The 55,323-nt window shown below is 70.4% G+C and carries 56 protein-coding genes, 2 tRNA genes, 3 pseudogenes and 1 riboswitch (1 of these 62 only partly in view); of the genes and pseudogenes, 17 read left to right on the top strand and 44 right to left on the bottom strand.

All coding sequences use genetic code 11. From position 1 onward, the window contains the following. The 9 genes and pseudogenes from ACYVF3_RS00305 to rsmI form a co-directional block, all read right to left on the bottom strand. Window positions 1–247: the 5' end (the start) of a MetQ/NlpA family ABC transporter substrate-binding protein gene (locus ACYVF3_RS00305; RefSeq protein WP_461152262.1), read on the bottom strand. It extends 560 nt beyond the left edge of the window; 247 of the gene's 807 nt are visible here — the first part of the coding sequence; the start codon lies at window positions 245–247; the stop codon falls past the left edge of the window. Between the two features lie 100 nt (window positions 248–347). Next, complete coding sequence (locus tag ACYVF3_RS00300; RefSeq protein WP_461152261.1) at window positions 348–1,031, bottom strand: methionine ABC transporter permease; 684 nt, start codon at window positions 1,029–1,031, stop codon at window positions 348–350. Next, a complete protein-coding gene (locus ACYVF3_RS00295) occupies window positions 1,028–2,050 on the bottom strand; it encodes a methionine ABC transporter ATP-binding protein (protein ID WP_461152260.1) in 1,023 nt (340 codons plus the stop codon). The genes ACYVF3_RS00300 and ACYVF3_RS00295 overlap by 4 nt, the downstream gene beginning before the upstream one ends. Window positions 2,051–2,290: 240 nt before the next feature. Continuing rightward, window positions 2,291–2,380: riboswitch (SAM riboswitch) on the bottom strand. A gap of 174 nt (window positions 2,381–2,554) precedes the next feature. Further along, window positions 2,555–3,424, bottom strand: a complete 870-nt coding sequence (rsmA, locus tag ACYVF3_RS00290) for a 16S rRNA (adenine(1518)-N(6)/adenine(1519)-N(6))-dimethyltransferase RsmA (RefSeq protein WP_461152259.1) — start codon at window positions 3,422–3,424, stop codon at window positions 2,555–2,557. A 102-nt stretch (window positions 3,425–3,526) separates the two neighbouring features. Next, a complete protein-coding gene (locus ACYVF3_RS00285; RefSeq protein WP_461152258.1) occupies window positions 3,527–5,017 on the bottom strand; it encodes a transglycosylase family protein in 1,491 nt (496 codons plus the stop codon). A gap of 620 nt (window positions 5,018–5,637) precedes the next feature. Beyond that, window positions 5,638–5,889: pseudogene (locus ACYVF3_RS00280) on the bottom strand (transglycosylase family protein); the annotation flags it as partial. Between the two features lie 295 nt (window positions 5,890–6,184). After that, window positions 6,185–7,018 carry a TatD family hydrolase gene (locus ACYVF3_RS00275; RefSeq protein ID WP_461152609.1) on the bottom strand — a complete coding sequence of 278 codons (834 nt, stop codon included), beginning with the start codon at window positions 7,016–7,018 and terminating at the stop codon, window positions 6,185–6,187. Continuing rightward, window positions 7,018–8,814, bottom strand: a complete 1,797-nt coding sequence (metG, locus tag ACYVF3_RS00270) for a methionine--tRNA ligase (RefSeq protein WP_461152257.1) — start codon at window positions 8,812–8,814, stop codon at window positions 7,018–7,020. Before metG ends, ACYVF3_RS00275 begins: the two co-directional genes overlap by 1 nt. A 148-nt stretch (window positions 8,815–8,962) precedes the next feature. Continuing rightward, window positions 8,963–9,799, bottom strand: a complete 837-nt coding sequence (gene rsmI, locus ACYVF3_RS00265) for a 16S rRNA (cytidine(1402)-2'-O)-methyltransferase (RefSeq protein WP_461152256.1) — start codon at window positions 9,797–9,799, stop codon at window positions 8,963–8,965. A gap of 198 nt (window positions 9,800–9,997) precedes the next feature. On the opposite strand from rsmI, the gene ACYVF3_RS00260 reads away from it, so the two are divergent. After that, window positions 9,998–11,452 (top strand): dolichyl-phosphate-mannose--protein mannosyltransferase, encoded by a 1,455-nt coding sequence (locus ACYVF3_RS00260; protein WP_461152608.1) that lies wholly within the window; start codon window positions 9,998–10,000, stop codon window positions 11,450–11,452. On the opposite strand, the gene ACYVF3_RS00255 is transcribed toward ACYVF3_RS00260, so the two are convergent. Together ACYVF3_RS00255 and ACYVF3_RS00250 are read right to left on the bottom strand one after the other, a co-directional pair. Then, entirely contained in the window at window positions 11,453–12,151 is a 699-nt protein-coding gene (locus ACYVF3_RS00255; protein WP_461152607.1) for an ABC transporter permease, read from the bottom strand. Then, a complete protein-coding gene (locus ACYVF3_RS00250) occupies window positions 12,151–13,038 on the bottom strand; it encodes an ABC transporter ATP-binding protein (RefSeq protein ID WP_461152255.1) in 888 nt (295 codons plus the stop codon). Before ACYVF3_RS00250 ends, ACYVF3_RS00255 begins: the two co-directional genes overlap by 1 nt. Window positions 13,039–13,184: 146 nt before the next feature. Here ACYVF3_RS00250 and ACYVF3_RS00245 point away from each other — a divergent pair, with 146 nt between their 5' ends. Next, window positions 13,185–14,360, top strand: coding sequence for a sensor histidine kinase (locus ACYVF3_RS00245; protein ID WP_461152254.1), 1,176 nt, complete (start codon window positions 13,185–13,187; stop codon window positions 14,358–14,360). After that, window positions 14,360–14,974, top strand: coding sequence for a response regulator transcription factor (locus ACYVF3_RS00240; protein WP_461152253.1), 615 nt, complete (start codon window positions 14,360–14,362; stop codon window positions 14,972–14,974). The genes ACYVF3_RS00245 and ACYVF3_RS00240 overlap by 1 nt, the downstream gene beginning before the upstream one ends. A gap of 80 nt (window positions 14,975–15,054) precedes the next feature. Here ACYVF3_RS00240 and lat read toward each other — a convergent pair whose 3' ends face one another. Further along, on the bottom strand, window positions 15,055–16,407 hold the full coding sequence (gene lat, locus ACYVF3_RS00235; protein ID WP_461152252.1) for an L-lysine 6-transaminase: 1,353 nt from the start codon (window positions 16,405–16,407) through the stop codon (window positions 15,055–15,057). Window positions 16,408–16,570: 163 nt separating this feature from the next. Next, on the bottom strand, window positions 16,571–17,347 hold the full coding sequence (locus tag ACYVF3_RS00230) for an SAM-dependent methyltransferase (protein ID WP_461152251.1): 777 nt from the start codon (window positions 17,345–17,347) through the stop codon (window positions 16,571–16,573). Between the two features lie 84 nt (window positions 17,348–17,431). On the opposite strand from ACYVF3_RS00230, the gene ACYVF3_RS00225 reads away from it, so the two are divergent. Then, on the top strand, window positions 17,432–17,974 hold the full coding sequence (locus ACYVF3_RS00225; RefSeq protein ID WP_461152250.1) for a TetR/AcrR family transcriptional regulator: 543 nt from the start codon (window positions 17,432–17,434) through the stop codon (window positions 17,972–17,974). Here the strand turns inward: ACYVF3_RS00225 and ACYVF3_RS00220 are convergent, their stop codons facing one another. The 14 genes and pseudogenes from ACYVF3_RS00220 to ACYVF3_RS00155 all read right to left on the bottom strand — a co-directional run bounded on the left by ACYVF3_RS00220 (window position 17,975) and on the right by ACYVF3_RS00155 (window position 33,273). Further along, window positions 17,975–18,982 (bottom strand): SDR family NAD(P)-dependent oxidoreductase, encoded by a 1,008-nt coding sequence (locus ACYVF3_RS00220; RefSeq protein WP_461152249.1) that lies wholly within the window; start codon window positions 18,980–18,982, stop codon window positions 17,975–17,977. It abuts the gene before it with no gap. Window positions 18,983–19,254: 272 nt separating this feature from the next. After that, window positions 19,255–20,037, bottom strand: coding sequence for an NBR1-Ig-like domain-containing protein (locus ACYVF3_RS00215; RefSeq protein WP_461152248.1), 783 nt, complete (start codon window positions 20,035–20,037; stop codon window positions 19,255–19,257). Between the two features lie 142 nt (window positions 20,038–20,179). Then, window positions 20,180–21,373 (bottom strand): glycoside hydrolase family 64 protein, encoded by a 1,194-nt coding sequence (locus tag ACYVF3_RS00210; RefSeq protein ID WP_461152247.1) that lies wholly within the window; start codon window positions 21,371–21,373, stop codon window positions 20,180–20,182. A gap of 350 nt (window positions 21,374–21,723) precedes the next feature. Next, a complete protein-coding gene (locus tag ACYVF3_RS00205; RefSeq protein ID WP_461152246.1) occupies window positions 21,724–23,250 on the bottom strand; it encodes a hydrogenase large subunit in 1,527 nt (508 codons plus the stop codon). Continuing rightward, the gene (locus ACYVF3_RS00200) at window positions 23,247–24,728 is read right to left on the bottom strand and encodes a proton-conducting transporter transmembrane domain-containing protein (protein ID WP_461152245.1); all 1,482 of its coding nucleotides are present in this window, start codon (window positions 24,726–24,728) and stop codon (window positions 23,247–23,249) included. Before ACYVF3_RS00200 ends, ACYVF3_RS00205 begins: the two co-directional genes overlap by 4 nt. Next, on the bottom strand, window positions 24,728–25,390 hold the full coding sequence (locus ACYVF3_RS00195; RefSeq protein ID WP_461152244.1) for a hypothetical protein: 663 nt from the start codon (window positions 25,388–25,390) through the stop codon (window positions 24,728–24,730). The genes ACYVF3_RS00200 and ACYVF3_RS00195 overlap by 1 nt, the downstream gene beginning before the upstream one ends. Before the next feature lie 37 nt (window positions 25,391–25,427). Then, window positions 25,428–26,384 (bottom strand): respiratory chain complex I subunit 1 family protein, encoded by a 957-nt coding sequence (locus ACYVF3_RS00190; RefSeq protein ID WP_461152243.1) that lies wholly within the window; start codon window positions 26,382–26,384, stop codon window positions 25,428–25,430. Further along, window positions 26,381–28,399 (bottom strand): proton-conducting transporter transmembrane domain-containing protein, encoded by a 2,019-nt coding sequence (locus ACYVF3_RS00185; protein ID WP_461152242.1) that lies wholly within the window; start codon window positions 28,397–28,399, stop codon window positions 26,381–26,383. Before ACYVF3_RS00185 ends, ACYVF3_RS00190 begins: the two co-directional genes overlap by 4 nt. Continuing rightward, the gene (locus tag ACYVF3_RS00180) at window positions 28,396–28,875 is read right to left on the bottom strand and encodes an NADH-quinone oxidoreductase subunit B family protein (protein WP_461152241.1); all 480 of its coding nucleotides are present in this window, start codon (window positions 28,873–28,875) and stop codon (window positions 28,396–28,398) included. Before ACYVF3_RS00180 ends, ACYVF3_RS00185 begins: the two co-directional genes overlap by 4 nt. An 81-nt stretch (window positions 28,876–28,956) precedes the next feature. Beyond that, window positions 28,957–29,301, bottom strand: a complete 345-nt coding sequence (locus tag ACYVF3_RS00175) for an ArsR/SmtB family transcription factor (protein ID WP_461152240.1) — start codon at window positions 29,299–29,301, stop codon at window positions 28,957–28,959. A gap of 142 nt (window positions 29,302–29,443) precedes the next feature. After that, a complete protein-coding gene (locus ACYVF3_RS00170; RefSeq protein ID WP_461152239.1) occupies window positions 29,444–31,000 on the bottom strand; it encodes an adenylate/guanylate cyclase domain-containing protein in 1,557 nt (518 codons plus the stop codon). 101 nt (window positions 31,001–31,101) lie between these two features. After that, entirely contained in the window at window positions 31,102–31,785 is a 684-nt protein-coding gene (locus ACYVF3_RS00165; protein WP_461152606.1) for a 4-hydroxyphenylacetate 3-hydroxylase C-terminal domain-containing protein, read from the bottom strand. 57 nt (window positions 31,786–31,842) lie between these two features. Continuing rightward, window positions 31,843–32,578, bottom strand: a pseudogene (locus ACYVF3_RS00160) (4-hydroxyphenylacetate 3-hydroxylase N-terminal domain-containing protein); the annotation flags it as partial. A gap of 143 nt (window positions 32,579–32,721) precedes the next feature. Beyond that, window positions 32,722–33,273: a flavin reductase family protein gene (locus ACYVF3_RS00155; RefSeq protein ID WP_461152238.1), complete on the bottom strand. Its 552-nt coding sequence runs from the start codon at window positions 33,271–33,273 to the stop codon at window positions 32,722–32,724. Window positions 33,274–33,454: 181 nt separating this feature from the next. Between ACYVF3_RS00155 and ACYVF3_RS00150 the strand changes: the two genes are divergently transcribed. Then, window positions 33,455–34,417 carry an AraC family transcriptional regulator gene (locus tag ACYVF3_RS00150; protein WP_461152237.1) on the top strand — a complete coding sequence of 321 codons (963 nt, stop codon included), beginning with the start codon at window positions 33,455–33,457 and terminating at the stop codon, window positions 34,415–34,417. Window positions 34,418–34,590: 173 nt separating this feature from the next. On the opposite strand, the gene ACYVF3_RS00145 is transcribed toward ACYVF3_RS00150, so the two are convergent. The 5 genes from ACYVF3_RS00145 to ACYVF3_RS00125 form a co-directional block, all read right to left on the bottom strand. Beyond that, window positions 34,591–34,663 (bottom strand) — tRNA-Ala (locus ACYVF3_RS00145). Window positions 34,664–34,754: 91 nt separating this feature from the next. Further along, complete coding sequence (locus ACYVF3_RS00140; RefSeq protein ID WP_461152236.1) at window positions 34,755–35,651, bottom strand: gephyrin-like molybdotransferase receptor GlpR; 897 nt, start codon at window positions 35,649–35,651, stop codon at window positions 34,755–34,757. A 258-nt stretch (window positions 35,652–35,909) separates the two neighbouring features. After that, window positions 35,910–36,581, bottom strand: coding sequence for a GNAT family N-acetyltransferase (locus ACYVF3_RS00135; RefSeq protein WP_461152235.1), 672 nt, complete (start codon window positions 36,579–36,581; stop codon window positions 35,910–35,912). A gap of 6 nt (window positions 36,582–36,587) precedes the next feature. Further along, complete coding sequence (glp, locus tag ACYVF3_RS00130; protein WP_461152234.1) at window positions 36,588–37,811, bottom strand: molybdotransferase-like divisome protein Glp; 1,224 nt, start codon at window positions 37,809–37,811, stop codon at window positions 36,588–36,590. A 59-nt stretch (window positions 37,812–37,870) separates the two neighbouring features. Continuing rightward, on the bottom strand, window positions 37,871–38,773 hold the full coding sequence (locus tag ACYVF3_RS00125; protein WP_461152233.1) for a UTP--glucose-1-phosphate uridylyltransferase: 903 nt from the start codon (window positions 38,771–38,773) through the stop codon (window positions 37,871–37,873). 37 nt (window positions 38,774–38,810) lie between these two features. Here ACYVF3_RS00125 and ACYVF3_RS00120 point away from each other — a divergent pair, with 37 nt between their 5' ends. Together ACYVF3_RS00120 and ACYVF3_RS00115 are read left to right on the top strand one after the other, a co-directional pair. Next, window positions 38,811–39,404, top strand: coding sequence for a 5-formyltetrahydrofolate cyclo-ligase (locus tag ACYVF3_RS00120; RefSeq protein ID WP_461152232.1), 594 nt, complete (start codon window positions 38,811–38,813; stop codon window positions 39,402–39,404). 97 nt (window positions 39,405–39,501) lie between these two features. Next, a pseudogene (locus ACYVF3_RS00115) lies at window positions 39,502–39,642 on the top strand (FmdB family zinc ribbon protein); the annotation flags it as partial. Window positions 39,643–39,656: 14 nt separating this feature from the next. On the opposite strand, the gene ACYVF3_RS00110 reads toward ACYVF3_RS00115, so the two are convergent. Beyond that, entirely contained in the window at window positions 39,657–39,863 is a 207-nt protein-coding gene (locus ACYVF3_RS00110; RefSeq protein ID WP_461152622.1) for a hypothetical protein, read from the bottom strand. A gap of 569 nt (window positions 39,864–40,432) precedes the next feature. Here ACYVF3_RS00110 and mscL point away from each other — a divergent pair. Beyond that, complete coding sequence (gene mscL / locus ACYVF3_RS00105; RefSeq protein ID WP_461152231.1) at window positions 40,433–40,903, top strand: large-conductance mechanosensitive channel protein MscL; 471 nt, start codon at window positions 40,433–40,435, stop codon at window positions 40,901–40,903. Window positions 40,904–40,910: 7 nt separating this feature from the next. Here mscL and ACYVF3_RS00100 read toward each other — a convergent pair whose 3' ends face one another. Beyond that, the gene (locus tag ACYVF3_RS00100; RefSeq protein ID WP_461152230.1) at window positions 40,911–41,084 is read right to left on the bottom strand and encodes a hypothetical protein; all 174 of its coding nucleotides are present in this window, start codon (window positions 41,082–41,084) and stop codon (window positions 40,911–40,913) included. Between the two features lie 119 nt (window positions 41,085–41,203). Here ACYVF3_RS00100 and ACYVF3_RS00095 point away from each other — a divergent pair, with 119 nt between their 5' ends. After that, window positions 41,204–41,515: an antitoxin gene (locus ACYVF3_RS00095; protein WP_461152229.1), complete on the top strand. Its 312-nt coding sequence runs from the start codon at window positions 41,204–41,206 to the stop codon at window positions 41,513–41,515. A gap of 68 nt (window positions 41,516–41,583) precedes the next feature. Here ACYVF3_RS00095 and ACYVF3_RS00090 read toward each other — a convergent pair whose 3' ends face one another. From ACYVF3_RS00090 to ACYVF3_RS00080, 3 genes are all read right to left on the bottom strand, one after another. After that, window positions 41,584–42,084 (bottom strand): MogA/MoaB family molybdenum cofactor biosynthesis protein, encoded by a 501-nt coding sequence (locus ACYVF3_RS00090; RefSeq protein WP_132619691.1) that lies wholly within the window; start codon window positions 42,082–42,084, stop codon window positions 41,584–41,586. A 271-nt stretch (window positions 42,085–42,355) separates the two neighbouring features. Next, window positions 42,356–43,708, bottom strand: a complete 1,353-nt coding sequence (locus ACYVF3_RS00085; protein ID WP_461152228.1) for a S1C family serine protease — start codon at window positions 43,706–43,708, stop codon at window positions 42,356–42,358. 112 nt (window positions 43,709–43,820) lie between these two features. Next, window positions 43,821–44,417 carry a TetR/AcrR family transcriptional regulator gene (locus ACYVF3_RS00080; RefSeq protein ID WP_461152227.1) on the bottom strand — a complete coding sequence of 199 codons (597 nt, stop codon included), beginning with the start codon at window positions 44,415–44,417 and terminating at the stop codon, window positions 43,821–43,823. Between the two features lie 121 nt (window positions 44,418–44,538). On the opposite strand from ACYVF3_RS00080, the gene ACYVF3_RS00075 reads away from it, so the two are divergent. After that, complete coding sequence (locus ACYVF3_RS00075; RefSeq protein ID WP_461152226.1) at window positions 44,539–45,273, top strand: SDR family NAD(P)-dependent oxidoreductase; 735 nt, start codon at window positions 44,539–44,541, stop codon at window positions 45,271–45,273. A 168-nt stretch (window positions 45,274–45,441) separates the two neighbouring features. On the opposite strand, the gene galT is transcribed toward ACYVF3_RS00075, so the two are convergent. The 7 genes from galT to mrf all read right to left on the bottom strand — a co-directional run bounded on the left by galT (window position 45,442) and on the right by mrf (window position 51,344). After that, entirely contained in the window at window positions 45,442–46,515 is a 1,074-nt protein-coding gene (gene galT, locus ACYVF3_RS00070; RefSeq protein ID WP_461152225.1) for a galactose-1-phosphate uridylyltransferase, read from the bottom strand. Continuing rightward, on the bottom strand, window positions 46,512–47,306 hold the full coding sequence (locus tag ACYVF3_RS00065) for a DeoR/GlpR family DNA-binding transcription regulator (protein WP_461152224.1): 795 nt from the start codon (window positions 47,304–47,306) through the stop codon (window positions 46,512–46,514). Before ACYVF3_RS00065 ends, galT begins: the two co-directional genes overlap by 4 nt. Before the next feature lie 117 nt (window positions 47,307–47,423). Continuing rightward, on the bottom strand, window positions 47,424–48,848 hold the full coding sequence (locus ACYVF3_RS00060; RefSeq protein WP_461152605.1) for a sensor histidine kinase: 1,425 nt from the start codon (window positions 48,846–48,848) through the stop codon (window positions 47,424–47,426). An 11-nt stretch (window positions 48,849–48,859) separates the two neighbouring features. Then, on the bottom strand, window positions 48,860–49,555 hold the full coding sequence (locus tag ACYVF3_RS00055) for a response regulator transcription factor (protein ID WP_461152223.1): 696 nt from the start codon (window positions 49,553–49,555) through the stop codon (window positions 48,860–48,862). 127 nt (window positions 49,556–49,682) lie between these two features. Then, complete coding sequence (rpmF, locus tag ACYVF3_RS00050; RefSeq protein WP_461152222.1) at window positions 49,683–49,835, bottom strand: 50S ribosomal protein L32; 153 nt, start codon at window positions 49,833–49,835, stop codon at window positions 49,683–49,685. A gap of 34 nt (window positions 49,836–49,869) precedes the next feature. After that, window positions 49,870–50,121, bottom strand: a complete 252-nt coding sequence (locus ACYVF3_RS00045; RefSeq protein ID WP_461152221.1) for a type B 50S ribosomal protein L31 — start codon at window positions 50,119–50,121, stop codon at window positions 49,870–49,872. Then, window positions 50,118–51,344 (bottom strand): ribosome hibernation factor-recruiting GTPase MRF, encoded by a 1,227-nt coding sequence (gene mrf, locus ACYVF3_RS00040; RefSeq protein ID WP_461152604.1) that lies wholly within the window; start codon window positions 51,342–51,344, stop codon window positions 50,118–50,120. Before mrf ends, ACYVF3_RS00045 begins: the two co-directional genes overlap by 4 nt. Window positions 51,345–51,441: 97 nt before the next feature. On the opposite strand from mrf, the gene rpmB reads away from it, so the two are divergent. The 7 genes from rpmB to ACYVF3_RS00005 all read left to right on the top strand — a co-directional run bounded on the left by rpmB (window position 51,442) and on the right by ACYVF3_RS00005 (window position 54,871). After that, window positions 51,442–51,678, top strand: a complete 237-nt coding sequence (rpmB, locus tag ACYVF3_RS00035) for a 50S ribosomal protein L28 (protein WP_145745208.1) — start codon at window positions 51,442–51,444, stop codon at window positions 51,676–51,678. Next, a complete protein-coding gene (rpmG, locus tag ACYVF3_RS00030) occupies window positions 51,678–51,845 on the top strand; it encodes a 50S ribosomal protein L33 (RefSeq protein ID WP_461152220.1) in 168 nt (55 codons plus the stop codon). Before rpmB ends, rpmG begins: the two co-directional genes overlap by 1 nt. Before the next feature lie 67 nt (window positions 51,846–51,912). Further along, a complete protein-coding gene (rpsN, locus tag ACYVF3_RS00025) occupies window positions 51,913–52,218 on the top strand; it encodes a 30S ribosomal protein S14 (RefSeq protein WP_461152219.1) in 306 nt (101 codons plus the stop codon). A gap of 4 nt (window positions 52,219–52,222) precedes the next feature. Further along, a complete protein-coding gene (rpsR, locus tag ACYVF3_RS00020; protein WP_461152218.1) occupies window positions 52,223–52,447 on the top strand; it encodes a 30S ribosomal protein S18 in 225 nt (74 codons plus the stop codon). A 79-nt stretch (window positions 52,448–52,526) separates the two neighbouring features. Beyond that, window positions 52,527–53,207, top strand: coding sequence for a 5,6-dimethylbenzimidazole synthase (gene bluB, locus ACYVF3_RS00015; RefSeq protein ID WP_461152217.1), 681 nt, complete (start codon window positions 52,527–52,529; stop codon window positions 53,205–53,207). A 62-nt stretch (window positions 53,208–53,269) separates the two neighbouring features. After that, on the top strand, window positions 53,270–54,751 hold the full coding sequence (locus tag ACYVF3_RS00010; protein WP_461152216.1) for a GGDEF domain-containing protein: 1,482 nt from the start codon (window positions 53,270–53,272) through the stop codon (window positions 54,749–54,751). Between the two features lie 47 nt (window positions 54,752–54,798). Further along, a tRNA-Arg gene (locus ACYVF3_RS00005) sits at window positions 54,799–54,871 on the top strand. Window positions 54,872–55,323 lie beyond the last annotated feature (452 nt).

Below are 55,323 nucleotides of genomic sequence, written 5' to 3'. Positions count from 1 at the left end.
TGGCGTCCAGCTCGCCGTTGGCGACGGCCTCGTTGGGCCGGTTGTAGTCGTCGAACTTCTCGATCTCGATGTCGATCCCGGCCTGCTCGGCCAGGTTGTCGTCGACGTACTGCAGGATCTCGCCGTGCGGGGTCGGGCTGACCCCGATCTTCAGCGGCGCGTTGGGGTCCTCCGCGGCGGATCCACCACCGCAGGCGGCCAGCAGCACCCCGGCCGAAGCGAGCAGTGCGGCGAAGCGCAAACGCATGTCGTGCGTCCTTTCAACGAGCCTGTTCTCAGGCAGGCAGGGGTAGCGCACCGTCCTCGTGGGACGAGGCGCGTGAGGGAATTCGTTCGTGCTCGGGGCCTCAGCCGACGGCGGTGCGCCGGCGGTCGACGAGCTTGGCGGTGCGATCGGTGATCAGCTGCATCGCGAAGGCCAGCGCACCCAGGACGACGACGGACCCGTAGAGGATCCGGTCGTCGTAGCCCTGGTAGCCGTCCTGGATCGCGGTCGTGCCGAGCCCGCCGCCGCCGATGGCACCTGCCATCGCGGCGTAGCCGATCAGCGCCACCGCGGTGACGCCGACGGCTCCGACCAGCGCCGCCCGGGACTCCCCGAGCAGCACCGTCCACACGATCCGCAGCCTGCTGGAGCCGGTCGTGATCGCGGCCTCGACCACGGTGAACCCGACCTCGCGCAACGCGTTCTGCGTCAGCCGCGCGAAGAACGGGATCGCTCCGATGGTCAGCGGCACGATCACCGCGCTGCTGCCGATCGAGGTGCCGATCAGCAGCCTGGTGAAGGACGCGAGCACCACCAGCAGCACCACGAAGGGCACCGAGCGCACCACGTCCACGACCACGCCGAGAACCTTGTTCAGCACTGGCTTGGGGTTGAGCCCGACCGGTGAGGTCAGGTGCAGCAGCACGCCCAGCGGCAACCCGCCGACCACGGCCAGCACGGTCGCCACCAGCACCATGTAAAGCGTTTCGAGCGTTGCCTCGCCCAGCAGTTCGCCGACCTCCGACCAGGGGGTCACATCAGTCACGCAGCAGCAACTCCGTCAACGCTCACCGGGGCGCGACGGACGTGCGCGTCCCGCTCGACCATCCACTTCAGCGCCGCCTCGGAGCGCTCACCGGTCAAGCCGATCTTGAACTTGGCGACCGGGGTGTCGCCGAGGCGGGTCAGGCCACCGCCCAGGATCGCCAAGTCGACGGCGAACCGGTTGGAGGCCTCGGGGAGCAGCGCTCCCACGGCGGCGAAACCGACGAGCACGACCTCGGCGACCACGTCGTGGCGGCCCGAGGTCGGGCGCAGCGACTCGGCCTGGTCGGTCTCGGGCAGCAAGGTGCCGCTGATCTTGCTGCCGGGCTCGGCGACGAGGTCCAGGACCTTGCCGTGCTCGACGACCTGGCCGTCCTCCAGCACCGCGACGTCGTCGGCGATCTTGCGGACCACGGCCATGTCGTGGGTGACCACCAGGACGGTGACGCCGAGCTCGGCCCGCGCGCGGTCGAGCACGGTCAGCACCGAATCGGTGGTGGACGGGTCCAGCGCGGAAGTCGGCTCGTCGGCCAGCAGCACCGAGGGCTTGGCGGCCAGCGCGCGGGCGACCGCGATCCGCTGGCGCTGACCACCGGAGAGCTGGTCCGGGTAGGCGGCGGCCTTGTCGGTGAGGCCGACCAGGTCGAGCAGCTCGCCGACGCGGTTGCGCCGCTGCGGACCGCCGATGCCTGCCGCCTCCAGCGGCAGCGCGACGTTGCCCGCCGCGGTGCGCTGCCGCAGCAGCGAATCACCCTGCGGGACAACGCCGATCTGCCTGCGGGCGGCGCGCAGCGCCTTGCCGTCCAGCGACACGAGGTCGGTGCCGTCGACCCGGATGGCACCGGCGTCGGGCTTCTCCAGCAGCGCGATGCACCGGGCCAGAGTCGACTTCCCCGCCCCGCTCGGTCCGACCACGCCGCACACCGAGCCCGCGTTGACCTCCATCGACACACCGTCGAGGGCGCGGACGGAACTGCCGTTCTGCTGGAACGACTTGGTCAGGTTCTCAACTGAGATCACGATCTGCTCCACATCAGCTCGCAACGGCCGCGCCCGCGCAGGGCAGCAGCCATGGGGAACTTCTCAGGGAAAGGAAGGGAAGAAGGGCCAGGTCACATCTCGCGACGACATGCGCAGGTCGTGCGCAAGCCGTTGTCGATGACCCGCCTCTGCGTGAGCAGTTCCCTGATGTGGCGTACCTCGGACCGGGCATCGCCGGTGGCAGGCAGGTTCGCTAACCGCACGTTGGAATCCACAGTCACTCCATCGGTCCTGGCGTTAGCACCTGCCCGCGATGGGTGGTTGCTGCGGCGTCAACAAGCCAGGTCTCTCAGCCGCTCGGGATGGATTTCCCGAATAGTAGAACCCATCGACAGGTCGCGACGCAAGCTGATAGCCGTCACTGACCGAAATCGTTTGCCACATCACATACCGAGTGGAGCGGGAATTATTCCGCTCGCAGTGGTGTTTTCGTGACCCTCAGTGACGTCGCGGTGGGTGTGCGCAAGCCACCGGACGAGTGGTTCAGCTGGTCGTCCCGGATGACGCGACCTCCGCGATCCGGGCGAAATCGGCGATCCGCAGCTGCTCCCCGCGCGTCGCGGGATCGACGCCCGCCGCGCGCAGCAGCTCCTCCGCCCGGGCCGCCGAACCGGCCCAGCCCGACAGCGCGCCGCGCAAGGTCTTGCGCCGCTGCGCGAACGCGGCGTCCACCACGCGGAACACGTCCTGCCGCGCAGCGCTGGACGGCGGGTCGACGCGCTCGAAGGCGACCAGGCCCGAGTCCACGTTGGGCACCGGCCAGAACACCTTGCGCGGCACCGGCCCCGCGCGCCGGACGTCGGCGAACCAGGCGGCCTTCGCGCTCGGCACCCCGTAGACGCGGCTCCCGGGCTCCGCGGCCATCCGGTCGGCGACCTCGGACTGGACCATGACCAGTCCCTTGCGCAAGCTCGGCAGCTCGGCCAGCAGGTGCAGCACGACGGGGACCGCGACGTTGTAGGGCAGGTTGGCGACCAGCGCGGTCGGGGGCTTCGCGAAGTCGGCGGCCCGGACTCGCAGGGCGTCGGCGGGCAGCACGGTGAGCCGGTCGGCCAGCTGGGGCGCGAACTCCTGGGCCGTGCGCGGCAGCCGCTCGGCGAGCACCGGGTCGATCTCCACCGCGGTGACGGCGCCGGCCTCCGGCAGCAGCGCGAGCGTGAGCGAGCCCAGGCCCGGGCCGACCTCCAGCACGACGTCATCCGCACCGACCTCGGCCGCGGAAACGATGCGGCGCACGGTGTTCGGGTCGTGCACGAAGTTCTGGCCGAGCTTCTTGGTCGGTTTGATCCCCAGCTCGTCGGCCAGTCGGCGCACGTCGGCCGGGCCCAACAACGCCGCCCCCTGCTCATCCACGCAGAAGAACCTACCCGTGCCGGTTTCACGAGGTCAGCGCGGGTGATGCAAAAAGGAGGCACCCGTCGCGACGACGGGTGCCTCCTCGGTGGAGCGTGACGCTCAGTCGAGGCCGAGCTTGCCGGAGCAGGAGGGCCATGCGCCGTAGCTGCCGCCACGGGCTGCGCGCACCTTCTCGGCGACCGAGATCTGCTGCTCGCGGCTGGCCTGGTGCGGGTACGGGGCGTACTGATCGCCGCCGTAGGCGTCCCAGGTGGACTTGTCGAACTGCAGCCCGCCGTAGTAGCCGTTGCCGCTGTTCATGGCCCAGTTGCCGGTGGCTTCGCACTGGACGAGCTTGTCCCAGACGCCGCTGTTCGGCGCGGGCTTGCCGCCGACGCGGACGACCTTCTCGACCGGGGCCTTGGTGACCTTCTCGTCGATCACATCGCGCTCGGACTCCTCGCCGTTGCGCGTGGTGACCCGGGTGAACTGGATCTTCTCCCCGGCCTCGCCGGGGGACTCGACCCGCTCCTCGCCCTTGAACATCGAGTTGTCGACGATCTCGCGGACCGGCGGCGGAACCGGCACGGTCACGCTGATCACCGAGCTCTGCAGCCGGTCGATGCGCACCTCGGCGCCGGTGACCAGCTTGGCGTCGGCGCCGGGGGTGACCTTGTCGTCCGGGCCGAGCTGGAGCTTCTGCTCCTTGACGAGCTCGTCGATGTTGGCGGCGGTGGTGGTCAGCTGCTTCGGCGCACCGCTGCCGTCGAAGAGGGTGATGTCCTTCTGGGTGCGGACCGACAGCTCCATGCCCTGCTCGGGCACGGGCATGTTGCGGTCTGCGTTGAGGACGGCGCCTTCGGCGTTGACGCCGAGCTGGCGCAGGGCCTGCTCGACGGTGACCGAGCGGACCCATTCCTCGCGGACCTCGCCGTCGACGTTGAGCTTGATCAGCCGCCCGCGGTCGAGGGTGATGGTCTCGCCGTGGCCGACCTCGGCCTGCGGCGAGGGGCTCAGCGCGTCGTGCGGGCCGACGCGGATGCCCTGGTCCTCCAGGACCTCGCCGACGGTGTTGTCGTAGGTGTTGACGGAGCGCTCTTGGCCGTCGACCTCGACGGTGACCGACTTGTCCATCGCGGCGGCGGCACCACCGCTGCCGGTCAGGGTCAGCAGCACGCCGGCGACCGCACCCTTGAGGAAGCGGCGCTTCCACGCGGTGATCGCCTCGGTCTGCTGCTGCGGAAGAACGCCCGCCTGGCCCTCGGGCATCGCCTCGAGGAAGTCCATCGGGGGCAGGACGGTCGTCTCGGCGTTGATCAGCCGGATGACCTCGTCGACGTCGATCTCGGCTGTCGCGAGCATGTCCTCGGCGTCGGGGCCGAGAACGTCGTAGACGTCCTGCGGGGTGATCTCGAAGCCGGTGGCCGGGAAGCTCGGGTGCTCGTCGGACCACTGGGGGTCCGGACGATCGAGCAGGCCTACCGCGGTGTGCTGCTCCGTCGGCTGGACCGGGGTGAACCAGTCCGTTGCCGCGTCGAAGGAATCGGCCCAGTAGCCACCGCTCCGCGAATTCGCGAAACGCGCATGGCCGGGCTCGCCACGTCCGTTCACAGGGTCGTTACCTCCCGAAGGCGCAAAGTCGCGACCGCGATTTGACGAACGTGAGATGCGTTGGGCGAGTTCATGTTTCTCGCGCAACCCCTCTCGTTCCTCGCGTGCGCACAACCTTCGTGCTTCGTGTCTGTATCCGACTCCCGCAAGCCAATTGCCGCCTAGTCGCAGCGAGCTCCATGCGCTCACCGCAGACTTCCCCGACGTACACCGGCGAGACTAACGGGCGTTCCCCATGACTGGTTGTCATCGGTTACGGGGCCGAGACTCTACCGTGATCATGCGAGGCCGCCAAGGACCTGATTCGGACATGTGACCCCGGTTACACTTAATTGCCACGCAACTCAACACGATCTGTAGTCAAGATCGGCAAAAATTAGTCCATTCGGGGGGCACCGACAGGATTCGTTAGCCGCCTCCCCAGCCGCTTCCGTGACATATAACACGGGCCGTCCCAGCCTGAAATCCATGATCAACCCACGCCCGGGCCAGCGGAAACAGCCCGGCGCAAGGGTCCGGCCCGAGCTCTCTCGGGCGCTCGGGCCGGACCTCCCCTCCCCACGCACGAGGGAAACCAGCTCCCTCGCGACGATCATTCGCGTTATTGCGGCGATTTCACGTCATCGCGGCAATCCCAGCTTCCGCGAGCACGCCGGCCAGGCGCCGTAACCGCCGCGGGCGTCGCGCAACTGCTCCGCGATCGCGATCTGCTGGTCCCGCGACGCGCGGTGCGGGTAGCGGGTGAACCGCTCGCCCCCGTTCGCCGCCCAGGTGCTGCGGCTGAACTGCAAGCCGCCGTAGTAACCGTTTCCGGTGTTGGCGGACCAGTTGCCGCCGGATTCGCACCTCGCGAGCGAGTCCCACACCGCCGCTCGATCGTCGTTCGGGGTCGCCGCGGCGTTCGGGGTCACCGCGACCAGGGCACTACCGCTGACGGCGACAGCCGCTGCAACGGTCCACTTCGTGAATCCATGCAATTTCACTGCACATCCTCACAACCGATGGTTCCGGCTGAGGAGGACCTCCGCGGGAAGCTCCCGCGGAGTTCGGGGTGTCCCCCGTACCGGCTTCCACAGTGGACGGTAGGAGTCGGCGTGCGGACCGCAAGCGGACGCGGGCGGAACCCGCCTACCAGAAATCGCAGCGTGAGGAACTACAGGGCTGTGATTACCCCTGATCGAGGCCGAAGACTCGCTCTGCCGTGGCGGTGGTGGCCACTGCGAGCTCATCCGGGGTCATTCCACGGAGTTCAGCCAGGTCACGAAGGGTGTAATTGACGCAGTACGGCTGGTTGGGCCGTCCGCGGAACGGGTGCGGGGTCAGGAACGGCGCGTCGGTCTCCACGAGCATCTGCTCCAGCGGGACCGATTCTGCCGCCTCACGAAGGCTTTTCGCGTTGCGGAACGTCGCCGTGCCGGCGAACGAGAGGACGTATCCCTTGGCAACGCAGGACTTCGCGAATTCGGCGTCCCCGGAGAAGCAGTGGAAGACCACCTTCTCCGGAGCGCCCTCCTCGTCGAGGATGCGCAGGATGTCGTCGTGGGCCTCGCGGTCGTGGATCATCAGCGGCTTGCCGGTCCGCTTCGCGAGGTCGATGTGCCAGCGGAACGCCTCCTGCTGCGGCTCCGGCGGCGAGTAGTCCCAGTAGTAGTCCAGCCCCGTCTCGCCGACCGCCACCACGCGCGGGTGCGCGGCCAGCTCCTCCAGCGCGGCGCGGTCGCCGGCGCTGAAGTCCTTGGTGCGGGTCGGGTGCAGCGCGACCGCGGCGAACACCCGCTCGTCCCAGGTCGCGGCCTCGACGGCCCAGCGAGCGGAGTCGAGGTCGTCGGCGACGGTGACCACCCGTCCGACACCGGCGCTCTGCGCGCGGTCGACGATCGCGCGGACGTCCTCGGCCGTCTTGGCGCCGCACGCGTCCAGGTGGGTGTGCGAATCGACAGCTGCCGCCGCCAGCGCCTCGGGCACCGGCGGCAGCTCCTGCCTCTTGTCCTTCTTGCCCATCAGGACGGCTGGATCGGGGCCCACTCCGGGCCGGTCTCGCCGAGTTCGGCGTCGAGCTTGGCGAACAGCGGCTTCGGCTTGTCCAGCGGGCGGCCCACCTCGATCTCGGTGGACTCCCACTTGGCCTGCTCGGCGGCGTACTCGCCCATCAGCACCGGGTAGGACAGCGACGGCTCGTCGAGGTCGTCGACCTCGCGGATCTCCGGCTGCGCGGCCCAGACCCCGGAACCGCCCATCAGCTCGTGCACCTTCTGCGCGGAGTGCGGGAGGAACGGCGTGAGCAGCGTGTTGGCGTCCGAGACGACCTGCAGCGCGGTGTGCAGCACCGCGTCGCGGCGGTCCGGGTCCTCCTTGAGCTTCCACGGCTCCTGGTCGGACAGGTACTTGTTGGCCGCCGAGACCACCCGCATCGCCTCCTGCGAGGCGAGCTTGAACCGCGAGCTGCGCAGGTGCGTGCCGACGGTGTCGAACGCGGCGCGGGCCTGCGCCTTGAGCTCCTCGTCGGCGGGCGCCGGAGCGGTCGGCGCGGGGACCGCGCCGTTGTTCTTGGCCGCCATCGAGATGGACCGGTTGACCAGGTTGCCCCACTCGTTGGCCAGCTCGAAGTTGGTGCGGCGGACGAACTCGTCCCAGGTGAAGTCGGTGTCCTGGTTCTCGGGGCCGGCCACCGAGATGAAGTAGCGCAGGGTGTCCGGGCCGAACTCGCGCAGGAAGTCCCGCACGTAGATCACGGTGCCGCGCGAGGTGGAGAACTTCGACCCGCTCATGGTCAGGAACTCGCTGGAGACGACCTCGTCGGGCAGGTTCAGCTCGCCGAACGGGCCCACCTCGCCGCCCTTGTCGCCGTGGCCGTTGTGGCCCATCAGCAGCGTCGGCCAGATCTGGGCGTGGAAGGTGATGTTGTCCTTGCCCATGAAATAGTAGCCCTGGGCCGCCGGGTCGGTCCACCACTTCTTCCAGGCGTCCGGGTCGCCGGTGCGGCGGGCCCACTCGACGCTGGCCGACAGGTAGCCGATGACGGCGTCGAACCACACGTAGAAGCGCTTCATGGGCTGGTCGCGCCAGCCGTCCAACGGGATCGGCACGCCCCAGTCGAGGTCGCGGCTGATCGCGCGCGGGCGCATGTCGTCGACGAGGTTCTGCGCGAACTTGAGCACGTTGGGCCGCCAGCCGTCCCGGGTGGACAGCCACGTGCCCAGCGACTCGGTGAACGACGGCAGGTCCAGGAACAGGTGCTCGGTCTCGACGAACTCCGGCTTCTCGCCGTTGATCCGGGAGACCGGGTTGCGCAGCTCGGCCGGGTCTAGCTGGTTGCCGCAGTTGTCGCACTGGTCGCCGCGCGCGCCGTCGTAACCGCAGATCGGGCAGGTGCCCTCGATGTAGCGGTCGGGCAGCGTGCGGCCGGTCGACGGGCTGATCGCGCCGGTCGTGGTCTTCGGCAGCACGTAGCCGTTGCGGTGCAGCGCGAGGAAGAGGTCCTGCACCACCTTGTAGTGGTTCCCGGTGGTGGTGCGGGTGAACAGGTCGTAGGACAGGCCGAGGCCCTGCAGGTCCTCGGTGATCACCCGGTTGTACTTGTCGGCGAGCTGGCGGGTGGTCAGGCCCTCGTTCTCCGCCTGGACGGAGATCGGGGTCCCGTGCTCGTCCGTGCCGGAGACCATGAGCACCTGGTTGCCGGCCATTCGCTGGTACCGGGAGAAGACGTCCGAAGGCACACCGAATCCGGAAACATGACCGATGTGCCGGGGACCGTTGGCATACGGCCAGGCCACAGCGGTCAACACAGAGGCGCTCATGGTCTTCAAGGGTAGTCGGCCGCGCATCGTCGTTTCCGGTGCGGGGGCGAGGGGCGGTTTTGGTCCGAACCGTCCATGATCAAAGTCCCTTTTGCCCGGTCAATTCGGACCAAAACTGCCGACGGGCGACACGCACTCCCGCTCGGGGTCACTTCCGCGAGGCAAGGACCGCGTCGTAGAGCTCCTTCTTGCGGACTCCCGCGAGCTCGGCGACCTCGGCCACCGCGTCCTTGAGGCGGATTCCCTCGGCGGCTCGCTGCTCCACGCGCCCCACCAGCTCCGCGGGGTCGGCGGGGGCATCCTGCTCGGCACCGCCGAGGACCACCGTGATCTCGCCCCGGACGCCGTCGGCAGCCCATTCGGCGAGCTCGCCGAGGCTGCCGCGCTTGATCTCCTCGTAGGTCTTGGTGAGCTCGCGGCAGACCGCCGCCGGGCGCTGCTCCCCGAGCACCGAGACCGCGTCGGCGAGGGCGTCGGCCAGCCGGTGCGGCGCCTCGAAGAACACGCTCGTCCGCTCCTCGGCGACCAGCCTGGCGAAGAACTTCCGGCGCTCACCGCTCTTGCGGGGCGGGAAGCCCTCGAAGCAGAACCGGTCGGAGGGCAGGCCGGACACCGCGAGCGCGGTGGTCACCGCCGACGGTCCTGGCAGGCACGTCACCGGCAGCCCTTCGGCAACGCACGCCGACACAAGCCGGTAGCCGGGGTCGGACACGCTCGGCATCCCGGCGTCGGTCACCAGCAGCACCGTCGTGCCCTCGCGCAGCGCGTCGAGCAGCATCGGGGCGCGCGCCGACTCCACGGCCTCGTAGTAGCTGACGACCTTGCCCGCCGGGTGAACGCCCAGCGCGCTGGCGAGGTTGCGGACCCGCCGGGTGTCCTCGGCGGCCACCACCTCGGCCGAGCCGAGGGCCTCGATCAGCCGCGCGGACGCGTCGCGGGCGTCGCCGAGCGGGGTGGCGGCGAGCAGCAGGGTGCCGGAGTCCATGACGACACAGCGTAGGCCGGGTCGGGAAATCGAACCCCGACGGTGCGACCGGGCAGGGCGCGCCCGCCCCTTACGATCGACGATGTGAGCGCCCCAGTCCGCAGGTTCGGCGGTGCCGACGAACTCGTCCAGGTCGGCCGCGCACCGTCAGCTCGCCGTCCCGGGGAGTCCGACCCGCTTCCGTTGCTGGACACCGCGATGCCCACCGACCGCCGACGCGGCTGGGTGGTGACGCTGGTGATCACCCTGGTCGCCGGTCTGGTCCGCTTCTGGGACCTGGGCCGGGCCACCGACGAGGGCACTCCGGTCTTCGACGAGAAGCACTACGTCCCGCAGGCGTGGCAGATGCTGCGCAACGGCGGCTACGAGGACAACCCCGGTTACGAGCTGGTGGCGCACCCACCGGTCGGCAAGCAGCTGATCGCGATCGGCGAGTGGCTGCTGGGCTACACGCCGTGGGGCTGGCGGATCATCGCTGCCCTGTTCGGCACCCTGATGGTGCTGCTGATCGTGCGGATCGCCCGCCGGATGACCCGCTCGACGCTGCTCGGCGCGCTGGCCGGCGTGCTGCTGATCTGCGACGGGCTCAGCCACGTGCAGGCCAGGGTCGGGATGCTCGACATCTTCCAGGCGCTGTTCCTGCTCGCCGCTTTCTCCTGCCTGCTGGTGGATCGCGATCAGGTGCGCGAGCGGCTGTGGCAGGTCTGCTCCGACGGCAGGCTGGACCCGTCGACCTGGGGACCGCGGCTGGGTTTCCGCTGGTGGCGCTTCGGCGCGGGTCTGATGCTCGGACTGGCCTGCGGGGTCAAGTGGAACGGCATCTACTACATCATGGCGTTCGGCCTGCTCAGCGTGATCTGGGACGCGCTGGCCCGGCGGACAGCCGGGGTGCGCAGGCCGTGGCGCGCGGCGCTCGTGCGCGACACCGCACCGGCGCTGTGGGCGCTGGTGGGCATCCCGCTGCTGGTGTACTTCGCGACCTGGTCGGGGTGGTTCGCCAGCGAGACCGCGACCGACCGGCACGCGGTGCTGCTCAACGACCACGTGGGCATGGGCGGACTGCCGGACGCGCTGCGGTCGCTGCTGTACTACCAGCTCAACGTGCTGGACTTCCACACCCACCTGACCACGCCGGACACCCCGCACCCGTGGGAGTCGAAGCCGTGGGCGTGGCCGATGGGCCTTCGCCCGATGCTCTACTACTACGAGTCCGGGATGCCGGGCTGCGGGCGGAACAGCTGCGTGCAGGCCACGATGCTGATCGGCACCCCGGCGATGTGGTGGCTGGCGCTGCCGGTCGCGGCGTGGTCGGTGTGGCGCGCGGTGTTCCGGCTGGACTGGCGCTACGCGGCGGTCCTGGTCGGCTACGGCGCCGGCTACCTGCCGTGGTTCACCAACCTGTCGCGGCAGATGTACTACTTCTACGCCACGCCGCTGGTGCCGTTCCTCGTGCTGGGCATCGTGCTGGTGCTCGGCCACGTCCTGGGCACCGCCCAGGACCACTACGAGCGGCGCAAGACCGGGCTGCTCGCGGTGTCGCTCTACATCGGACTCGTGGTCGCCAACTTCGTGTGGCTGTGGCCGGTGCTCAACGGGGATTCGATCTCCTACGAGCACTGGCAGGCCGAGCTGTGGCTGCCGTCCTGGCGATGATCAGCGCGGTTCCCACCGGAACCAGGCCTTGGCCAGCAGCACGAGCAGCAGGGTCCAGGCCAGCAGCGAACCGATCGCCGGCAGCAGCGGGCCGCTGCCGGTCATCGCGATGTGGACCAGGGTCGCCAGTCCGACGCCCGGCAGCAGCAACGCGAGCGGGCTCGCGGCACCGAGCACCGACGAACCGAGCAGGACGAGGAACAGCGGCAGCGTGGTGAACTGGGCCTGCTCGGAGGAGGAGGTGCGTCCGCTGGTCGCGATCCCCGCCGCGACGCAGAGCGCGGTGCACAGGACCAGTCCGAGCACGATCAGCAGCGGGTTCACCGGCATCGGCGCGCCCATGATCGCCGAGATGCCCAGCATCAGCGCCGATTGCAGCAGGGCGAGCACGACGCCCGGGGTGAGCAGGCCGGCGAGGATCACGGCGTCGGACGCCTCGCCGCTGCGCAGCCGCTTGAGGTAGCGGTCCTCGCGGCGCGCGGCCAGCGCGGCCGTGACCGCGAAGTAGACGGTGAGGCCGAGGACCATCAGCAGCTGCGCCGAGATCACCACCGACCACACCCCCGGGCCGGCATCGGAGGACGGGTTGAGGGAGACGAACACGCCGACCATGATCGGCATCAGCAGCGCGCTGGTCGCCACGGTCTTGTTGCGCAGCAGCAGTTTCAGCTCGGTTCGGGCGAGCGCCAGGACCATCATCACGCCGGAGCCTCCTCGCGGACGGACTGGAAGATCTCTTCGAGGGAGGCCGGTTGAGCGCGCAGACCGGTCAGGTCCAGGTGCCCGTCGGCCCAGTTCAGCAGGGTGCGCAGGTCTCGCTGCAGTTCCGGTGTGCGGACGTCGACGCGGTTGCCCACCCAGGTCGCGGTGCCGACCAGCGGCGGCAGCTCGACGTCCTGCGGAGCCGCGAAGGTGATGCGCGCGTGGTGCTCGGCGAGGACGTCGACGAGCCGTCCGGCGACCTCGATGCGGCCTTCGTGCATGATCGCCAGGCGGTGCGCGAGGCGTTCGGCTTCTTCGAGGTAGTGGGTCGTCAGCAGGACCGTCGTGCCCCTGCCGAGCAGGCCCCGGACGAGATCCCAGGTGGTCCGGCGGGATTCGGGGTCCATGCCGACGGTCGGTTCGTCGAGGAACAGCAGTTCCGGCTCGCCCAGCAGCGCGAGCGCGAGGTCGAGACGTCGCCGCTCACCGCCGGAGAGGTGCTTGACCCGGACGTTGCGGCGGGCGGCGAGTCCGAGCGCTTCGAGCGTTCCGTCGGCGTCGGAGGGCGCGCTGCGCAGCTCGGCACCGAGCCGCGCGGTCTCGGCGACGGTCAGGTCGCCCGCGAAACCGCCGTCCTGCAACATGATCCCGGTCCGGCGGCGGATGCTGCGATCGCGCAGCGGGTCGGCGCCGAAGACCCGGACGTGCCCGTGCGCGGCGGCGCGGTGCCCCTCGACGGTCTCCAGCACGGTCGTCTTCCCGGCCCCGTTGGTCCCCAGCAGCGCGAACAGCTCGCCCTGCTGGATCTCGAAGTCGATGCCGCGCACCGCCTCGAACGCGCCGTAGCGGCAGCGCAGGCCGCGGGCTTCGATCACTGGTGTCATGCCGTCGAGCCTGCTCCTGCGCGGTCCGGCCGGGTAGAGCGTTCCGTCAGCGCTGCGCGGGTGCGGTGTCAGCGGATCCGATGACTGATGTCATGAGCTCGGCGATCCGGTGCCACCGCAGTGGCCGGATGCACGATGCTGGGGACGTGAACGAGGACCCGACCGAGTTCGACCCCCGCCGGCTCGCGCGGCTGCGCCGGTACACGTGGTGGTCGATCGTGCCGATGATGCCGATCTACGCGCTGTTCCCGGCCATCAACCTCGCCACCGGTCCCTACAGCGCCGCCGAGATCGTGGTGCTCGCTCTGGTCGCGCTGCTGGTCGCGGTGGACGGGACGGTGCTGTCGACGCTGCTGATGCGCGGTTTCGGTCGCGGTCCCCGCTACCCGGTGGCTCGCGGGCTGGTGCTCGCCGCCGCGCTGGCCGCCGCGGGCTACGCGATGTCGAAGGACCCGGTCGGGATCCTCTGGATGCTCCCGGTCAGCGGCCTGGTGAGCGTGCACGTGGCACTGGCGGCGCCCCGGATGCGCTGGCCGATCCAGATCGTCGCGACGGTGATCGTCGCCGCGGTCGCGTGGGTGGGCAGCGCATTCGGCGGCCCGCACCCGATGATCGGGATGTTCTTCGCCTTCTACACCGTCGTCATCGTGTCGCTGATCTCGGCTCTGACGGTGGGCGTGGTGTGGTTCTGGGACATGGTGCTGACGCTGGACCGGGCCCGGTCGGTCAGCGGCGAGCTGGCGATCGCTCGCGAAAGGCTGCGCTTCGCCGCGGACCTGCACGACGTGCAGGGCCACCACCTGCAGGCGATCGCGCTGAAGGCGGAGCTCGCCGAGAGGTTGGTCGGCAAGGACGACGACGCGGCCCGCGCGCAGGCCGCGGAGGTCGCCGAGCTGGCCCGCACCGCGCTGCGCGACACCCGCGCGGTCGTGCAGGGCTACCGGCACAGCACCCTGACCGGCGAACTCGCCAACGCACGGGAGATCCTGGAGGCTGCGGGCGTGCGCACCGAGGTGCGCGGCGACGCGACCGAGGTGCCGCCGCCGCTGCAACCGCTGTTCGGCGCGCTGGTGCGCGAGGGGACGACGAACGTCCTGCGGCACTCGCGGGCTCGCCACTGCACGCTGGACATCGTGGTGGAAGGATCGAGCACCCGCGTCGTCCTGCGCAACGACGCGGCGAATCCGCCTGGTGGAGAAGGAGGTTCGGGCATCGACGGGCTCAAGAGCCGGTTCGCCACGTTGAGCGGCCACGTCGAGGCCCGCCACGACGGCGAGCACTTCGAGCTCACCGGCGCCGCCGAGGAACCGGGGAACCGCTGATGAGCACGGGCAACGCTGTGATCCGGATCGTGCTGGCCGATGACGAGGACCTGATCAGGGGCGCGCTGGCCGCGCTGCTGGCGCTGGAACCGGACCTGGACGTGGTGGCCCAGTGCAGCAACGGCGCCGAAGGGCTGGAGGCGGTTCGCCGGCTCGCACCCGACATCGCCGTCTTCGACCTGGAGATGCCCGAGCTCGACGGGGTGGAGGCCGCCCGTCAGCTCGCCGGGGAGCTCCCGATCGTGCTGGTCACCAGGCACGCGCGACCCGGAGTGCTGAAACGCGCGCTGGAGGCGGGGATTCGCGGTTTCGTGCCGAAGACGACTCCGGCGACGAAGCTCGCGGCCATCCTCCGCGACGTGCACTCCGGCGGCCGCTACATCGACCCGGAGATCGCGGCCGCCGCCCTGACCGGCGGTTCCTGCCCGCTGACGGATCGCGAGCTCGAACTCCTCCGCCACACCCTCAAGGGCGGCACGATCGCGGGCGTCGCCGCCGAGGTCCACCTCGCTCAGGGCACGGTCCGCAACTACCTGTCCGCCGCGATGACCAAGCTCAACGTCGCCACCCGCCACGAAGCCGCCCGCAAGGCCTGGCAAGAGGGTTGGATCTAGTTCGTGACTCAGGGTGGGGGAAGTTTTCATGAAAACTTCCCCCACCCCGGAACCCCGGAGGTGGACGTCGAGTTCTCCGGTCAGCCGAGCGAGGTCAGGGTCTTGCGGAGGGCTGAGACCGCGTCGAGGATCTCCTCCGGGCGGGCCGAGAGCGGCGGCCGGGCTCGCAGCGAGTCCGGGCCGGACGGCAGGAAGAGGGTCCGGTGGTCCTCCCTGGCGATCTCCAGGGCGCGGGCCCGGTTCGCGGGGTCGTGGAAGGTGATGGCGCACATCAGCCCTCGGCCGCGCGGCGAGTGGATCAGGGCCGGGAACTCCGCCGCGAGGTCGCGCAGCTCGGCCAGCATGAGCTCACCCATTGCCCGGCTGTGCGGGAACAGGCCCTCGGCCTCGATGACCTCCAGGATCCGGGTCGCGCGGACCATGTCGGTGAGCGAACCGCCCCAGGTGGAGCTGATCCTGCTGGGCTCGCGGAAGGCGTTGTCGGCGACGTCGAGAACCCGCCGGCCGCCCATGACACCGCAGACCTGCAGCCGCTTGCCGAAGGCGACGAGGTCGGGTTCCAGGCCCAGAGCCTGGTGCGCCCACGCCTGACCGGTCAGCGCGCCGGTCTGCACCTCGTCGGCGACGGTGAGCACGTCGTGCTCGACGCACATCCGCTGCACGGCCTGCAGGAACTGCGGCCGGAGGTGCCGGTCGCCGCCCTCGCCCTGGACGGGTTCGTAGACGAAGCAGGCGATCTCGGCCCCGTAGCGGCGGAGCGCGGCCTCGGCGGCGCTGAGCGCGTGGACCTCTTCGGGCAGCAGCGCGTCGGAATCCCACCGCTCACCGGGTTCGATGGCGGGGCTCGGGATGCGCGGCCAGTCGAACATCGGGTAGTCGCGGATCTTCGACGGGTCGGTGTTGGTCAGCGACAGCGTGTACCCGCTGCGCCCGTGGAAGGCCTTCTCCAGGTGCATCACGCGGCTGCCGCGCACGGCGACCCCGCGCCGGGCGTTGACCTTGGTCTTCCAGTCGAAGGCGACCTTGAGCGCGTTCTCCACGGCGAGGGTCCCGCCGTCGATGAAGAACAGCAGCGGGAGTTCGGGGATCCCGACGACGCGCTGGAAGGTCTCGGCGAACCGGGCCTGCTCCTCGGTGGCGAAGTCGGGGTTGGAGGGCTTGACCCGCCCGACGCGCACCAGCTCGGCTTCGAACTCCGGCGTGCGCAGGCCGGGGTGTCCGTGCCCGAGCGGTGCGGAGCTGAAGAACATCGTGAGGTCCAGGTACTCGGCACCGTCGCGCGCATCGCGGAGCCGGCAGCCGTTGCCAGCGTCGAGATCCACGACGATGTCCATCAGATCGCCCGTGACCTGCGCTTTCAGCGCGGCAACGGGGTCGGTCCCGGCCCGCTGGGCGGGGACTGCGGTCGAAGCGGTCTCGTGCTGAGCGGTCATGATTCGGCCTCCCGGCTGCGTGTGCGCGGGTCTCACGCACACAACAAGAATTACACAGAAGGCCGTGGTATAGGCAAGATACTTCAGCTGATCGTCCGCATCGACGAAAGATATTCTTCTGCTCTGGGCACACCGCACCCCTTGAGCAGAAGAATCCGCGGAATCAGCCGACGCGGCCGACGCCTCCGAAGAGGTAGACCGGCTCCGGCGTCTCACCCGGGACGTCCGGGCGCCACTGCGAGCAGCTGATCACTCCCGGTTCCAGCAGTTCGGTACCGGCGAACAGTCCTTCGATCTCAGCGGCCGTGCGCGCCCGGATCGGCGTGCCGCCGCGCTCGGTGGTCTCCCGCATCGCGCGCAGCATCCGCTCGCCGTGCACCTCGGCCGTGGAGTGCGTGAGCACCAGGAAGCTGCCCGGGGGCAGCGCGTCGACCAGCTCCCGCACCACCGAGTACGCCTCGTCGTCGTCCATCAGGTGGTTGACCACGCCGAGCAGCATCAGCCCGACGGGCCGGCCGAAGTCCAGCGTGCGCTTGGCCGCGGCGAGGATGTCCTGCGGCTGCCGCAGATCGGCGTCGAGGTAGTCGGTCCGGCCCTCGCTCGTGCTGGTCAGCAGTGCGCGGGCGTGCGCGAGGACGATCGGGTCGTTGTCGACGTAGACGATGCGGCTCTCGGGAGCGAGGCGCTGGGCGACCTCGTGGGTGTTGTTGGCGGTCGGCAGCCCGGTTCCGACGTCGAGGAACTGGCGCACGCCCTCCCCCACCACGTGGCGAACCGCTCGCACCAGGAACGCGCGCTCGGCCCGCGCTCCCTCGGGGATGTCCGGGATCTGGGCGATCACGGCGTCGCCCGCTTCCCGGTCGGCCGCGTAGTGGTCCTTGCCGCCGAGCCAGTAGTTCCAGATCCGCGCCGACTGCGGCGTGCTGCTGTCGATCTCCAACGCTCCCCGCTCCCTCCGCTCGAGTTCCGCAGATCCTACGCGGGAGCAGGCCTCGCGAGATCCCCTGCGGATATCCTCTTGCGCATGGCCAGGAGGTCGGGACTCCAGACGCGCGAGGCGATTCGCGACGCCGCGACCCGGCTGTTCACCGAACGCGGCTACGCCGACACCTCGGTCCGCGACATCGGCTCGCTGGCCTCGGCGGACCCGGCGCTGGTGATCCGGCACTTCGGCAGCAAGGAGCTGCTGTTCCTGGACACCATGCACCTGAGCATCGACGACGAACCGCTGCTGAACGTGCCGCTGGAACGGCTCGGCGCGCGATTCGTGGAGGTGCTGCTCGACTCCGACACCCGAAGCCGCGCGATCTACCTGGCGATGGTGCAGGGCAGCGGCAATCCGCAGATCGCCGCGCGGCTGCGCGAGACGCACGAGACGTCGTTCGTGCAGCCGCTGCGGGTGCGGATGCGCGGACCGGACGCCGAGGACCGCGCCCGCTCGGCCGCCGCGCTGGTCGGCGGGCTGCTCTACGCGCTGTGGGTGGTCGGCGACCAGCAGCTGGCCGCCGACCGCAGCGGCCTGGTCGAGCGCTACGGAGCGCTGCTGCAGCAGCTGCTCACGCCGTGATCACTGCACCGACCAACCGCCGTCGGAGGGCAGGATCGCGCCGTTGAGGTTCACCCCGTCGTCGCTGAGCAGGAACGTGATCGAGGCGGCGAGCTGGGCGGCGGTGGCCACCGGGGGCATCAGCCCGATGAACCCGCCCGTGCGCTCGCGCCCGAACTCCGACATCCCCTCGACCGACGAGGAGATGTTGGTGAGCACCCCGCCGGGCGCGACCGCGTTGACCCGGATCCCCGAGGTCCCGTACATGAAGGCGGTGTTGCGGGTGATGCCGACGACGGCGTGCTTGGACGCGGTGTAGGCGACGCCTGCGGCGTTGCCGCGCAGCGATGCCTCGGAGGCGACGTTGACGACGGACCCGCTGCGCGCCGCCAGCATCGACGGCAGCACGGCGCGGGTCAGCCGCATCAGCCCGTCGACGTTGACCCGGAAGGCGCGCTCCCAGACGGCGTCGTCGAGCTCGTGCAGCGGGCTGAAGTCGTCCATCACGCCGGCGACGTTGGCGAGCCCGTCGACGCGCTCTCCGGCCGCGGCGACGATCCGCTCCACGTCCTCGGCCCGCGCGATGTCCCCGGCGACGGTGACCGCGCCGGGGAGCTCGGTGCCGAGTCCGGCGAGCGCTGCGGCGTTGACGTCGGCGGCGACGACGCGTCCGCCTTCCCGGGCGATCCGGGAAGCGGTCGCGCGGCCGATGCCGGAGGCCGCGCCGGTGACGATGACGGTCTTGCCGTCGAACCGGCCGGGCACGATCCGCTCCTGCCAGCCGGACGCGGCCGCGTCGGCCTCGGGCATGACCCCGCCGTTGGCCCGCAGCACCAGGTCGTCGACGGCTTCCCGGCTGAACGCGCCCTGGCTGAGCTCGACGAGCTGCTCCAGCGGCAGGCCGCTCACCGGCGCCAGGTCGGCGGGCTCGCGGCCGGACGCCGCCAGCAGCTCCTCGATCAGCGGGCGTCCCGCGGGGTGCTCCAGCCACTCCCCGATCGAGCTCCTGCCGCTCAGCACACCGCTCACGCCCACCTCCGCAGATCAAGTCAACACCGTTGACTTGACTCTACCCGCGGGTCTGCCGGTGCCGCCGCTGGCGCGCGAGGCCCGGCGCTGGGGCGCGCTTTTGACCGAGGGCGACCGTGGTCAATGTCGTGAACTGCGGAAACGCCGGAAATTGGCTCGAAGTGCAGCGTCGCCCATTCATCCGTGGATCTCGGGGCGCCGGGATGAGTAGCGTGAGCACCGACCCGAGCGGGACTCCTCGACCTGCAGGGGGTGCCGGGGAGTCCCGCGGGTCAGGAGCGGATCTGGATGTCGAAGAACACGGGGCGGAGGTCTTCCGGGAAGTACTGCCTGCCGTCCTCGTCGACCATCTTCCACGCGATCTTGCACCGGCCCGGCTGCTGCCCGGTGAAGACCGGAACGGCCAGCACGACCGTCTCGCCCGGAGCCACCTCGCCGACCGAGACCCGCTGCGGGGCGGTGCACCCGCCGTCGCCTTCGCGGAAGACCTGCGCCAGGTACCGGCCGCTCCAGGGCTCCCGCCCGACGTTGCGGACCTCCCAGGTCTTGACGAAGTTCTGCCCGCGGGCGAACTCGGTGTCGTCCGGCACGGTTTCGCTGAGCATCACCGACGCGTCGCCGGGGATCGGGCGCTCCTCGGGCCACCACCACCAGACCGCCCCGGCCACGACGAGCAGCGCGACGACCCCCGCCACCAGCGACTTCGGCCGTCGCGCCTGCGCGGGCGCAGGGGTTTCGGGCTCGGGCTCCAGCGGGGTCCGCGCCGACTCCCACCGGCTCGACCACTCGCGCCGCGCGGCGGTCTCGTCCTGGCCGAGCACCCCGACCGCGAGGCTGCGCACGAACTCCCACGTCGTCTCCCACGACGGCAGGTCCTTGCCGCGCGCCGCCGCCGACAGCGCCGACTTCGACGCCATCGCGCCGAACTCGGCCCGCATCCGGTCGTAGGACGGATCGCCCGCGGCCGCCTTCAGCTCGCACAGCTGCCAGGCGAACTCCGCGACCGGGCTCTCCTGGGGATCCGGCCGCTGCTGCTTGCGACCCCGCTTGCGCATCGCGTCATCCCTGATCGCAGAACCGTCCACGCCGGTCATTCTTCCGCACGCGACAGCGGTGGCCGACCCACGTCGTGGATCGGCCACCGCCGCACTCGTTCTCAGCGGGCAGCGGCTCACCGCCCGGCCCGCGTCCTGCTCGTCAGCGCAGGGCGTTGAGGGTCAGGGTGAACACCTCGGGGTCGCCCGCGTTGACCTTGCCGCTGTGGTCCTCACCGGCGTTGGAGCTCACGTCGTCGTAGGCGAACGCGTAACCCTTGCCGTCGGGCAGGTTCTCGTGCACCACGCGCGCGTAGTGGTTGGTGATCTCGTTCTGGTAGAACGTCGCCGGGTCTTCCTCGTGCGGCTGGTTGGGGTTGATCAGCAGCGTCGTGCGGTTGAACGCCGCCGCCAGCCGCGGCACGATCGCCAGGCGCTCCTGCGAGTCGCTCTCCGGGTTGTTGGCGAACGGACCGCTGTTGCAGCCCCAGATGTCCACCGAGGACGGCTTGGCGAAGCGCTCACCGCCGAAGACCAGCTCCTCGCCCTCGACCTTGCCCTCGATGATGCCGAGGTCCTCGCGCTGCGTGTCGACGAACAGCGACTCGCCCGCGTACTTGGCGTAGACCTCGTCGACGTAGGGCTCCAGGTAGCCCTCGAAGTCGCCGGCGCGGTGGTTCGGGTTGAGCACCCGCACGACCTTGCCGTCGGCCTCCTGGACCAGCGTGGCCCAGTTGCCGCCCATGCCCTTGAGGCTCTCGGCGACCTTGTCCATGCCGCCGGTGGGCATGCCGGGAACTTCCTGCTCACCGCTGCCGGTCGTGGTCAGGTGCAGCCCGATCGGCGCGGCGACGAAGTCGACGTAGCTGATGTTGGCGTAGATCTGCTCCGCGTTGAGGGTGAACTCCGCGAAGGTCCAGTCCTTGCCGTAGTTCGGGTCCTCGCTGGAGACGAAGTTGGGGTGCACGACCGAGGTCGTGCCGTCGGCGCCCTGGACGACCTGGAACTCCAGGGTGTCGTTGAGCGAGTAGTACACGCGGGCGCCGTACATGCGCGGCACGGTGACCTCGACGGTGCCGTCGACCGGGATCGCGACGTCGTCACCGATCGGCGCGGGCTCGGGACCGCCGGCCTCGGGGAAGTACGGGGTGCCGTCCGCCTTGATGAAAACGGCCTTCTTCTCGGCGTCCGAGAAACCGGCGATGTACGCGTTCGCCGGTCCACCGGAGTTGTTCTGCAGCACGAACTTCATGCTTTCCGGCGCCGCCGAGGCGAACGGAGCGCTGATCGCCTGGGCCCAGAGCGGTGCCGACAGGGCCGCAGCGGAATATCCGAGAAACCGCCGACGAGAAACCATGTGGATACCTCCAGAGACAACGGGACAGCCGCGCTGGGCAGCCGATCCTCTCTCGTGATCGATCCCGAAGTCTGCCTTTCTGGACTCGTCTTTTCATACCCCCAAAAGGAGCGAAATCATCACACCTGAACATTATTGAACGCAAACGCACATTCACCGATCCGCGCGCAAGACTAGGGCGACATTCCGACAGATAATTGTGAACGCGCTCGAATGGCCAAGTCGAAATCCGTGATTTTCGCGAGTGAACCAAAACCTACCGCGATCCGTTCCACTCGTACAGGGATGCTCGCTCCGACTTTCCCTTCAGAACCCGATCCGAGCCCACACCGCGAAGCACCCGATGCGGTTCACAGGTCGTTGCCCGCGTAGGACAGGTTGAAGCTCTTGTTGGTCAGCGGGAAGTCCGGAACGATCGTGTCGGTCAGCGCGACGGGCAGCGCGGGCCAGTTGAAGAAGCTCGGATCGACGATCTTGACCCGGCTCGCGGCGCCGTCGGCACCGAGTTCGACCCGGTGCACGATCGTCCCGCGCCAGCCCTCCACGATGCCGACTCCGGAACCCGCTGCGCCCGAGCCGGGCTCGGCGCGCCCCCCGGATTCCGTCCGGCCGTCCAGCGCCTCGACCAGCCGCGCGATCAGCCGGGTGGAGTGGGCGATCTCGTCGGCCCGGACGGTGAAGCGGGCCAGGACGTCACCCCCGGCCTCGCCGTGACAGGCGCGCTCCCCGGGCTCGTCGAGGACCGGGTGGTCGTGGCGGGCGTCCACGGCGAGACCGCTGGCGCGGGCGACGTAGCCCAGGGCGCCGAGATCGGCCGCCTGCTGGGAGGTCAGGACCGCGGTGCCGGAGAAGCGATCCCGGACCACGCTGTGCCCGAGCGCGAGGTCGGCCAGCTCGGCGACGTCCTCACCGATGCGGGCCAGCCGGCCGGGGTCGGGCAGGTTCCGGAGGGACGCGCCGCCGACGTGGACGCACCCGCGCAGGAGCCGGTGCCCGGCGACGTCGTCGTTGAGGCGCAGCAGCTGCTCGCGGATCCGCCCGGCGTGGGCGTTGAGGATGCTGTGGCCGACGTCGTTGCAGAGCGCGCCGAGGTCGGTGACGTGGTTGTAGAGCCGTTCGAGCTCCAGCAGGACCGCGCGGAGCCGCCGGGTTTCGGCCGGGACGTGCATCGACCGCGCGTCCTCGACTGCCTGGCAGAACGCGAGCGCGTGCCCCACCGACGTGTCACCGCTGATGCGCTCGGCGAGTTCGAGGCCGTCCTCGGGGCGACGACCCTGGAACAGCTTCTCCAGTCCTTTGTGGACGAACCAGAGCCGGGCCTTGAGGTTGAGGATCGTCTCGCCGACGACCGAGAAGCGGAAGTGGCCGGGTTCGATCATGCCCGCGTGCACGGGCCCCACCGGGATCTCGTACACCCCGGGCCCTTCGACGGCGCGGAACGAGTAGGGCCCGTCGACGTCGCCGAACTCCGGTGGTGCGCCCGCGTCGAGCAGCATCGGGTACCAGCCCCGGGGCCAGTGGAAGTGCCGGACGAGGCGGTGCGGCAGCGGGTGGTCGTCGGGCACGATGCCGAACAGGTCGCGCATCTCCCGTTCGAAACGGCCTGCGGGGAAGGACAACCCCGCCACGCTGGGCAGGTGCGGGTGGTCCCGGTCGAGCGGCACGTGCAGCTCGACGCGCCGATCGGTGTCCGCCTGCGTGAAGAGGTAAACGGCGCGCAGGGCGTCCCCGTCGTCGTGCCCGGCGATCAGCGCGGTCCGGAACCCCGCTTCCAGCAGCTCCGCCACCTGCCCCGGGATCTCCTCGGGGCTGATCGTGCGCGCGGTGCGGCGGTAGCCGACCGATGCGCCGTGAGCGTGCTCTTCCGGTGTGTTCATGGTGTTCCCGCGAGGATGTCGGCGGCCGAGGACAGCAAGGGGTGCAGCGGACCGGCGGTGACGCCGATGGCGGCGCAGGCCAGCAGCCCGACGACCAGCGCTGCTGCGGCGGCCGGGTGGGTTCGGCCCGGTGCGCTCGCCGCGCCCGGCCCTTCGGGCGCGGCCCCCAGCACCATGCGGCTGGTGTGGGCGACCAGGGCTGCGGCGATCACGAGGACCAGGACCAGAGCGGCGGCCGTCGCCCAGCCGAGTCCTGCGGCGAAACCGGCTCGTGCGATGCCGAGTTCGCTGGCGAACAGGCTGAACGGCGGCAACCCGATGAGCGCGAGGACGCCGAACCCGAAGCACCCGGCCAGCACCGGCTGCCGGGCGGCCAGACCGCGGACCCGGTCGATGCTGCTGGTCCCGGTGATCTGCAGCATCCGCCCGGCACCGAGGAACAGGACGCTCTTGGCCAGCCCGTGGCCGAGGACGTGCAGCAGGACGGCGGCGATCGCGAGCCGTCCGCCGATCGCCGCACCCAAGCCCAGCAGGCCCATGTGCTCGATGCTGGAGTACGCCAGCATGCGCTTGTAATCGCGCTGGGCCAGCAACAGCGACGCCGACAGCGCCAGCGACGCCAGGGCGATCACCACCAGCAGCGTCCGGGCGAATCCGACGCCCAGAGCGGCGTCGGCGATCACCTTCACCCGCAGGATCGCGTAGAGCGCCACCGACAGCAGAACGCCCGACATCAGCGCCGACACCGGCGCAGGCGCCTGGCTGTGCGCGTCGGGCAGCCACGCGTGCATCGGCGCCAGACCCGCCTTGGTGCCGAACCCGACGATCAGCAGCACCACGGCGATCCGGGTGACGTCCGGGTCGAGGGAGTGCGCGAGGGCGGTCAGCTCGACCCAGTCGAGCCCGGCCCCGGCAGCCGCGTGCTGCGCGGCGTAGTTGAGCAGCAGCGTTCCCAGCAGCGCCAGCGCGATGCCCGCCGAGCAGATCACCACGTACTTCCACGCGGCCTCGACCGCCGACCGGGTTCGGCGCTGTCCCACGAGGAACGCGGTGACGATGGTGGTGGCTTCGACGGCGACCCACAGCACCCCGAGGCTCGCCGACAGCACCGCCATCGACATGGCCGCCAGGAACAGCTGGACCAGCACGCTGTGCCGGGACGCGGTGCGCGCGCTCGCCCGCCCGGCGTCGATCTCGGTGCGCAGGTGGCCGGGTGTCCCCGCGGTGGCCAGGAGCCCGACGGCGCCGATCACGACGAGCATGAACGCGCTCAGCGCATCGGCCCGCACCGATCCGGCCAGGGCGGCGAGCGGTCCGCCGGCGACGACGGCCGCGGCGACCGCGATCGCGGCGGCGAGCACGACGCCCGCGCTCGTGGCGCTGAGCCACGCGGTGATCCGGTTCCACCCCACCAGCGCGTAGATGCCGGCCGCGAGGACGGGGACTCCGACGGGGACGAGGAGCAGGAGGGTGGTCATCAGTCGCGCAGCTCCCTCAGTTCGTCGAGATCGGTGTCTCCGAAGGTGTCCCGCATCCGCGTGGTCAGGATCTGCAGGACGAGGACGGCCAGCAGCACGTCCAGGGACACCCCCAGCTCCACGACGAGCCCCACCCCGGAGGTGGTGAGGAACCCGACCGCGGTGATCCCGTTGTCCATCAGCAGGAACCCGACCAGCTGGGACAGCGCGCGTCGCCGGGTGACCAGCACGAAGAACCCGATCAGCACGACGGTCATGCCCACCGCGACGGCCTGCGTCGCCGGCGACGGGGCCAGGGCCACCAGCGGCTGGGACACCGCGTAGCCCAGCAGCGTCAGTCCGGCGGCGGCGAGCAGCGAGGAGGCGACGTTGACCAGCGGCCGGGTCTCCCGGCGCTCCTCCCCCGCCGCCGCCAGAGCGCGTCGCAGCAGCGCGGGGAGGATTCCCGCCCGCAGCACGAGGATCCCGGCCGCGACGACTCCCAGCTCGATCGAGCCCTCGTGCGCGGCCAGCACCGCGACGAGCGCCGCCAGCGCCAGACCTTGCACCGCGAAAACGCGGATGATGACGGCCAGTTCCCGGCGCCACAGCACCAGCACGGCGGTGAGCAGCAGGACGCCGCAGGCCAGATCCAGCAGGTGGACGTAGAGATCGGGACTCATGGGGCCACTTCTCGCTCGGTCGTCATGATCGTTCCCATCAGTGGGGCTGGGCGAGGAAGAAGGACGCGGCCACGGCCAGCAGCGAGAGCAGGAACGACCCCGCCAGCAGCTCGGGAACCCGGAACAGCCGCAGCTTGGCCAGGAACACCTCGCCCGCTGCGAGCAGCAGCCCGAGCAGCGCCACCTTGATCGCGAAGGCCGCGACACCGCCGAGCAGGACGAGGGGCGCGGCGCTCGTCGCGATGCCCCACGGGACGAACAGGGTGGCCAGCAGTCCCAGGAACACGGTCAGCCGCATCGCCGACGCCCACTCGATCAGGGCGAGGTCCCGTCCGGAGTACTCCAGGATCATCGCCTCGTGCACCATCGTCAGCTCCAGGTGCGTGGAGGGGTTGTCCACCGGCAGCCGCCCGGTCTCGGCGATGATCACCACGGAGAGGGCGACCGCCGCCAGCAGGCTGACCGGGGAGATCACCCGCGCCGGGTCGTGCAGGGTCGAGGTCACGATCGCGCCCAGGTTGGTGGAGCCGACGCGCACCGACAGCGCGAAGATCGACACCAGCAGCGTGGGTTCGACGAGCGCGATGATGGTCATCTCCCGGCTCGCGCCCATGCCGCCGAACGCGGTTCCGGTGTCCAGCCCCGCCAGCGCCAGCACGACGGTGCCCAGCGCGAGCAGGGCGACCACCGCGAACAGGTCCGCGACGGGGTCCACCGCGGAGGCGGTCGTCACGAACGGGACCACGATCGCGACGACCGCGGTCGTGGACACCAGCAGCACCGGCGCGACGCGGAACACCTCGCTGGTGCCGCGCGGCGAGATCGACTCCTTGCGCAGCAGCTTGCGCAGATCCCGCCACGGCTGACCGATTCCCGCGCCTGCCCGGCCTTCCAGGCGGGCCCGGACCTGGCGCATCACGCCGACCAGGAAGGGCGATCCGGCGACGACGAGCGCGCACTGCAACGCTCCGCCGATGATTCCCAGCGCGTTCATCGGATCACCACCAGCAGGATCAGCAGGCCGCACACGGTGTAGAAGCCGTAGCCGAGGTAGCGGTGCACGCTGCCGGTCGCCAACCGCCGGGCCGCACCGCCCCACGCGGTGAGCAGCCGCAGAACCGGTTCGTAGAGCCGCTTCTCGAGGCGATCGGGCACGCGCTGGCGGTATTCCACGGCTTGCACGAGGTAGCTCGACTCCTGGTGGTGGGTGACGTCGATGTCGCGCTCGGGCTGCACCACGTCGTCGAAGACCCGTTGCAGCGGCTCGGCGAACGACGTCGCCGTGTACTCCGTGCGGGCGGACATCGGTCCCGCGCCGCAGTCCCACAGCCGCGCGGCTCGCCGGGCGCGCCGGGCCGCGACCGCGCGCACCGCACCCACGACGGCGACGCTCGCCACGAGCAGGGCGACGGCGAGCAGCGAGGGCGAGAGCGCCCCCGCGATCCCGTTCAACCGCAGTTCCACCAGCCCGCTCACAGCCGGACGACCGGTCCCCAGCACCGTGGTGCTCGCGGCACCGACCGCGGGCAGGACGACGCTCGGCACCAGCGCGAGGACGACGCAGGCGGCCGCGGCGAAGCCCATCCCGGCGAGCATGCCGACCGGGCTCTCGGTCGCGTTCGACGCGGCCTCGCTGCGCGGCCGGGCCAGGAAGCCGACGCCGAAGGCCTTGACGAAGGTCGCCACGGCCAGCCCGGCGGTCAGCGCCACCGCCGCGACCGCCAACGGCATCACGATCGCCGTCGCCGCGTCGGAGGCGGGCAGACCGTGGATCAGGGCCTGCAGCAGCAGCCATTCGCTGACGAAGGCGGTGCCCGGCGGCAACGCCGAAGCCGCCAGCGCTCCGATGCCGAAACCCAGCGTGGTGACCGGCATTCCCGCTCGGAGCCCGCCCAGGGTGTCGAGATCGCGGCTGCCGGTCGCGTGCAGCACCGAACCGGCGGCCAGGAACAGCAGGGACTTGAACGCGGCGTGGTTGATCACGTGCAGCAGCGCGGCCGACAACGCGACCCCTGCCAGCACGTCCTGGCCCGCGCTCGCGAACAGACCGGCCGCACCGACCCCGACCAGCACGAGCCCCATGTTCTCGGTCGTCGAATTGCCCAGCAGCCGCTTCAGGTCGCTGCTCATCGCGGCCTGCAGGATCCCGTAGACCGCCGAGAGCGCTCCGAGCACCAGGACCAGCAGCCACCACCACCGGGGACCGCCGCCGAGCAGGTCGAAACCGACCCTGGCGATGCCGTAGACGCCGAGGTTGACCATCGCCGCGGACATCAGAGCCGAAACGTGGCTCGGCGCCTCGGGATGCGCCCGCGGCAACCACGCGTGCAGCGGCACGATCCCCGCCTTGGAGGCGAATCCCACCAGCACCAGCGCGAAGACGGTGCCGGACACCGGCGGCGGCAGGGTCGCGGCGGCCGCGCGCAGGGCGGGGAACGAATCATCGGCGGAATGCGCCACCAGCACGAGCAATCCGATCAGGATCGCCACCACGCCCAGGTGCGTCATCACCGCGTACCAGCGCCCGGCGGCGGCCACGGATTCGCGGCGCTGATGTTCGGAGAGCACCAGCACCAACGAGGTCAGCGCCATCAGCTCCCAGCACACCAGGAACGTGCCCGCGCTCGCGGCGACCGGGACCAGGAGCATGGCCAGCACGAACAGCGGCACCATCAGCTGTACGACCCGGCCGTCGAGCCCGTGGCGGGCGTAGCCGATCCCGTACACCGCGACCGCGATCGCGACACCCCCGGTGACCACGAGGAACAGCCCGCTCAGCGCGTCGACGGCGAACGACGTGCCGAACAGCGGGAGCAGCGCGGGGATCTCGATCGAGTAGGTCTGCCCGGCCAGGGCTCCCACCCCGGCCAGCGCACCGCCGGTCCCGACGACGGCCGTGCCCGCGCCGACCAGGAGCGGACGCGGTCCGCGCGGAGTGATCAGGGCCAGGATCGCGCTCAGCGCACCTGCGGCAGCGGCGGCACCGAGACCTGCTGAGACGAGGTTCATCGGCCGGTCAACTTCCGCAGTCCGTCGACGATCTCCTCCGGCCGGGGCGGGCACCCCTCGATCTCCACGTCGACCGGCACGACGTCGCGCACGGCGCCGGCGACGCCGTAGGCCTCGGCGAACACCCCGCAGTTGCGCGCGCAGTCACCCACGGCCACCACGAACTTCGGCTCAGGCAAGGCCTCGTAGGTCCGCCGCAACGGCTCCGCCATGTTGCGGGTCACCGGGCCGGTCACCAGCAGCGCGTCCGCATGACGAGGTGACGCGACCAGGCGGGCGCCGTAGCGCTCGGCGTCGTGCACGGGCCCGAACGCGGAGGCGATCTCGACCTCGCAGCCGTTGCACGACCCGGCGTCCACGTGCCGGATCTGCACCGAGCCACCGAGTTCCGGCGCCAGGGCGGGCTCGTCGCCGCGCGGCGGCGCGGGTTCGGCGACCCGTCCCGTCCGGCGGATCTTGCGCCACAGGTTCAACACAGGGTGCTCCCACTTCCTCGTCCGAGGGGAGCGATCACCCCGCCGCGCCGCAGGACCCCGGTGCGACGGGATGACCGCAGCTCACGCGCTCGTCGACTCGCCAGGACTGCGCAGGTCGTTGAGCAGCTCGGCCTGACCGCTGAGCACTCTGGTCAGGATCGTCCGCGCAACGGACATCAGCTCGGCCACGTGCGGGCTGGTCAGCGAGTAGTAGACGGCGGAACCTTCCTTGCGCGTGGTCACCAGCCCGGCTCGGCGCAGCACCGCCAGCTGCTGCGAGAGGTTCGCCGATTCGATCCCGACCTCGGGGAGCATTTCGGAGACGGCGTGCTCGCGTTCGCACAGCAGCTCCAGGACCCGGATCCGGGCAGGATGTCCCAGCGTTTTGAAGAACTCCGCTTTCAGCTGGTACAGCGGCGTGCTCATCCGGCTCCCCCTCGATGCGGTTGCGATCGCGTGCCGGACCGATCCGCCACGCCGCACACCTGAACACAACAGGTCAGCAATTGCAAACATTAGCAACTGCTCAAATCACAAATCCAGCGGCCCGTCGAGCTCCTCGTGACCTCTACGCCCGCACGGCGTAGAGGGACACCGGTTCGGACTTGCCCTTCAGCTCCTGGTCCGGCCGCTCGCCGAGCTCGATCGCGAGGTCGGCGACGAGCTCGCGGGTGCGCTGGGAGATCAGGATCGTGTCGCCGGTCCGCCGGGTCGCGGCCTCGATCCGCGCGGCCACGTTCACCGGATCACCGATGACGGAGAACTCGAAACGCCCCGCACCGCCGACGTTGCCCGCCACGACGGTCCCGGTGTTGACCCCGATCCCGACCGACAGGCCACCGCCGAACTCCTCGCGCACGGCCTCCGCGATCGCCAGCGCCGCCAGCACCGCCCGCCTCGGGTGGTCGGCGACGCGCCGGGGAGCGCCGAACACCGCCAGCAGTCCGTCGCCGACGAACTTGTCGACGTGACCGCCGTGCTCCCGGATCACCGGCACGGCTCGCTCGAAGAGCCGGTTGATCGTGCCGACGATCTCGGTCGCGGAGATGGTCTCGGAGAGCCCGGTGAAGTCGCGGATGTCGATGAACATGATCGACACCTCCACCTCCTCACCGGAGAGATCGGTGCCCTCCCGGAGGATGTGGTCGGCGATGGCCGGATCGACGTAGGTGCCGAACGCCGACCGGATCTGCTCCCGCTCGGCCAATCCCTCGACCATCTCGTTGAAGCCCGATTGCAGCCGCCCGATCTCGGTGCCGTCGTACACGGGGATCCGGAGGTCGAACCGTCCCCGCCGCACCTCGGCCAGGGCGTCGGCGACACCGTTGATCGGATCGGCGGTCGCCCGAGCGGCCAGGTACGCGGTGCACAGCCCCACCACCAGAGCCGTCCCGGCCAGCGCCACCATCGCCACCGAGAGCTGGGTGTCGGTGACCTGCGAGGGAGCCAGCGTGCGCAGGCCGAGGACGAACAACCCCGCCATCGGCACGCAGCTGCCCAGCGCCCAGGCCAGGACGCTGCGCACCGCGACACCGCGCCCGACCCGCAGGTCGTTCGGGTCGACCCCGGTGAGCAGCCGCGCGGCGGCCGGGCGCAGCAGCCGCTCGGTCAGCAGGTAGGCGCACGCGGCCGTGGTCACGCCGGTGAGCACCACGATGACGCCGACCCACACGCCGCGTTCCACGTCACGGCCCGCTTCGAAGGTGGCGAACACGACGGCACCGCCGATCCACAGCACGACCTGCAGCCAGAACACCCGCAGCGGCAGCCCGAGGACCGCCGCCGGCAGCCGGGCCGTGCGCGGACCACCGTCGACGAGCCACCGGTGGAGGCTCCGCTGGCCGCGGATCCCCGCGACGACGCCGATCAGCGCCGCGAGCAGCAGGTACGCGGCCGCGGCCAGGATGTAGAAACCGTTGGGCAGCTTGCCGTTCGGCGGCAGCGGGATGACCACGAGGTTGAGCGCGAGGACCACGACGGTCCCGATCAGGTTCGCCACGACCACCACCGCGGCGACGACGACCCGCGTCAGGTCCCCGAGGACCCTCCCCTCCACGTCCTCCAGCCGGACGTCGGCCCTCAAGAACGCAGGAAGATGACGCACCAGGACGCGAGCAGGAGTCACGCCGACACGGTAGTGGACCGCGCCCGCGCAATGTCGAGTTCAGGCCGCGCAGCGGGCGCCGAACCGACCGCGGTTCGGCGCCCGCTGCGCGGACCGGCCTTTCAGAAGAGGTCCGGGACCTTCCAGCCGTCGAGGTCGTACTCGTCGAGGAACTCCTCGGCGAGGCCCTTCATCTGGTCGACGCCGCCGCGGTTCTGCGCGGCGAACAGGAGCTCGGCCTTCGCGTTCTCGTGGTTGCCGGAGTAGTTGCGCTCGTAGAGCTCGTGCCTCCCGCCGAACTCGGATCCGATCGCGTCCCACAGCGCCTTCATCACCTTGACCCGGTCGACCGCCGTGATGCCGTGGGAACCGCGGACGTACTTGTCGAGGTACGGCCGCACGTCGGGGCTCTGGAAGTCCGCCGCGCCGGAGGGCAGGTAGATCAGGCCCGAGGCGACGTCCTGCTCGATGATCTCCTTGATCCGCGGGTAGCCGTGGATCATGAACATCCGGTAGGTCAGCCTGTACTCCAGCTTGGGGATCACGGCGTCGCCCACCCACGGCTCGGGATCGCGCGCCATCGATTCGGTGAGCGACCAGAACAGGTTTCGCCACCCGATGACCTCACCGACCCGCGTCTGCACCCCGCGGAAGCCGCCGGAACCGGTCGCGTCGAGCGCCTTCATCAGCAGACCGGCGATGAAGTCGAGCTTGACCGCCAGCCGGGTGCAGCCCTGGAAGGTGAACCGGGGCAGGAATCCCGACTGCGGGAAGAACGAGTTGACCCGGTCCACGTCGCCGTACATGAAGACGTTCTCCCAGGGCACCAGCACGTTGTCGAAGACGAAGATCGTGTCGTTCTCGTCCATGCGGCTCGACAGCGGGTAGTCGAACGGCGTGCCGTTGCGGGCGGCCTGCTCGGTGTAGGAGGGACGGCAGATCAGCTTGATGCCCGGAGCGTCCATCGGCACGGTGCAGATCAGCGCGAACTGCTTCTTGCGGATCGGCAGGCCGTAGTGGGCGATGAAGTTGTAGTTGGTGATCGCCGACCCGGTCGCGACCACCTTGGCGCCCGAGACCACCAGCCCGGCGTCGGTCTCCTTCTCCACCTTCATGTAGACGTCGCCCACCTCGTCCGGCGAGCTGCCGGTCCACCGGCGGGTTGATGATCGCGTGGTTCCAGTAGAGGACCTTCTCCTGCGACTCCCGGTACCACCGCTCGGCGTTGGCCTGGAACGGCGCGTAGAGCTCCTTGTTGGCGTGCAGGGTGCCCAGGAAGCTCGCCTTGCAGTCGGGGCTGCGGCCCATCCAGCCCCAGGTCAGGCGCGCCCACTGGGCGATCGCGTCCCGCTCCTTGATCAGGTCGGCCGACGACGTCGGCGTCTTGAAGAACGGCATCGTCATGCCGCCGTTGCCGGTGTCGGTCGGCACGGTCAGGGTGTCGACGTGCGGCCCCGTGTGCATCGCGTCGTAGAGGCGCGCGGTCATGCGCACGGGATTCCGGAAGGCGGGGTGCTCGGTGACGTCCTTGACCCGCTCGCCGTGGAGGTAGATCTCCCGGCCGTCACGCAGGCTCTCGATGTACTCGTCACCCGTCATCGGCCGCGAAGCGAAGTTCTTCTGCTGGTTGGCAGGGGCGTCCGCCGCCGGGTTGGTCGTGGGAGCACTCGTCGCGGACTCGTCGTTCGCGGAGGACAGGGCGTCGGTCATCTGCTTCTCCTTCGATCTCAGTGGGGGCGTTCTCAGCGGCTCGGCGCGGGCTCGAACCGGGCGGTCTCGTCGAACCAGCCGGCGTGCGGGTCGTCCTGGCAGCCGAGCCAGACGGTGTCGGACGTGCGTCGGCCGAGGTGGTGGAAAGCGCTGTCGTGGAACAGCAGCGGAGTTCGCTCGCTCGTCCGGACCTCGACGCACTCGCCGAGGAACAGCACGTGGTCGCCTCCGTCATCGGCGCGCCACGGATCGCAGACGAGGGTCGCGGCGGTGCCCGCCAGCGCGGGAACGCCCCCGCTGTCGAGCCACGGGAGCGGGTCGGGTCCCGGACGTCCCGCGAAGTGCATGGCCGCGTCGACCTGGTCGGCGGCCAGCACGTTGACCGCGAACGCCGCCCCTTCCAGGTGCCCGGTGGCCTTGGCCTTGCGCGTCAGCGCGACCTGCACCAGCGGCGGATCGAGCGAGATCGGGGTGAAGGCCGTGACCGTCGCGCCGTGGTACCGCCCGTCCCGCGTGCGGCAGGTGATGACGGTGACCCCGGTCGCGAAGCGGCCGAAGGTCGATCGCAGGGTGCGCTGATCCATGTGCTGCTCCTTTGCAGAGTCAAGACCTGCGGTGATGCGGTGTCCGGTGACAGTAGGAGCGCACGAAGGGCCTGGCGATCCACTCGGCGAAGGCGCCATCCGGATTGCGAACCGGAGCGGATTTCGGCGTCACGTGGGACACGTCTGACCGCGTACGATCGGCCAATCACGAAGGAGTGGTATGGGACCTGCTGGCGCGCTGATGGCCTCGGGCGAGGAGCTGGACGGCTTCTCCGCCTCGGTGGCGCGCGCCTACTTCCCGCACGCGCTGGCGGTCAAGACCCGGTCGTCCGGCCCTGCTGAGCTGCGGGCCGTCGACCTCGGGCCGCTCCGGCTGGCGCGCATCGGCTGGGGCTCGGAGGTCGCGGTCGAATCGGACCACCCCGGTGCCTGGGCGGTGAACGTGCCGCGCAGCGGGATCCTCGAAGCGCAGGTCGGCGGCAGGCACGTCCTCTCGCTCGACGGGCAGGCGACGGTGTGCCCACCGGACCAGCCGACCCGGATGACGCGCTGGTCGGCGGACTGCTCCATCGTCGGGATGCGCGTCGACCGCGACTACCTCGCCGAGGAGGTCGCGTCCCTGGTCGGCTCGCGCGTCGAGCGCATGCCCGCCCAGCTGGACCTGCGCTCGGGCGGGGGCCGGACCTGGATGGCGCTGCTGACCTCGATCGGGACCGAAGCGCTGGTCAACCCGGACCTGGCGAGCGATGCGCGCGTGTGCCGCAGGCTGGCGGGCACGCTGTCCGCCGCGTTCGTCACCGCCTGCTTCCCGGAGGAGACGGCGCACGGCGAGATGCGGCCGCGGATCGTGTCCCGGGTGGTCGAGGCGATGGAGGCCGATCCCGCGCACGAGTGGACGGCTTCGGAGCTGGCGCGCACGGCAGGCGTCGGCATTCGACGGCTCCAGCAGGGCTTCCGCCGCTACCTGGGCCGCACCCCGACGCAGGAGCTCACCGCGATCCGGCTGCGCCGGGTGCACGCGGACCTGCTCAGCGGACAGGTCGACACCGTCGCCGACGCGGCCCACAGCTGGGGCTTCACCCACCTCGGCCGCTTCGCAGCCGAATACCGCCGCACCTACGGCACACCCCCTCCCACACCCTCCGCTGCTCCTAGAGCCCTCCACGGCAGGTCCCAGTTTTAGTCCAAACTGAGCGGACATTTCGGACATGATCATGGCTCGGTTTGGACTAAAACTGGGATGCTCCAGCACTGATCGCGCCGGGCTGCTCCAGCAGGTGGGCGATTGGTGGTGGCTGAACGCAAAACGGGCGGTGCTGTTCGCTGATTCGCGAACAGCACCGCCCGATCGTGCTGTGGAGCTGAGGGGAATCGAACCCCTGACCTTCTCGATGCGAACGAGACGCGCTACCAACTGCGCTACAGCCCCTCACCGGAGTTTCAAGCCCTCCGGCTTTGTTGTGTCGAAAGCTTAGCAAGCCCCGGATCGAGGTCCTGCGACACCCCCCTCTTCGAGAGGATCACTCACCCGCCGCCCTGCGGTAGGGCTCCCAGGTGCGCTCGTCGAGCTCGTCGAACATGGGGTCCTCGTCGTCGATCTCAACCCGGACGCCGGGCACGACGGGACGGATGTCGGCGGCGCGGTCCTCGGCGGAGACGGGCTGGGGCCGGCGGTCGGCCTCCGTCCTGCGGTCGGCCTCGACCTCCTCCTCGTAGTCCTCGACGAACTCGCCGAGCTCGTCGAACTCCGGGTCACCGACGTAGTCGTAGTCCTCGTCGAGATCGTCGTGGCGGTAGTCGTCGCGCTCGTCGAAGTCGGCCTCGTCCTCCTCGGCCTCCACCAGCTCGCGCTCGCCGTTGATGCGGGCGAGACGGCGGGCCCGGATGTCCTCCTCGATCCGGACCTGGCGGCGCAGGTAGGTGAGGTATCCGACCAGCGACAGGTCGACGGCGGCGTGCGCCCACCACAGGACCGTCCAGGCGATGCCGGCGAGCAGCCCGGTGGTCAGCGCGAGCAGCAGCATCGTGAGGACGATGCGCTGCCTGCGGGCGTACTTGGCGCGCGCGACGAGCGCAGCGGCCTCGGGGTCGTAGCCACCCCGGCCCGGACGGTAGCGACGACCGGCCCGGACGTCCTCGCCGTTGACGGGCTGCCAGTCCTCGTCGTACTCCTCGAAGGTCTCGTCCACGTCCTGCTCGTCCACGTCCAGCCCGGGTTCAGGCATCCCGACCTCCACCCTGTCGGTTGTCGCGGCTCCGGACCTCGCCGGTCGCCGATCACTGCCGCGTCGCACGACTCGAGCGGCGAGCGCGGAATCGGTGGTCTTGGACACTTCCTGCCGGCGGCGGGCGAACATCGGCACCAGCACGACCAACCAGGCCGCCGCCAGCGCAGCGAAGATCAACGAACTGGGCATTCCTCGCCACCTCCCCCTGGCCACCGGCAGTTACAAATCTGCGATCGCCACGCTAGTCACATCAGTCCCTCGTGTCCCGCAGCCACGCCGCGCAACAGTTGCGCCATCGACTACAGAACCGCACGAACAGAGCAGTCGCGAGCAACATCGACACCGGCGTGTCGCCTTCCGCACCGCTGAATGCCCTCATTCGGGCGACCATTCGGACCAAGTCGCGCAACTCGACCGCAGGTCAGCCGTGACGGTGTGCGATCGATCTCAACGAGGGAAGCGGGTGGCGCCGCCGGAGCGGATCAGGCGGGTCACCGCGCCGTCCGGGACTTCCTCGGTGGTCATGGCGTAGACGTAGTGATCCCGCCACGCGCCCGCGACGTCGAGGTAGCGGTGGAACAGCCCTTCGCGGCGGAAGCCCGACTTCTCCAGCACGCGGATGCTGCGCTCGTTCTCCGGGCGGACCGTGGCCTCCAGCCGGTGCAGCCCCACCTGGCCGAAGCAGTGGTCGACGGCCAGCGCCACGGCGGCCGGCGCCACTCCCCCGCCCGCCAGCCTGCTCGCGACCCAGTACCCGACCCAGGCCGAGCGCAGCGCGCCGCGAACGACGTTGCCGACGGTCAGCTGCCCGGCGAAATCGCCGTCCACGGTGATCGCGAAGGGCAGGGCCTGACCCCGGCGCGCCATGCCCCGTAGGGCCGCCCACTGAGCGGGCCACGCGGCCGGGGCGTTGCGCTCCCGCCAGCCGCCGAGCGCGGTCGGCTCCCACTTCTGCAGGTACTCGCGGTCCTGCAGGCGGGTGCGGCTCCAGATCCCGGCATCGCGCAGGCGCGGCGGGCGCAGCGCGATCGTGCCGCGCGAGGTCTGCAACGGTCCGAGGCGCGCCGGCCAGCCGGGGTGGCGACCGATCGGGAACCCATCAGCGTCGGTGGGCTGCATCCGCGCTCACGAACGCTGCGAGAGGAACCGCACCTGCACGTCCTCGCCCGCCGCGACCTCCGTGACGTCCTCTTCCACGACGATCAGGCAGTTCGCCTCGGCCAGCGAGGCGAGTAGGTGCGAACCGGAGGTGCCCAGCGGCTGCACCAGGTAGGAGCCGTTCTTCGGGTCCCGCAGCAACTGCCCGCGCAGGTATCCGCGCCGCCCCTTGGTGGCGGTGATCGGCGAGAGCAGTTCGGCGGACACGCTGCGGCGGTGCGGGTTCTCCTTGCCCAGCGCCGACCGGATCAGCGGGCGGACGAACACCTCGAAGACCACCAGCGCGCTGACCGGGTTGCCCGGCACGACGAAGGTCGGGATCTCGTCCGGGCCGAGCCGGCCGAAGCTCTGCACCGAACCCGGCTGCATCGCGACCCGGTCGTCGTCGAGCGCACCGAGGTCGGCCAGCGCCGAGCGCACGTCGCCACCGGCGCTGCCGCCGACGTCACCGGCGATCACCACGATCTCGGAGAGCAGCAAGCGCCCTTCGACCACCTCGCGCAGCCGTCGCGGCTCGTTGCTGGCGATGCCGACGCGGGTGACCTCGGCTCCGGCGTCGCGCGCGGCGGCGGCCAGCGCGTAGGAGTTGACGTCGTAGACCTGTCCCTGCCCGGGCGTGCGGTCGACGTCGACCAGCTCGTCGCCCAGCGAGATGATCGAGACCCGGGGGCGCGGGTGCACCAGCACCTTGTCGCGGCCCACCGCGGCGAGCAGCCCGACCTGGGCGGAGCCGATGGGCGCTCCGCGCCGCACGGCGACATCGCCGGTCTGGACGTCCTCGCCGGTCCGGCGGACGAACGCCGCCGACGGCACCGGGTGCTGGACGGTGATCTTGGCCGGCTGCTCGTCGGTGTAGCCGAGCGGCACGACGGCGTCGGCGAGGGTCGGCAGCGGAGCGCCCGTGGCGACCCGGACCGCCTGCCCCGGCTGCAGCCTGCGCGGCTGCCGCGAACCCGCCGGGATCTCGCCGACCACCGGCAGCACGATGGTCTCCTCGCCCGCGGTCTGCACGTCGACGCTGCGCACGGCGTAGCCGTCGACGGCCGCCTGGTCGAATCCCGGCAACGCCCGCTCGGCCACGACCTCTTCCGCGCACAGCAGCCCCTGCGCCTCGGAGATCGCCACCCGAACAGGGGCGGGCCGGACGGCGGCCGTGAGCACCCGCGCCAGCTGCTCGTCCACTGACCTCATGGCTGTCGCCTCTCCCCGCTCCTCACCGGTGCCGGGGTCGGCCTACCCGGCGCTCGGCATCAGCTTCTGTCGATCCGCTCGGCGAGCCAGTCCCGCAGGTCCGGCCCGTACTCGGGATCCGCTAGCGCGAAGTCCACCGCAGCTTTCAGGAAACCGCCAGGATTTCCCAAGTCGTGTCGCCCACCGTGGTGGACCACGACGTGAACCGGGTGTCCCTCGGAGATCAGCAACGCTACGGCATCGGTGAGCTGAAGTTCGCCACCGGCGCCGGGCTCGATGCGTCGCAGGGCGTCGAAAATGGCGCGGTCCAGCAGGTATCGACCGGCAGCGGCCAAGGTCGACGGCGCGTCGGCCGCGGCGGGCTTCTCGACCATGCCGCGCACGACCTTGACGTCGTCGGCATCGGTGTCGCTGACGTCGAAGACGCCGTAGGAGGAGATCTTCTCCCTGGGCACGTCGAATGCGCACAGCACGCTCCCGCCGTAGCTCGCCCGCACCTCGGCCATCCGGCTCAGCACGCCGGTCGGCAGCACGAGGTCGTCGGGCAGCAGGACGGCGACCGCGTCATCGTCGTCGGCGAGCGAGCCTTCGGCGCAGCCCACGGCGTGGCCGAGACCGAGGGCCTTGTCCTGCAGCGCGGTCTCGGCTTCGATCAGCTCGGACGCCCGGTGCACCTTGGCGAGCAGGTCGTCCTTGCCGCGGGCCTTGAGGGTCTGCTCGAGCTCGGGGCTCGGCTGGAAGTAGTCGGCGACCGCGCCCTTGTCGGGCGAGGTGACGATGATCAAGCGCTGCGCCCCGGCCTCAGCGGCCTCCGCGGCCACCAGCTCGATCCCCGGGGTGTCCACGACCGGGAGCAACTCCTTGGGCACCGCTTTCGTCGTGGGCAGGAACCTGGTTCCCAGGCCTGCCGCCGGCACGATGGCGGTCCGGAACGCGTTCGGCGTGCTCGTCGGGCTGCTCATGACGCCGCAGCTTATCGGTCGAACCTACAGTGAACCCGTGAGCTCACTGGATGAATTCTGTACGTCGAAAGCGGAATGGCGAAGCCACCTGCTGCTCCAGCGCGACGAGCTGGACCAATCCGCTCGCCAGGCCGATGACCAGGTACTTCTGCCGATCCTGCTGGACTGGTTGGCGCAGCGGGAGTGCAGCGCGGTGGCCGCCTACATGCCGGTCGGCCCGGAGCCGGGCGCCGACCTGCCCTCGGCCCTGCGCGAGGCGGGCCTGCGGGTGCTGCTCCCGATCGTGTCCGGCCGCAACCCGCTCGAATGGGCCGAGTACACCGGCCCGGACTCGCTCCGACCGGCCGGGTTCGGCCTGCTGGAGCCCGCGGGCGAGCGCCTGGGCCGTGCCGCGATCGCGCAGGCGCAGGTCGTCCTGGTCCCCGCGCTGGCCATCGACCACCAGGGCGTCCGCCTCGGGCGCGGCGCCGGTTACTACGACCGGTCATTGCCGTTCCGGGATCCGGCGGCGGAGATGCTGGGGATCGTGCGAGACCCGGAGTTCGTGCCCTCGCTGCCCGGGGAGGACCACGACGTGCGGATGACCAGCGTCATCACGCCGTCCCGGGGGGTCGTGCGGTTGCCCGTGTGACGTAGGACTGTTTGCACTGGACACCGGTTGTCTAGCATTATCGGGTTAGCACTCCCGTAGTTTGAGTGCCAAGCCCAGATTTCGGAGGTTCGCGGCCGTGCCCACATATCAGTACGCCTGCACCGAATGTGACCATCGATTCGAGCAGGTGCAGTCGTTCAGCGAGGACTCCTTGACCGAGTGCCCGCAGTGCACCGGCCGGCTCCGCAAGCTGTTCAACGCCGTCGGCATCGTGTTCAAGGGCAGCGGCTTCTACCGCACCGACAACCGGTCCTCCACCTCGTCGGGCTCGTCCGGATCGTCGACCTCCTCGGAGTCCGGCTCGTCGTCGAACGCCTCCTCGGAGTCGTCGTCGGGCTCGTCCTCGTCGGGTTCGTCGTCCTCCGGCTCGTCCTCGTCGAGCTCGTCCTCCTCGGGCTCGACGTCGAGCAGCACCACCGCCGCGGCTTCCTGATTCACCGAGACTTCAGCCGCCGGTCACTCGAATGTGGCCGGCGGCTTTGTCGTATGCACGAAAAGCCCGAGTTCGTCAGCGCTGCGTGATCAAGAATTGCTTCGATCGAACCGTCGGAGTGAGCCGAGTTGTCCACAGGCACCGGGTTCTTCCACAGATTCGCGCTCGCCCATTCCGCCCCGCCCGAGACGCCTCTAGCTTCGAACGCATCCGATCTCTCCGAAGCGACGAGGGGGCGACATGCGCACAGGCTCCGGGCTCGATCCCACTCCGCTCGACCGGCTCCACGGCCTGCTCCGCAGCAGGCGCGGCGCGCTCTGGCTCCGCCGGATCGTGGCCGCCGCCCTGCTCGCACTGGCCTTGCTCCTGGCAGTCGGCGAAGAACGCTCCGTTGTGGAAGTCGCCACAGCTTTCACTCGAACAGCGCATGTATGAGCACCAGCAATTACTTTCTGGTGTTCGGTTACCGTTACGCTGCCATCCGCTGCCTGAGCCCCGCGCCGATCATCGACGAATGCGGAGCGGGCCCCGATCCGGCAAATCCGGACTCGCGTTCTTCGAAAGGAGTGCCAACGTGCTCAAGGGATTCAAAGACTTCCTGATGCGCGGCAACATCATCGACCTCGCTGTCGCGGTGGTCGTTGGTAGCGCCTTCACCGCCCTGGTCACGGCTTTCACCACCAGCATCATCAAGCCGCTGATCGCGGCCACCGGCGGCGGGAACGTCACGGGTCTGAGCATCCAGGTCATCGCAGGCAACAAGGCTTCGACGATCGACTTCGCCGCGGTGATCAACGCCGTGATCACGTTCCTCATCACGGCGGCCGTCGTCTACTTCCTGTTCGTCGTTCCGATGAACAAGATCTCCGAGCGCCGCAAGAAGGGCAAGGAAGAGGGTCAGGCCGAGCCCACCGACGTGGAGCTGCTGCTGGAGATCCGCAACCTGCTGCGCGCCGAGCAGGGCCTGCCGCGCATCGAGGGCTTGGCCACCGAGGAAGAGGCCACCACGGGCACCGGCAACGGCAACGCCGCCTCCCGCAACTGACCTGGGCCTAGCCGCCGTGGTGCGGCGGCCGGTTCTCGCGGTACCAGCTGTCGCGGGTGTTCGCCGAGGTCGTGTCCGGGCGGTCGTCGGAGGTCGTCTCCGGGAGCACCTCTCCGAAGATCTCGGCGAGCCTGCGCCGCTTCTCCCGCTCGGCCTTCTCCTGGGGCGATTCGCTGCTCACCGGTCCATCTTGCCTCGATCGCCGCGGGACCCGCACTGATCGGTCTCACCGAGTGTGAAATCGGTTACAGTGAGTGGGTGTCTCGCCGTCGCGGGAGACAGCGACGCAGGGAGGCTGCGATGAGTTTCTTGGACAAGGCCAAAGAGCTGGCCGACCAGGCCAAGGGCAAGGCCGGGGAGTTCGCGGAGAAGGCGGGCCCCAGCGCGGCCAAAGGGCTCGACGCCGCCAAGTCGAGCCTGGACAAGGCCACCGGCGGCAAGTACCACGATCAGATCGAGTCGGTGAGCGGCAAGGTCGAGGGCGTGCTCAAGCGCGACTCCGCGAACGGGGATCCCGCCAAGGGCGACTCGACGGACTCCGGCTCCAACAGCCCGCAGGACAAGGGTTCGCAGGACAAGGGCCCCGACGACACCGGCCCGAAGCCCGGCTGATCACCTCGGCGAAGAAAGAGCGGTGGCGACTCCGAACAGGGAGCCGCCACCGCTCTTCTCGTTCTGGCTCAGGGGGTGTCGAGCCCCGAGAGCTGCTCGATCACGTGGGCCACCAGCGGTGTGAGGGTCGCCATGCCGTCGCGGACCGACGCCCGCGAACCCGACAGGTTCACCACGAGGGTGCTGCCGGAGACCCCGACGAGACCGCGTGACACCCCGGCGTCGACCGCACCCGCGGCCAGCCCGGAGGCGCGGAGCGCTTCCGCGATGCCCGGGATCGGTCGGTCCAGCACACCGGCGGTCGCGTCCGGGGTGACGTCCCGGGGCGACACTCCGGTGCCGCCGACCGTGATCACCACGTCGACGCCGCCGATCACCGCGGTGTTCAGCGCGTTGCGGATGTCCACCGTTTCACCGGCCACCGCGACGGTTCCGTCGACGATGAATCCGGCCTCTTCCAGCAACTCGGTCACCAGCGGACCGATGTTGTCTTCCTGCTCGCCCTGGGCGACCCGGTCGTCCACCACGACCACCAGGGCCCGCCCCAGCCGCTGCGCGCTGCGTTCCATGCCGGTAACCGTAGTGCCAAGGTCGGGTTCGGTCAGTTCAAAGGAGTCGGTGAGCTCCACCAATTTCGGCGCGATCCCGGTCACGGTGCTCGTTTCGTCCGACATGTTCCTCCCCAGCCCCTTCCTTCGGTCTCCGAGCTGCGCCTGCCGTGCTCCCCGGCTCCGTCCGGCGAGGGCGGCGCAGCGCTGAGCACTGTGGACACGTCGGCCGGTCCCGCGGTGCAGGAAGGGGGCAATTGCCCGCGGGAACCCGGCCGACGCGATCTTGGGGTCAGCCCCGCTGACCGGTGAGCGTCACGTCGACCGTGCGCTCGCCGCCGGGGCCTGCGAGCGTCACCCGGACCCGCTCGCCCGGGTTGTGCGAGCGGACCGCGGCGACCAGGGCGTCCGGGTCGAGGATGGCGCGGTCGTCGAACTTGGTGATCACGTCGCCGGTCTGGATGCCGCCCTGCTGGGCGGGGCCGTTGGGCGTGACGTCGCGGACCTGCGCACCTGGCTGAGCCGCCGCCGGGGTGATCGTCACCCCGAGCGTGGTCTGGGTGGCCGAACCGGTGTCCTTGAGCTCCCCGGCGATGCGGCGAGCCTGGTCGATCGGGATCGCGAAGCCCAGTCCGACCGAGCCGGCCTGCTCCTGCCCGCTGCCGGGGCTGTAGATCGCGGAGTTGATGCCGACGACGCGGCCGTCCATGTCGACCAGCGGGCCACCGGAGTTGCCGGGGTTGATCGCGGCGTCGGTCTGCAGCGCGTTGAGCACCGTGTCCTGGCTGCCCGACTCACCGCCTGCCCGGACAGGGCGGTCCTTGGCGCTGACGATGCCGCTGGTCACCGTGCCGGACAGGCCGAACGGCGAGCCGATGGCCACGACCTGCGAGCCGACCGGCAGGTCGTCGCTGCGGCCGAGTTCGGCCGGGGTCAGCCCGGTGATGTCGGCCTTGACCACCGCCAGGTCGGAATTCGGGTCGGTGCCCACGACGCGCACCGGCGCGGTGCGGTTGTCGTGGAAGAGCGCGGTCAGGCGCCCTCCCCGGCCGCCCTCGGCGACGTGGTTGTTGGTGAGGATGAGGCCGTCGTTGCTGAGCACGATGCCCGAGCCCTCACCCGAGCCCTGCATGCTGTCGATCTTGATCTGCACGACGCTCGGCAGGACCTTCTCCGCGACCTGCTGGACCGATCCCTGCGGCGCGGTGCTGGCGCTGCGGGCCGGCTTGGACTCGTCGAGCGCGCTGGCACCGGTGCCGCTGCTGTCGCCGCTGAGCTGGTAACCGACGAATCCGCCGACGCCGCCACCGACGAGGCCGCACACCAGCGCGAGCACGGCCACACCGGCGGCCAGTCCCCTGCCGGGCTTCTTCTGCTGCTGCGGCTGGCCCGAGGCGTAGCCGGGCCAGGGCTGCTGCCCGAACTGCTGGGTCTGGTGCGGCTGCTGGTGCATGCCGTACGAGTGCTGCTGAGTTCCGTACGGCCCGGCGCCCTGGCCCGGCTGAGCGGGCTGCTGCGGCTGGCTGGACGGCCCCTGCTGGGGGGTCTGCTGCGGCGATGGCACCCCGGATGGAGGGGTATCGCCTTCTCCGCTCGTCTTCGGCTCGTCCGGCTTGTCACCGAATTCCGGGGTGTGTTCGGTCATGGCTCCCACTGTGCTCCGGGCATCTGAGAAGTGCCTGAGATCTGACTGTGGGCACGCATGATAAGTCCCATGATCGCCATCACCCACCCCGACGAAACCGACAAACGCGCCGCTACGGCGTCGGCGCGGGCAGCGAGCACGCCAGGGCGGAGCGCGCGACCTCGGTGAGCGCGTCGAGCTCCATCCCGGTCCGGCCGAGCGCGATGACCCCGAGCTGGGCGGCGAGGACCGCGCGGGCGATCTCGGCGGTGTCGGCGTCCGGGTCGACGTCACCTTCGCGCTGGGCGCGCTCGACGGCCGCGGCGAGGGTGGCGGTGATCGCCTCGTAGCTGCGGCGGGCCTCGGCCGCGACGTCCGGTGTGCTGCGGGCCAGTTCGGCGGTGCTGTTGGCCAGCAGGCAGCCGCGCCGCGCCGCGGCTCCGCTCGGATCGTCGGCCACGCCGAGCACGAACTCGCGCACGAACTCGACCGCTCGCGTCGCCGACTCCAGGCGTTCGCGCAGGCTCAGCAGGTTCGCGTCGTCGTAGTCGCGCAGGACCCGCAGGAAGAGGCTGCACTTGTCGCCGAAGGCGCCGTAGAGGCTGCCTTTCCCGAGCCCGCTCGCGCGCAGCAGGTCGTCCATCGACGTCGCCGCGTAGCCCTTGTCCCAGAACTCCTCGCGGACGGCGAGGAGCACCTGGTGTTCGTCGAATTCCCGAGGTCGAGGCATCCCTCAACGGTAGGAGTTCTGGACCCTGCAGGCCATAACCGGGCCAGGTTTGTTGACCGCGCGGTCCAGATTCGGCATAGTTGTGGACCGCATGGTCCATAAAAACGAGGAGGTGGGCGGCATGGCCGTCCTGACGGACAAGGTCGCAGTGGTCACCGGCGGGAGCAGCGGCATCGGGCTCGCGATCGCACGAGCCTTCCGCGACGAGGGCGCGACGGTGTTCATCACCGGCCGCCGCAAGGACGCGCTCGACGCCGCGGTCGCCGAGCTCGGCGAGGACGTGACCGCCGTGGTCTGCGATTCCTCGGTCACCGCCGACCTCGACGCGCTCTACGAGACCGTCCGTCAGCAGGCGGGTCACCTCGACGTCGTGGTCGCCAACGCCGGCATCGGCACGTCCGCACCGTTCGGCGAGGTCTCCGAGGAGCAGCTGGACGCGCTGTTCGCCACCAACGTCAAGGGGACGGTGTTCACGGTTCAGAAGGCGCTGCCGCTGCTCCGGCCGGGGGCCTCGATCATCTTGACGGGCTCGACCGCCGCGGCGCGCCCCCAGCCGGGCCTCGAGGTCTACGGCGCGACCAAGGCCGCGGTGCGCAACCTCGCCCGGGGCTGGGCCCACAGCTCGCGCGAGCACGGCTTCCGCGTCAACGTGCTCGCACCCGGCATGGTCCCGACCCCGGGCCTGCACGACCTGGTCCCATCGGAGATCCAGGAGCAGAGCAAGCAGATGATCCCGCTCGGGCGGCACGGCACACCCGAGGAGATCGCCGCGGCAGCAACGTTCCTCGCCTCGGACGCCTCCAGCTACGTCAACGGCTCCGAACTGGCCGTCGACGGCGGCACCGCCCAGATCTGATCACCGCAACCCCAACACGCAGCACCCGTCCCCCCGATCAGGGCAAGTCCCAGTTTTAGCCACAATTGAGCCGACATTTCGGACATGATCATGGCTCGGTTTGGACTAAAACTGGGACCGGGCGAGCCGGGCACCGCCCGCAACCGCTCGCTCGGGAGGTCGCGGGGTTCAGCGGAGGCGGGAGGCGATCTGCTCGGGAGTGGCGTCGTTGATCCAGACGCCCATGCCGGATTCCGAGCCCGCGAGGTACTTGAGCTTGTCCGCGCTGCGCAGCACCGAGAACAGCTCCAGGTGCAGCCACGACAGGTCGCGGCCGGTGTTCACCGGCGCCTGGTGCCAGGCGGCGATGTAGGGCAGCGGCTTGTCGTAGAGCCGGTCGAGGCGGCCGAGCACGTCCAGGTAGGTCGTGGCGAAGTCGTCCCGCTCGGCGTCGGTGAGCGCCGGGATGTCGGGAACCTGGCGGTGCGGCACGATCTGGACCTCGACGGGCCAGCGGGCGGCGGCCGGGACGAACGCGGTCCAGTGCTCGGAGTCCACCAGGACCCTGTCGCCGCTCTGGCGCTCGGCGGCAAGCACGTCGCCCATGACGTGCGTGCCGTGCTCGGCGCGGTACTGCTCCGCGACCCGCAGCATGGTCTCGGTCTTGGGCGTGACGAACGGGTAGCCGTAGATCTGCCCGTGCGGGTGGTGCAGCGTGACGCCGATCTCCTCGCCCCGGTTCTCGAAGCAGAAGACCTGCTCGACGCCCGGGGTTTCGTTGAGCGCGGCGGTGCGATCGGCCCAGACGTCGACGACGCCGCGAACCTGCTTCGCGCTCAGCGCGCTGAACGAGGAGTTGTGGTCGGAGGTGAAGCAGACGACCTCGCAGCGCCCCCGCGCGGGCGCGGTCGGCACCATCGGCATCCCGTCCACAGTGGCCGGTTCGCCGGGAATGCCTTGAGCGAACGACGGGAACTGGTTCTCGAAGACGACGATGTCGTAGTCGGATTCGGGGATCTCGCTGGGACGACCGGGAGCGCTCGGGCACAGCGGGCACATCGCGGCCGGCGGCTTGTAGGTGCGCGACTGCCGGTGCGCGGCGATGGCCACCCATTCCCCGGTCAGCGGGTCGCGCCGCATCTCCGACGCCGGCGCCTGGGGCGGCAGCTCGCGGGCGTCCTCCGCGGTGCGCTCGGGCCCCGGTTCGGCGTCGAAGTAGATGATCTCCCGGCCGTCGGCCAGGCGGCGCGCGGTGCGCTTCACTCTTCTTCCTCCTCGGTTGGCTGCTGATCGGCCAGCAGCAGCTCGACGTGCTCTTCGAGCAGTTCGCGCGCGTCGAGGGGCAGCCCCTGGTCGCTGATCAGCAGGTCGACCTCGTCGAAGTCGACGATCGTGGAGATGCCGACGGTGGACCACTTGGCGCTGTCGGCGACCACCACCAACCGGCCGGCGGCCTCGGCGAAGGCCCGGTTGGTCTCGCTCTCGTTGAGGTTCGGCGTGGTGAAGCCGGCGCGCGGCGCCATCCCGTGCACGCCGAGGAACACCAGGTCCAGGTGCAGCGAGCGCAGCGACTGCACGGCGACGGGTCCGACGAGCGCGTCGGACGGGGTCCGCACGCCACCGGTGAGCACCACGGTCCGGTCGACGCGGCCGCGCTGCTGCAGCGCGTCGGCGACCCGGACCGAGTTGGTGACGATGGTCAGGTCCGGGATCTCGTCGAGCTGCCGCGCGAGCGTCCACGTCGTGGTTCCGGCCGAGAGGCCGATCGCGGTGCCGGGCTGGATCTGGTCGGCGGCCAGCTTCGCGATGGCTTCCTTCTCGGTGAGCTGCCGGACGGACTTGGCCTCGAAGCCGGGTTCGTCCGTGCTGGTGCCGATCGTGGAGGTCGCGCCGCCGTAGACCTTCTCGACGAGACCTCTGCGGGCGAGGGCGTCGAGGTCGCGCCGGATCGTCATGTCCGACACGCCGAGCCGTTGCACGAGGTCCCCGACCTGCACGGCTCCGGTGCGCCGCACTTCGTCGAGGATCACTTCCTGGCGTTGTCGTGCGAGCACGTCCACCCCCTGGCCGGGCGCCAGCTTTCCGTCATCAAGTCAACAAAAACCAACAATACCTGACGGGTTACCGGCCGGACGGCCGGGGAGTTGGGGCGCCGAACCGGGGTCAGCTGTTCATTGCTGTTCGTTTTGCTGAGAGTCGCCGGGCAGCGTCATGCGCAGCAGCGCACCGCCCTCCGGCGCCTGCGCGGCCAGCACGGACCCGCCGTGGCGCTCGGCGACCTGCTTGACGATCGACAGGCCCAGTCCCGATCCGGGCAGCGTGCGCGCGTGCGACGAGCGGTAGAACCGCTCGAACACGTGGGGTCGGTCGCCCTCCGCGATGCCCGGCCCGCCGTCGGCGACTTCCAGCGCGGCGAGTCCCGTGCCTTCCTCCGGACGGAGGTCGACGCGCACGTGGACGCCTTCCGGGCTCCACTTCGCGGCGTTGTCGAGCAGGTTCAGCACCGCCCGCTCCAGGGCCGTCGCGTCGCCCATCATGACCCACCGGTCCAGGTGCACGTCGAACTCGGTGCGCGGGGCGCGACGTCTGGCCCGGCTCAGCGCCCGTTCGACCACCTCGACCAGGTCCACCGACTCGTGCACGGCTTGCGGGGTGTCCTCGCGGGCGAGCTCGACCAGGTCGCCGACCAGCGCGGACAGCTCCTCCACCTGCGCCTGGACGTCGGAGAACATCTCCTGGCGGTCCTGCTCGGAGAGCTTCGGCGCGTCCGGCCGGGCGGCGGCGAGCAGCAGTTCCAGGTTGGTGCGCAGCGAGGTCAGCGGTGTGCGCAGCTCGTGCCCGGCGTCGGCGACCAGGCGCCGCTGCCGCTCCTGGGACTCGGCCAGCGCGCTGAGCATCCCGTTGAAGCTCGTGGTCAGCCGCGCCAGCTCGTCGTCCCCGCTGACCGGGATCGGACGCAGGTCTCCCGTCAGCGCGACCCGCTCGGCGGCGGCCGTCAGCCGCTGCACCGGGCGCAGACCGGCCCGGGCCACCGCGGTTCCAGCGGCGGCGGCCAGCAGGATCCCGGCACCGCCCATCACCACGAGGACCACGCTGAGCTGAGCCAACGTGCGCTGGGTCGGCTGCAGCGAGGTCGACATGACCAGCGCCGCGTTGCGCGTGGGCACCGCGACGACGCGGCTGTTGCTCGCCTTGTCGGTGCGCAACGATCGCTGCGCCTCGCCCTTGGCCACCGACAGCTCCAGCACGCTCATCGGAGGCCGCTCCTCGGGACCGAACACCGTGCCGTCGGCGGAGAGAACGTTGATCTTGAAGTTGGTGGCGACGAAGAACGCGACCGGCACCTGCTGCAGGTCAGCGGTGCGCACCAGCGGTCCCTCGGCGGCCTCCACCGCGCGTTCGGTGAGGCTCTCGTCGAGCTGCTGGTACAGGCTGTCCCGCACGGTCACGAAGGCTCCGACCGACACCAGCGCGACCGCACCCGCGACGCACATCGCGGCCAGCCAGGTGACGCGGTTGCGCAGCGACACCTTCTGCAGCCTGCTCGGCGGCGGCGGGTCGTCCACCTCCGGTGGCGGCGGCGCGGGAACGGCCATCGGGTTGCCCATCACGGTGGCGTCTCGCGCAGCACGTAGCCGACACCGCGAACGGTGTGGATCAGCCGGGCCTCGCCCTCCGCTTCGGTCTTGCGCCGCAGGTATCCGATGTAGACCTCGAGGGCGTTGCCGGAGGTCGGGAAGTCGTAGCCCCACACGTCTTCGAGGAGCCTGCTGCGGGTGAGCACCTGCTTGGGGTGCGCCATCAGCAGCTCCAGGAGGGCGAACTCGGTGCGGGTGAGGCTGATCGAGCGCTCGCCGCGGCGGACCTCGCGCGTGCCGGGGTCCAGCTCCAGGTCGGCGAACCGCAGCGCGGCGGGGTGCCCGTCCGTGCCGTCCTCCACCGGGGTCGCCCGGCGCAGCAGGGCGCGCAGCCTGGCCAGCAGCTCCTCCAGCGCGAAGGGCTTGGGCAGGTAGTCGTCGGCGCCGGCGTCGAGCCCCGCGACCCGGTCGGACACCGCGTCGCGGGCGGTGAGCACCAGGATCGGCAGATCGTCACCGGTGCTGCGCAGCCTCCGGGCGACCTCCAGACCGTCCAGGCGGGGCATCATGACGTCGAGGACCATCGCGTCAGGGCGGCTGTCGGCCAGCTGGTCCAGTGCTTGTTGACCGTCCGCGGCGAGTTCCACCTGGTAGCCGTTGAACTGCAGAGACCTTCGCAGCGACTCCCGCACGGCACGATCGTCGTCGACGACGAGGATGCGCATGCGGACAGTGTTACCCGTTGCCCTGAGAACGAGCTGAGAACCCCGGCACCCTCGCGCGTCGGGGTGACTGCGGTCTCCACCGCGGCGCGCGTCGATCACTGCGAGTGGCGACGCGCGCCGGGTGAGTTCACCGCTCCTGGAAGTGCCGGATCAACGCGCGCGGTACCAGCTTCCGCTCGCCGTCCACCACGATCGGCACCAGATCGGGCGCCTGCGCCTTCCACTGCGACCGGCGGTGGCGGGTGTTGGCGCGCGAGGTCTTGCGCTTGGGGACTGCCATGTCGGGATCCTCTCGGTCGGTCGTGCGGCGGGCGTCAGCTGCGCCGGTCGCCGTAGCGGCGCCGGAACTTCTCGACCCGGCCCTGGGTGTCCATGACCCGCTGGTTGCCGGTCCAGAACGGGTGCGAGTAGGCGGTCACGTCGATCGTGATCAGCGGGTAGGTGTTGCCGTCCTCCCACTCGACGCGGGCCTCGGACGTCGCCGTCGACCGGGTGAGGAAGCTCTTGCCGGTGGTGCGGTCCTGGAACACCACGTGCCGGTACTCGGGGTGGATGTCGGGTTTCACTGGTTGCCTCCCAGATCGGATTCGGCGGGTTCCGCGCACGGTTCGGTCCGCCAGTCGGCGAACGGGTCGGGGTACTGCGCCCAGGCCTGCTGGCCGGCGGCGAGCTCGTCGTCGGTGAGCACCGCGTCGCGCAGCGCGCGAGCGATCTCGTGCGGATCGGCCTCGTGGGCGATGACGACGAGTTCGTTCATCCGGTCGCCGTAGTAGTCGTCCCAGGTCAACGAGGCCCTCAGCCGCCGGTCGTCGGACAGGCCGTCCCAGTCGTCCACGGTCGCCAGCCACGGTCCGGCGTGGGCGATCGCCAGTCCCCCACCGGCGGATTCCAGCCAGAGCGCGTCGTCGGGCTGGCTGGCCACCCAGAACCGGCCGCGGGTGCGCACGACGCCCTCCAGCAGCAGGTCGATCGCCTCGTGCAGCCGCTTCGGGTGGAACGGGCGGCGCTCCTCGAACAGGACCGTGGCCACTCCGGCGTCGGTGTCCAGCGACGGCTGACCGCGCAGCAGCCGACCGTGCGGACCGTCGACCTCACCGCGCCGGGACTCGCTCGGGATCCGCGCGAGCAGCTCGGAGATGTCCAGGTCGTCGAGGTGCGCGAGCGGCGCGGAGGGAGTGAGCCGGGCGAGGACGGCCTCGGTGCGGACCCGCTGCCAGCGGTCCTCGGCCGCGCCGGCGAGCACGACGGCGTCGGCGAACTCGGCTTGGCCGACCGCCACCTGCGCCACGGTCCGCTCGTCGTCGGCGCTGCCGCCCAGACCGCGCTCGGCGAGCTCCTGCTCACCGGAGGCGTCCGGCAGCCAGGTGCCGAGGTCGACGGTGGCCAGCACGCCTTCGACGGCGACGTCGGTGAGCAGCGGACGGCCGTCGACCGCGACGTGGCGCAGCGCCCAGCAGATCGCCTCGGGCTCCAGCGCCGGGTCGAGCCGGACGACGATCCGGTTGACGTCGGGTGCTGCGGCGAGCCTGCGCAGCAGCGGCAGCAGGTCCTCGCGCAGGGTGCAGGAGACGCAGCCGTGCGCGAGTTCGAGGACGTGGCTCTCGACGTGGTCGCCGTGCCGGACCTCCCGGCGCACGACGCCCTCGGCGACCGAGCGCAGGTCGGCGTGCACGAGCGCGGTGCCGGACGGATCGCGCCGCCGCGCGGCTTCGGCCACGTCGGCGACCTGGGGTTCGCGGAGACCGGCCACCAGCAGCAGCGGCGTCCGCTCGGACGGATCGGTGAACATCCCCACCTCAATCGACAACGGTTTTCATCTTCGCTGCCGACACGCTACCCTGAACCCACGCTAGATGAAAATGGATGTCGTTATCGAGAGGAAGGTCATGTCCGTCCGCTGCCAGGTGACCGGCAAGGAGCCCGGTTACGGCAACCAGGTCTCGCACTCCCACCGCAGAACCCGCCGCCGCTGGCTGCCCAACGTGCAGCGCAAGCGCTACTGGCTGCCCGCCGAGAACCGGTGGATCCGGCTGCGGGTCTCGACCAAGGGGATGAAGACGATCGAGAAGCGCGGCATCGACGCCGTGGTCGCCGACATGCGCGCACGAGGGGAACGCTTCTGATGGCCAAGAGCACCGACACCCGCCCGGTGATCAAGCTCCGCTCCACCGCCGGGACCGGCTTCACCTACGTCACCACCAAGAACCGCCGCAACAACCCCGACCGCATGCGCCTCCGCAAGTACGACCCGGTGGCCCGCGAGCACGTCGAATTCAGGGAAGAACGCTGATCACCACCGCGCGAAAGCCGCTGCACCACGCGGTTTTCGCGCGCGGGACGACCGAGAAGAGGTGTGCATGGCCAAGAAGTCGAAGATCGCCCGCAACCAGCAGCGCGAGGAGGTCGTCGCGCGGTACGCCGAGCGGCGGTCCGAGCTGAAGCGGATCATCGCCTCGCCCGGCACCGAGCCGGACGCGCGGGTCGAGGCCCAGCGGGAGCTGCAGCGGCAGCCGAGGGACGCCAGCCGGGTCCGGCTGCGCAACCGGGACGCGATCGACGGGCGCCCGCGCGGCTACGTCCGCAAGTTCGGGCTCTCCCGGGTGCGCCTGCGCGAGATGGCGCACAACGGCGAGCTCCCCGGCGTGACGAAGTCGAGCTGGTGATCGCGTGCGCCGACCCGTCGAACGCCGCAGGAAGCCGAACCTCCTCCAGCGCGAAGGCGTCGTGGAGGTGGACTGGAAGGACGTGACGCTGCTGCGCAAGTTCATCTCCGACCGCGGGAAGATCCGCTCCCGCCGGGTGACCGGGCTGACCGCGCAGGAGCAGCGCGACGTCGCGAAGGCGATCAAGAACGCCCGCGAGATGGCGCTGCTGCCCTACCACCACAAATAGGGCGTTCCGGTCGATCACCGTGCGATACCGGTCACCCTGACCCCGGGCGACCGGTATCGCCGGTGCAGCATTGACCGCGATGAAGACCCCTGGACACACCCCCAACCTGACCGATTCCGCCCCCGCCGCCGGGCTCTACGACGTGATCAACCGACGTCGGGACGTCCGCGGCGAGTTCTCCGGCGCGGAACTGCCCGAGCCGGTGCTGCGCCGGGTGCTCACCGCCGCCCACACGGCCCCCAGCGTGGGGCTCTCCCAGCCCTGGGACTTCATCCTGGTGCGCGACGCGGGCACCCGCCGCGCGTTCCGCGAGCACGTCCTGGCCGAGCGCAGCGTGTTCGCCAGCAAGCTGGAGGGCGAGCGGGCCGAGACCTTCAGCAAGATCAAGGTCGAGGGCATCGTGGAGTCCACGCTGGGCATCGCCGTCACCTACGACCCGGACCGAGGCGCTCCGGAGGTGCTGGGCAGGCACGCCATCGCCGACGCCGGCCTGTACTCGGTGTGCCTGGCGATCCAGAACCTGTGGCTGGCCGCGACCGCCGAAGGTCTCGGGGTCGGCTGGGTCAGCTTCTACCGCGAGGAGTTCCTGCGGAGGCTGCTCGGTGTTCCCAGCGAGGTCAGGCCGGTGGCATGGTTGTGCGTGGGGCCCGTTCGCGAGCTCGCCGACACACCGGACCTGGAGCGGCACGGCTGGCGGCAGCGCATGCCGTTGGAGGACGTCCTCCACTACGAAGCGTACGGACGCGGTCGCAACCGGTAGCCTCTGAGAGGCCGCTCAGCCGAGCGGCCACGATGACGTGCTCACGACGAGGTCGTGGTCAGTTGGAGGATCAACCGCTGGTCGGCCACATCCCGGCCCAGGATCGCCTGGTGAGGCACCTGCTCGACACGGGCGGCTTCACCGAGGCCGATGCTGCCTTCGACGAGCTGATCGCCGGTGGATCGAACTACGTCGACGCCCGCTGGGTGCGCTCCACGGTGCTGGTGCACCGCGCCATGCTGGCCTGGCGGCTCGGCCGCATCCCCCTCGCGCTGGAGCTGATCACCGAGGGCTGGACCGAGCTCGACACCCAGCCGCCGAGCGGCGGGTCCGCCGCGCACACCGTGAGCATGCTGGGTTTCCTGCTGGAGGGGATCGGGCGGCGCGGCCCGGCGATGGACCTGATGTCGCTGGCCGTGCAGATCGCCAGGGACTCGGGTGATCAGGACGCCTTGGCGCACTGCCAGCTGCGCGAGGGGATCTCGCGGGTGTTCCGGGCCGCGAACCAGCCCGAGCAGGCGTCGCACCAGTTCGCCGCGGCCCGCGAGCTCTGCGAGGAGGCCCAGTCGCTGACCAAGCTGGGCGGGGTGAAGCGCACCGCCCTGGCCTGCCTCGCCCGGTCGCTGGCGGGGATGGACGACTTGGAGGCGGCCGAACGCGTCGCCCAGGAGTCGCTGGCCCTCGGCCGCGACACCTCCGAGCACTACGGCGCCGCCATGGCGAACTGGGTGCTGGCGGTGATCCGGCGCGCGCAGAACGTCTTGACCGAGGCCCGCACCTTCGCGTCCCGCGCGCTGGAGAGCGCGGAGACCATCCACGAGTCGTTCCTGATGATGCGGTTCTCCCGCGAGCTCGCCGAGATCTGCAGGCAGCTGGGCGATCCTGTCGGCGAAGCAGCGGCCCTGAGACGAGCGGTCTCGGCCGCGGTGGCCGCCGTGGACATCCTCAAAGAAGGCCTCGGCCAAGCACTGGAGCAGCGCAGGGTCGCCACCCAGGCGCAGCGGATGGCGATGGCCGCCCGCGAAGCCGCGCTGCGCGACCCGCTGACCGGACTGGCGAACCGGCTGGGCCTGGAACGCATGGCCCCGGTCCTGCTGGAGCGCACCGCCTCCGCCGGCCGCATCCCGTGGCTGGTCCTGCTCGACGTGGACTACTTCAAGGACGTCAACGACTTCGCCGGGCACACCGCGGGCGACGTGGTCCTCCAGGAGATCGCGAACCTGCTGCGCCGCGAATGCCGCGCGGGCGACCTGCTGTGCAGGTGGGCGGGCGACGAGTTCGTGGTCCTCCTGGTCGACGCCGCAGAGGACTCCCGCGAAGCCGGCCCCCGCGTCGCCGAACGCATCCGCTCCGCCGTCAACGCCCACGACTGGCGCCTGGTCCTGGGAAGACTGGAGAAGAAGCCCACCGTCAGCATCGGCGTCTCAGCAGGCCACCACGACCTCGACCAACTCTTCGCCGCCGCAGACATAGGCCTGTACAAGGCCAAACGCGCAGGCAGGAACCGAGTCGAAACCGGCGAAGAAGACGAAGACCCGGACTGAGCACCACGTGCCCAACCCGAACAACCGTCCGGGTACCCTCCGATCAGGCCCCCGTAGCTCAGGGGATAGAGCACGGCTCTCCTAAAGCCGGTGTCGCAGGTTCGAATCCTGCCGGGGGCGCTTCTCTTGGCCACACGAAATCAGCTCTGACCAGGAGCGAAAATCTCAGCGACCGAAGGACCGATCGGTCACTGCCAGCCAGCCTCCGCCGTCGGCAGTCGGCAGTCACGGGCGATTCACGGGCACGCCCCTCGGTGCCTCGGTGCTCAACGCTCACATCTTCATCGAGAACGGCCCTGCGGAGCCGCTGCGTGTCGTAAGCGGACCTCAGCCAAGCCGACTGCCGGGCGTACGGCTGGCGTCGCGCCATGGCCTAACGCACCCGCCCGACCATTACTCCGTCCGTGGCCGGTTGAAGTCGCGCAGAGAGTTCCTTGCTCGAAGGCAGTTGTGTGACCGTCCCCGTGCACTAGCTTGTAGCCATGGGCAAAGGAAGGCGCAGCCGGAACCAGCGGGGGTCTGCCCAGGGTTTGGTTGACACCTGATGTGTGAGGCTTCGGCCTCGCTTGGAA

The organism is Saccharopolyspora tripterygii (genome assembly GCF_054778355.1).
This window is presented reverse-complemented; position numbering and strand designations above follow the sequence as displayed.

Bases quoted from the DNA above. Each gene is read 5' to 3' on its own strand.
- ACYVF3_RS00185 (WP_461152242.1), bottom strand. From the start codon at position 28,399: ATGAACCTCGTCTCAGCAGGTCTCGGTGCCGCCGCTGCCGCAGGTGCG.
- ACYVF3_RS00155 (WP_461152238.1), bottom strand. From the start codon at position 33,273: ATGGATCAGCGCACCCTGCGATCGACCTTCGGCCGCTTCGCGACCGGG.
- rsmI (WP_461152256.1), bottom strand. From the start codon at position 9,799: ATGGACTCCGGCACCCTGCTGCTCGCCGCCACCCCGCTCGGCGACGCC.
- metG (WP_461152257.1), bottom strand. From the start codon at position 8,814: ATGAGCGCCTCTGTGTTGACCGCTGTGGCCTGGCCGTATGCCAACGGT.
- glp (WP_461152234.1), bottom strand. From the start codon at position 37,811: ATGAGGTCAGTGGACGAGCAGCTGGCGCGGGTGCTCACGGCCGCCGTC.
- rpsN (WP_461152219.1), top strand. From the start codon at position 51,913: ATGGCCAAGAAGTCGAAGATCGCCCGCAACCAGCAGCGCGAGGAGGTC.
- ACYVF3_RS00150 (WP_461152237.1), top strand. From the start codon at position 33,455: ATGGGACCTGCTGGCGCGCTGATGGCCTCGGGCGAGGAGCTGGACGGC.
- ACYVF3_RS00095 (WP_461152229.1), top strand. From the start codon at position 41,204: ATGAGTTTCTTGGACAAGGCCAAAGAGCTGGCCGACCAGGCCAAGGGC.
- ACYVF3_RS00090 (WP_132619691.1), bottom strand. From the start codon at position 42,084: ATGGAACGCAGCGCGCAGCGGCTGGGGCGGGCCCTGGTGGTCGTGGTG.
- ACYVF3_RS00085 (WP_461152228.1), bottom strand. From the start codon at position 43,708: ATGACCGAACACACCCCGGAATTCGGTGACAAGCCGGACGAGCCGAAG.
- rpmG (WP_461152220.1), top strand. From the start codon at position 51,678: ATGGCCAAGAGCACCGACACCCGCCCGGTGATCAAGCTCCGCTCCACC.
- ACYVF3_RS00275 (WP_461152609.1), bottom strand. From the start codon at position 7,018: ATGGGCAAGAAGGACAAGAGGCAGGAGCTGCCGCCGGTGCCCGAGGCG.
- ACYVF3_RS00225 (WP_461152250.1), top strand. From the start codon at position 17,432: ATGGCCAGGAGGTCGGGACTCCAGACGCGCGAGGCGATTCGCGACGCC.
- ACYVF3_RS00190 (WP_461152243.1), bottom strand. From the start codon at position 26,384: ATGAACGCGCTGGGAATCATCGGCGGAGCGTTGCAGTGCGCGCTCGTC.
- ACYVF3_RS00175 (WP_461152240.1), bottom strand. From the start codon at position 29,301: ATGAGCACGCCGCTGTACCAGCTGAAAGCGGAGTTCTTCAAAACGCTG.
- rpmF (WP_461152222.1), bottom strand. From the start codon at position 49,835: ATGGCAGTCCCCAAGCGCAAGACCTCGCGCGCCAACACCCGCCACCGC.
- ACYVF3_RS00060 (WP_461152605.1), bottom strand. From the start codon at position 48,848: ATGGCCGTTCCCGCGCCGCCGCCACCGGAGGTGGACGACCCGCCGCCG.
- ACYVF3_RS00075 (WP_461152226.1), top strand. From the start codon at position 44,539: ATGGCCGTCCTGACGGACAAGGTCGCAGTGGTCACCGGCGGGAGCAGC.
- ACYVF3_RS00125 (WP_461152233.1), bottom strand. From the start codon at position 38,773: ATGAGCAGCCCGACGAGCACGCCGAACGCGTTCCGGACCGCCATCGTG.
- ACYVF3_RS00210 (WP_461152247.1), bottom strand. From the start codon at position 21,373: ATGGTTTCTCGTCGGCGGTTTCTCGGATATTCCGCTGCGGCCCTGTCG.
- ACYVF3_RS00140 (WP_461152236.1), bottom strand. From the start codon at position 35,651: ATGCCCAGTTCGTTGATCTTCGCTGCGCTGGCGGCGGCCTGGTTGGTC.
- lat (WP_461152252.1), bottom strand. From the start codon at position 16,407: ATGACCGCTCAGCACGAGACCGCTTCGACCGCAGTCCCCGCCCAGCGG.
- ACYVF3_RS00200 (WP_461152245.1), bottom strand. From the start codon at position 24,728: ATGACCACCCTCCTGCTCCTCGTCCCCGTCGGAGTCCCCGTCCTCGCG.
- ACYVF3_RS00195 (WP_461152244.1), bottom strand. From the start codon at position 25,390: ATGAGTCCCGATCTCTACGTCCACCTGCTGGATCTGGCCTGCGGCGTC.
- ACYVF3_RS00055 (WP_461152223.1), bottom strand. From the start codon at position 49,555: ATGCGCATCCTCGTCGTCGACGACGATCGTGCCGTGCGGGAGTCGCTG.
- ACYVF3_RS00165 (WP_461152606.1), bottom strand. From the start codon at position 31,785: ATGTACGGCGACGTGGACCGGGTCAACTCGTTCTTCCCGCAGTCGGGA.
- ACYVF3_RS00240 (WP_461152253.1), top strand. From the start codon at position 14,360: ATGAGCACGGGCAACGCTGTGATCCGGATCGTGCTGGCCGATGACGAG.
- ACYVF3_RS00260 (WP_461152608.1), top strand. From the start codon at position 9,998: ATGCCCACCGACCGCCGACGCGGCTGGGTGGTGACGCTGGTGATCACC.
- ACYVF3_RS00080 (WP_461152227.1), bottom strand. From the start codon at position 44,417: ATGCCTCGACCTCGGGAATTCGACGAACACCAGGTGCTCCTCGCCGTC.
- ACYVF3_RS00215 (WP_461152248.1), bottom strand. From the start codon at position 20,037: ATGCGCAAGCGGGGTCGCAAGCAGCAGCGGCCGGATCCCCAGGAGAGC.
- ACYVF3_RS00255 (WP_461152607.1), bottom strand. From the start codon at position 12,151: ATGATGGTCCTGGCGCTCGCCCGAACCGAGCTGAAACTGCTGCTGCGC.
- ACYVF3_RS00135 (WP_461152235.1), bottom strand. From the start codon at position 36,581: ATGCAGCCCACCGACGCTGATGGGTTCCCGATCGGTCGCCACCCCGGC.
- rpmB (WP_145745208.1), top strand. From the start codon at position 51,442: ATGTCCGTCCGCTGCCAGGTGACCGGCAAGGAGCCCGGTTACGGCAAC.
- ACYVF3_RS00250 (WP_461152255.1), bottom strand. From the start codon at position 13,038: ATGACACCAGTGATCGAAGCCCGCGGCCTGCGCTGCCGCTACGGCGCG.
- mrf (WP_461152604.1), bottom strand. From the start codon at position 51,344: ATGTTCACCGATCCGTCCGAGCGGACGCCGCTGCTGCTGGTGGCCGGT.
- ACYVF3_RS00205 (WP_461152246.1), bottom strand. From the start codon at position 23,250: ATGAACACACCGGAAGAGCACGCTCACGGCGCATCGGTCGGCTACCGC.
- bluB (WP_461152217.1), top strand. From the start codon at position 52,527: ATGAAGACCCCTGGACACACCCCCAACCTGACCGATTCCGCCCCCGCC.